This is a genomic window from Shewanella sp. BF02_Schw (assembly GCF_014596695.2).
Classification (GTDB): Bacteria; Pseudomonadota; Gammaproteobacteria; order Enterobacterales; family Shewanellaceae; genus Shewanella.
The window spans coordinates 749,729-807,399 of the sequence record NZ_JABKAW020000002.1 but is presented as its reverse complement, the minus strand read 5'-3'; the positions used below and the strand labels follow the sequence as shown (position 1 = coordinate 807,399).

At 42.5% G+C, this 57,671-nt stretch carries 57 protein-coding genes and 2 pseudogenes (2 of these 59 running past the window's edge); 22 read left to right on the top strand and 37 right to left on the bottom strand.

What is annotated here, in order from left to right; all coding sequences use genetic code 11:
• A protein-coding gene (locus tag HNW13_RS11910) for a class I adenylate cyclase (protein WP_192115372.1) crosses the window boundary here: on the top strand, positions 1–35 show its final stretch. 2,425 nt of this gene lie to the left of the window's left edge; only the last 35 of its 2,460 coding nucleotides appear in the window; its start codon lies off the left edge, out of view; the stop codon is at positions 33–35.
• A gap of 70 nt (positions 36–105) precedes the next feature.
• On the opposite strand, the gene cyaY is transcribed toward HNW13_RS11910, so the two are convergent.
• Positions 106–441: an iron donor protein CyaY gene (gene cyaY, locus HNW13_RS11905; RefSeq protein WP_101086282.1), complete on the bottom strand. Its 336-nt coding sequence runs from the start codon at positions 439–441 to the stop codon at positions 106–108.
• Between the two features lie 67 nt (positions 442–508).
• On the opposite strand from cyaY, the gene HNW13_RS23730 reads away from it, so the two are divergent.
• The 6 genes from HNW13_RS23730 to HNW13_RS11880 all read left to right on the top strand — a co-directional run bounded on the left by HNW13_RS23730 (position 509) and on the right by HNW13_RS11880 (position 5,306).
• Positions 509–703 carry a lipoprotein gene (locus HNW13_RS23730; RefSeq protein ID WP_101086281.1) on the top strand — a complete coding sequence of 65 codons (195 nt, stop codon included), beginning with the start codon at positions 509–511 and terminating at the stop codon, positions 701–703.
• A 20-nt stretch (positions 704–723) separates the two neighbouring features.
• Entirely contained in the window at positions 724–1,968 is a 1,245-nt protein-coding gene (lysA, locus tag HNW13_RS11900; RefSeq protein ID WP_162022196.1) for a diaminopimelate decarboxylase, read from the top strand.
• Between the two features lie 40 nt (positions 1,969–2,008).
• A complete protein-coding gene (dapF, locus tag HNW13_RS11895; protein WP_059747101.1) occupies positions 2,009–2,836 on the top strand; it encodes a diaminopimelate epimerase in 828 nt (275 codons plus the stop codon).
• A 110-nt stretch (positions 2,837–2,946) separates the two neighbouring features.
• A complete protein-coding gene (locus HNW13_RS11890) occupies positions 2,947–3,573 on the top strand; it encodes a DUF484 family protein (RefSeq protein ID WP_192115779.1) in 627 nt (208 codons plus the stop codon).
• A gap of 93 nt (positions 3,574–3,666) precedes the next feature.
• Positions 3,667–4,566, top strand: coding sequence for a tyrosine recombinase XerC (gene xerC, locus HNW13_RS11885; protein WP_192115373.1), 900 nt, complete (start codon positions 3,667–3,669; stop codon positions 4,564–4,566).
• The gene (locus tag HNW13_RS11880; protein ID WP_153009457.1) at positions 4,566–5,306 is read left to right on the top strand and encodes an HAD-IA family hydrolase; all 741 of its coding nucleotides are present in this window, start codon (positions 4,566–4,568) and stop codon (positions 5,304–5,306) included. Before xerC ends, HNW13_RS11880 begins: the two co-directional genes overlap by 1 nt.
• Here HNW13_RS11880 and HNW13_RS11875 read toward each other — a convergent pair.
• From HNW13_RS11875 to HNW13_RS11850, 6 genes and pseudogenes are all read right to left on the bottom strand, one after another.
• Positions 5,286–5,801, bottom strand: a complete 516-nt coding sequence (locus tag HNW13_RS11875) for an ATP-binding protein (RefSeq protein ID WP_011635938.1) — start codon at positions 5,799–5,801, stop codon at positions 5,286–5,288. The two genes, HNW13_RS11880 and HNW13_RS11875, sit on opposite strands and share 21 nt — an antisense overlap.
• Before the next feature lie 120 nt (positions 5,802–5,921).
• A pseudogene (locus tag HNW13_RS11870) lies at positions 5,922–6,383 on the bottom strand (hemerythrin domain-containing protein); the annotation flags it as partial.
• Positions 6,384–6,549: 166 nt separating this feature from the next.
• The gene (locus tag HNW13_RS11865) at positions 6,550–7,833 is read right to left on the bottom strand and encodes a kelch repeat-containing protein (RefSeq protein ID WP_243756250.1); all 1,284 of its coding nucleotides are present in this window, start codon (positions 7,831–7,833) and stop codon (positions 6,550–6,552) included.
• 53 nt (positions 7,834–7,886) lie between these two features.
• The gene (locus HNW13_RS11860; protein ID WP_192115374.1) at positions 7,887–8,210 is read right to left on the bottom strand and encodes a hypothetical protein; all 324 of its coding nucleotides are present in this window, start codon (positions 8,208–8,210) and stop codon (positions 7,887–7,889) included.
• Positions 8,211–8,244: 34 nt separating this feature from the next.
• Positions 8,245–8,991, bottom strand: coding sequence for a hypothetical protein (locus tag HNW13_RS11855; RefSeq protein ID WP_192115375.1), 747 nt, complete (start codon positions 8,989–8,991; stop codon positions 8,245–8,247).
• Positions 8,988–9,476, bottom strand: coding sequence for an RNA polymerase sigma factor (locus HNW13_RS11850; protein ID WP_192115376.1), 489 nt, complete (start codon positions 9,474–9,476; stop codon positions 8,988–8,990). The genes HNW13_RS11855 and HNW13_RS11850 overlap by 4 nt, the downstream gene beginning before the upstream one ends.
• Before the next feature lie 126 nt (positions 9,477–9,602).
• Between HNW13_RS11850 and HNW13_RS11845 the strand changes: the two genes are divergently transcribed.
• Positions 9,603–11,045 carry a S8 family serine peptidase gene (locus HNW13_RS11845; RefSeq protein ID WP_243756249.1) on the top strand — a complete coding sequence of 481 codons (1,443 nt, stop codon included), beginning with the start codon at positions 9,603–9,605 and terminating at the stop codon, positions 11,043–11,045.
• Here HNW13_RS11845 and HNW13_RS11840 read toward each other — a convergent pair.
• Positions 11,042–11,947: a surface lipoprotein assembly modifier gene (locus HNW13_RS11840; RefSeq protein WP_192115378.1), complete on the bottom strand. Its 906-nt coding sequence runs from the start codon at positions 11,945–11,947 to the stop codon at positions 11,042–11,044. The genes HNW13_RS11845 and HNW13_RS11840 overlap by 4 nt on opposite strands.
• 58 nt (positions 11,948–12,005) lie before the next feature.
• Complete coding sequence (locus HNW13_RS11835) at positions 12,006–12,896, bottom strand: hypothetical protein (protein WP_192115379.1); 891 nt, start codon at positions 12,894–12,896, stop codon at positions 12,006–12,008.
• A gap of 499 nt (positions 12,897–13,395) precedes the next feature.
• On the opposite strand from HNW13_RS11835, the gene HNW13_RS11830 reads away from it, so the two are divergent.
• Complete coding sequence (locus HNW13_RS11830; RefSeq protein ID WP_192115380.1) at positions 13,396–16,392, top strand: UvrD-helicase domain-containing protein; 2,997 nt, start codon at positions 13,396–13,398, stop codon at positions 16,390–16,392.
• 142 nt (positions 16,393–16,534) lie between these two features.
• Here the strand turns inward: HNW13_RS11830 and fis are convergent, their stop codons facing one another.
• The 3 genes from fis to prmA all read right to left on the bottom strand — a co-directional run bounded on the left by fis (position 16,535) and on the right by prmA (position 19,005).
• The gene (gene fis / locus HNW13_RS11825) at positions 16,535–16,840 is read right to left on the bottom strand and encodes a DNA-binding transcriptional regulator Fis (protein ID WP_011635942.1); all 306 of its coding nucleotides are present in this window, start codon (positions 16,838–16,840) and stop codon (positions 16,535–16,537) included.
• Between the two features lie 23 nt (positions 16,841–16,863).
• Complete coding sequence (gene dusB / locus HNW13_RS11820; protein WP_011635943.1) at positions 16,864–17,826, bottom strand: tRNA dihydrouridine synthase DusB; 963 nt, start codon at positions 17,824–17,826, stop codon at positions 16,864–16,866.
• A 297-nt stretch (positions 17,827–18,123) separates the two neighbouring features.
• The gene (gene prmA, locus HNW13_RS11815) at positions 18,124–19,005 is read right to left on the bottom strand and encodes a 50S ribosomal protein L11 methyltransferase (protein WP_162022207.1); all 882 of its coding nucleotides are present in this window, start codon (positions 19,003–19,005) and stop codon (positions 18,124–18,126) included.
• A gap of 553 nt (positions 19,006–19,558) precedes the next feature.
• Between prmA and HNW13_RS11810 the strand changes: the two genes are divergently transcribed.
• From HNW13_RS11810 to HNW13_RS11800, 3 genes are read left to right on the top strand one after another with little or no spacing between them, the layout of a single operon-like run.
• Positions 19,559–20,302 (top strand): fumarate reductase cytochrome b subunit, encoded by a 744-nt coding sequence (locus HNW13_RS11810; RefSeq protein ID WP_192115381.1) that lies wholly within the window; start codon positions 19,559–19,561, stop codon positions 20,300–20,302.
• 9 nt (positions 20,303–20,311) lie between these two features.
• Complete coding sequence (locus HNW13_RS11805; protein WP_192115382.1) at positions 20,312–22,312, top strand: fumarate reductase flavoprotein subunit; 2,001 nt, start codon at positions 20,312–20,314, stop codon at positions 22,310–22,312.
• A 1-nt stretch (position 22,313) separates the two neighbouring features.
• On the top strand, positions 22,314–23,039 hold the full coding sequence (locus HNW13_RS11800) for a fumarate reductase iron-sulfur subunit (protein ID WP_101086264.1): 726 nt from the start codon (positions 22,314–22,316) through the stop codon (positions 23,037–23,039).
• 377 nt (positions 23,040–23,416) lie between these two features.
• Here the strand turns inward: HNW13_RS11800 and rho are convergent, their stop codons facing one another.
• Both rho and trxA read right to left on the bottom strand, forming a co-directional pair.
• Positions 23,417–24,679: a transcription termination factor Rho gene (gene rho / locus HNW13_RS11795; protein ID WP_059747484.1), complete on the bottom strand. Its 1,263-nt coding sequence runs from the start codon at positions 24,677–24,679 to the stop codon at positions 23,417–23,419.
• Between the two features lie 222 nt (positions 24,680–24,901).
• Complete coding sequence (gene trxA / locus HNW13_RS11790; protein ID WP_011635949.1) at positions 24,902–25,228, bottom strand: thioredoxin TrxA; 327 nt, start codon at positions 25,226–25,228, stop codon at positions 24,902–24,904.
• 153 nt (positions 25,229–25,381) lie between these two features.
• Here trxA and rhlB point away from each other — a divergent pair, with 153 nt between their 5' ends.
• Together rhlB and HNW13_RS11780 are read left to right on the top strand one after the other, a co-directional pair.
• Entirely contained in the window at positions 25,382–26,686 is a 1,305-nt protein-coding gene (rhlB, locus tag HNW13_RS11785; RefSeq protein ID WP_101086263.1) for an ATP-dependent RNA helicase RhlB, read from the top strand.
• Positions 26,687–26,689: 3 nt separating this feature from the next.
• Entirely contained in the window at positions 26,690–27,631 is a 942-nt protein-coding gene (locus HNW13_RS11780) for an exopolyphosphatase (RefSeq protein ID WP_192115383.1), read from the top strand.
• 113 nt (positions 27,632–27,744) lie between these two features.
• On the opposite strand, the gene HNW13_RS11775 is transcribed toward HNW13_RS11780, so the two are convergent.
• The 13 genes from HNW13_RS11775 to rraA all read right to left on the bottom strand — a co-directional run bounded on the left by HNW13_RS11775 (position 27,745) and on the right by rraA (position 39,304).
• Positions 27,745–28,296: a thioredoxin family protein gene (locus tag HNW13_RS11775; protein ID WP_101086261.1), complete on the bottom strand. Its 552-nt coding sequence runs from the start codon at positions 28,294–28,296 to the stop codon at positions 27,745–27,747.
• Positions 28,297–28,524: 228 nt separating this feature from the next.
• Positions 28,525–29,538, bottom strand: a complete 1,014-nt coding sequence (gene hemB / locus HNW13_RS11770; RefSeq protein WP_101086260.1) for a porphobilinogen synthase — start codon at positions 29,536–29,538, stop codon at positions 28,525–28,527.
• 14 nt (positions 29,539–29,552) lie between these two features.
• The gene (locus HNW13_RS11765; protein ID WP_192115384.1) at positions 29,553–31,478 is read right to left on the bottom strand and encodes a diguanylate cyclase; all 1,926 of its coding nucleotides are present in this window, start codon (positions 31,476–31,478) and stop codon (positions 29,553–29,555) included.
• Complete coding sequence (locus HNW13_RS11760) at positions 31,475–32,293, bottom strand: TatD family hydrolase (protein ID WP_192115385.1); 819 nt, start codon at positions 32,291–32,293, stop codon at positions 31,475–31,477. The genes HNW13_RS11765 and HNW13_RS11760 overlap by 4 nt, the downstream gene beginning before the upstream one ends.
• 18 nt (positions 32,294–32,311) lie before the next feature.
• Positions 32,312–32,848 (bottom strand): hypothetical protein, encoded by a 537-nt coding sequence (locus HNW13_RS11755; protein WP_192115386.1) that lies wholly within the window; start codon positions 32,846–32,848, stop codon positions 32,312–32,314.
• 45 nt (positions 32,849–32,893) lie between these two features.
• Positions 32,894–33,640, bottom strand: a complete 747-nt coding sequence (gene tatC, locus HNW13_RS11750; protein ID WP_101086256.1) for a twin-arginine translocase subunit TatC — start codon at positions 33,638–33,640, stop codon at positions 32,894–32,896.
• A 3-nt stretch (positions 33,641–33,643) separates the two neighbouring features.
• Positions 33,644–34,057 (bottom strand): Sec-independent protein translocase protein TatB, encoded by a 414-nt coding sequence (tatB, locus tag HNW13_RS11745; protein ID WP_192115387.1) that lies wholly within the window; start codon positions 34,055–34,057, stop codon positions 33,644–33,646.
• Positions 34,058–34,063: 6 nt separating this feature from the next.
• On the bottom strand, positions 34,064–34,303 hold the full coding sequence (gene tatA, locus HNW13_RS11740; protein ID WP_101086254.1) for a Sec-independent protein translocase subunit TatA: 240 nt from the start codon (positions 34,301–34,303) through the stop codon (positions 34,064–34,066).
• A gap of 110 nt (positions 34,304–34,413) precedes the next feature.
• A complete protein-coding gene (gene ubiB, locus HNW13_RS11735) occupies positions 34,414–36,063 on the bottom strand; it encodes a ubiquinone biosynthesis regulatory protein kinase UbiB (protein WP_192115388.1) in 1,650 nt (549 codons plus the stop codon).
• On the bottom strand, positions 36,060–36,680 hold the full coding sequence (locus tag HNW13_RS11730) for an SCP2 sterol-binding domain-containing protein (protein WP_162022215.1): 621 nt from the start codon (positions 36,678–36,680) through the stop codon (positions 36,060–36,062). The genes ubiB and HNW13_RS11730 overlap by 4 nt, the downstream gene beginning before the upstream one ends.
• On the bottom strand, positions 36,680–37,435 hold the full coding sequence (gene ubiE / locus HNW13_RS11725) for a bifunctional demethylmenaquinone methyltransferase/2-methoxy-6-polyprenyl-1,4-benzoquinol methylase UbiE (RefSeq protein ID WP_011635964.1): 756 nt from the start codon (positions 37,433–37,435) through the stop codon (positions 36,680–36,682). Before ubiE ends, HNW13_RS11730 begins: the two co-directional genes overlap by 1 nt.
• Positions 37,436–37,690: 255 nt before the next feature.
• A complete protein-coding gene (locus HNW13_RS11720) occupies positions 37,691–38,719 on the bottom strand; it encodes a formimidoylglutamase (RefSeq protein ID WP_192115389.1) in 1,029 nt (342 codons plus the stop codon).
• A gap of 99 nt (positions 38,720–38,818) precedes the next feature.
• On the bottom strand, positions 38,819–39,304 hold the full coding sequence (rraA, locus tag HNW13_RS11715) for a ribonuclease E activity regulator RraA (protein ID WP_101086250.1): 486 nt from the start codon (positions 39,302–39,304) through the stop codon (positions 38,819–38,821).
• 386 nt (positions 39,305–39,690) lie between these two features.
• On the opposite strand from rraA, the gene HNW13_RS11710 reads away from it, so the two are divergent.
• The 3 genes from HNW13_RS11710 (at position 39,691) to HNW13_RS11700 (ending at position 42,196) form a co-directional block, all read left to right on the top strand.
• Positions 39,691–39,939 carry a YgjV family protein gene (locus HNW13_RS11710; RefSeq protein ID WP_101086249.1) on the top strand — a complete coding sequence of 83 codons (249 nt, stop codon included), beginning with the start codon at positions 39,691–39,693 and terminating at the stop codon, positions 39,937–39,939.
• Between the two features lie 536 nt (positions 39,940–40,475).
• Entirely contained in the window at positions 40,476–40,988 is a 513-nt protein-coding gene (locus HNW13_RS11705; protein ID WP_182745125.1) for a phosphatase PAP2 family protein, read from the top strand.
• 158 nt (positions 40,989–41,146) lie between these two features.
• A complete protein-coding gene (locus HNW13_RS11700; RefSeq protein ID WP_192115390.1) occupies positions 41,147–42,196 on the top strand; it encodes an MJ1255/VC2487 family glycosyltransferase in 1,050 nt (349 codons plus the stop codon).
• Positions 42,197–42,268: 72 nt separating this feature from the next.
• Here HNW13_RS11700 and rsd read toward each other — a convergent pair whose 3' ends face one another.
• A complete protein-coding gene (gene rsd, locus HNW13_RS11695) occupies positions 42,269–42,736 on the bottom strand; it encodes a sigma D regulator (protein ID WP_101086246.1) in 468 nt (155 codons plus the stop codon).
• Between the two features lie 456 nt (positions 42,737–43,192).
• On the opposite strand from rsd, the gene hemE reads away from it, so the two are divergent.
• Both hemE and HNW13_RS11685 read left to right on the top strand, forming a co-directional pair.
• Positions 43,193–44,257 carry a uroporphyrinogen decarboxylase gene (gene hemE, locus HNW13_RS11690; protein ID WP_101086245.1) on the top strand — a complete coding sequence of 355 codons (1,065 nt, stop codon included), beginning with the start codon at positions 43,193–43,195 and terminating at the stop codon, positions 44,255–44,257.
• A gap of 648 nt (positions 44,258–44,905) precedes the next feature.
• Positions 44,906–45,595, top strand: a complete 690-nt coding sequence (locus tag HNW13_RS11685; RefSeq protein WP_192115391.1) for a hypothetical protein — start codon at positions 44,906–44,908, stop codon at positions 45,593–45,595.
• 885 nt (positions 45,596–46,480) lie between these two features.
• Here the strand turns inward: HNW13_RS11685 and HNW13_RS11680 are convergent.
• From HNW13_RS11680 to HNW13_RS11665, 4 genes are all read right to left on the bottom strand, one after another.
• Complete coding sequence (locus HNW13_RS11680; protein ID WP_192115392.1) at positions 46,481–47,938, bottom strand: HAMP domain-containing sensor histidine kinase; 1,458 nt, start codon at positions 47,936–47,938, stop codon at positions 46,481–46,483.
• On the bottom strand, positions 47,938–48,672 hold the full coding sequence (locus HNW13_RS11675; RefSeq protein WP_192115393.1) for a response regulator transcription factor: 735 nt from the start codon (positions 48,670–48,672) through the stop codon (positions 47,938–47,940). The genes HNW13_RS11680 and HNW13_RS11675 overlap by 1 nt, the downstream gene beginning before the upstream one ends.
• A gap of 110 nt (positions 48,673–48,782) precedes the next feature.
• Entirely contained in the window at positions 48,783–49,502 is a 720-nt protein-coding gene (locus tag HNW13_RS11670) for a spondin domain-containing protein (RefSeq protein ID WP_192115394.1), read from the bottom strand.
• 11 nt (positions 49,503–49,513) lie between these two features.
• The gene (locus HNW13_RS11665; RefSeq protein ID WP_192115395.1) at positions 49,514–50,215 is read right to left on the bottom strand and encodes a spondin domain-containing protein; all 702 of its coding nucleotides are present in this window, start codon (positions 50,213–50,215) and stop codon (positions 49,514–49,516) included.
• Positions 50,216–50,397: 182 nt separating this feature from the next.
• On the opposite strand from HNW13_RS11665, the gene HNW13_RS11660 reads away from it, so the two are divergent.
• The gene (locus tag HNW13_RS11660) at positions 50,398–50,949 is read left to right on the top strand and encodes a GNAT family N-acetyltransferase (RefSeq protein WP_192115396.1); all 552 of its coding nucleotides are present in this window, start codon (positions 50,398–50,400) and stop codon (positions 50,947–50,949) included.
• 39 nt (positions 50,950–50,988) lie between these two features.
• Positions 50,989–51,789 (top strand): FAD-binding oxidoreductase, encoded by an 801-nt coding sequence (locus HNW13_RS11655; protein ID WP_243756248.1) that lies wholly within the window; start codon positions 50,989–50,991, stop codon positions 51,787–51,789.
• On the opposite strand, the gene HNW13_RS11650 is transcribed toward HNW13_RS11655, so the two are convergent.
• Positions 51,772–52,803, bottom strand: coding sequence for an IS630 family transposase (locus tag HNW13_RS11650; protein WP_124011554.1), 1,032 nt, complete (start codon positions 52,801–52,803; stop codon positions 51,772–51,774). The two genes, HNW13_RS11655 and HNW13_RS11650, sit on opposite strands and share 18 nt — an antisense overlap.
• A 56-nt stretch (positions 52,804–52,859) precedes the next feature.
• Here HNW13_RS11650 and HNW13_RS11645 point away from each other — a divergent pair.
• A pseudogene (locus HNW13_RS11645) lies at positions 52,860–53,432 on the top strand (FAD-binding oxidoreductase); the annotation flags it as partial.
• A gap of 34 nt (positions 53,433–53,466) precedes the next feature.
• Here the strand turns inward: HNW13_RS11645 and nhaC are convergent.
• From nhaC to purH, 4 genes are all read right to left on the bottom strand, one after another.
• Complete coding sequence (nhaC, locus tag HNW13_RS11640) at positions 53,467–54,966, bottom strand: Na+/H+ antiporter NhaC (RefSeq protein WP_101086238.1); 1,500 nt, start codon at positions 54,964–54,966, stop codon at positions 53,467–53,469.
• A 359-nt stretch (positions 54,967–55,325) separates the two neighbouring features.
• Positions 55,326–55,544, bottom strand: coding sequence for a hypothetical protein (locus HNW13_RS11635; protein ID WP_192115397.1), 219 nt, complete (start codon positions 55,542–55,544; stop codon positions 55,326–55,328).
• Between the two features lie 254 nt (positions 55,545–55,798).
• On the bottom strand, positions 55,799–57,100 hold the full coding sequence (purD, locus tag HNW13_RS11630) for a phosphoribosylamine--glycine ligase (RefSeq protein WP_192115398.1): 1,302 nt from the start codon (positions 57,098–57,100) through the stop codon (positions 55,799–55,801).
• 219 nt (positions 57,101–57,319) lie between these two features.
• On the bottom strand, positions 57,320–57,671 hold the end of the coding sequence (gene purH / locus HNW13_RS11625) for a bifunctional phosphoribosylaminoimidazolecarboxamide formyltransferase/IMP cyclohydrolase (protein ID WP_182743523.1). It continues 1,238 nt past the right edge of the window; the window shows 352 of its 1,590 coding nt (coding positions 1,239–1,590); its start codon lies off the right edge, out of view; it ends in the stop codon at positions 57,320–57,322.

Genomic DNA, 57,671 nt, shown 5'->3' with positions numbered 1-57,671 from the left:
GTTTGTCAGTAGATGAGATGGGCTCAGCATTTTAAGCAAAAGCCCAATCTCAATGACAATTAAATGACTCACTTAGTGCTATCACACACTAAGTTCTTACGAGGTTTATGCGTTTATCTCGAGCAAAATGCCACTTTGTTTATTGATGGCATCAATCACAAAAGACATAAATTCCAAGCCATTACGGGTATCTAACCATTTACCATCTTTGTAATTAAAGTGATAACCACCTGATTTTGTCGCCAGCCAAATTTCATGAAGAGGCTCTTGTTTATTGATGACGATTTGCGAACTGTCTTCAAAAGCCAGCTGTAAAACATTGCCACTGGCGTTGATATCAACATCGGCATCTTGCTCGTCAATCGCTTTTTCTACCGCGTTCTCTATTTCGCCAAACATTTCATCGGCTAATCGATGAAACTCAGTATCTGTAATAGCCATGTATTTCTATCCTTTGCTTTCTGCGTTATGAATGCGATTATAAGACCATTATTCACTAGATGCACAGATGTTGAAAAAAATGAGACTGCTTTTATTTATTATGCTTGCTAGCCTATTCGTAACCGCATGTGGTCAAAAAGGCGTTTTATACAAAACTCCCGAGCCGGTGGCCAATAAAGTCGCCCCAAAACCTGCTAGCACTGATGTGCTAAAGCAAACTGAGGAACTCGACTCTCAACCTTCAACTTCACAACAAGAATAGCATTTATAAGGGACCGCATTTTGGATTACTTTTCATATCAAAATAATTCACTATTCGCAGAAGACTGCGATGTAGCAAAACTGGCCAACACTCACGGTACGCCGTTGTACATTTATTCTCGTGCCACATTAGAGCGCCATTGGCATGCTTTTAATAATGCCGTTGCTGACCATCCGCATCTTATTTGTTATGCAGTGAAGGCGAATTCAAACCTTGCGGTATTAAATGTATTGGCTCGCTTAGGCAGTGGTTTTGATATTGTCTCTGGCGGTGAACTCTCGCGTGTGCTGCAAGCTGGCGGCGATCCTAAAAAAGTGGTTTTCTCTGGTGTGGGTAAAACCGTTGCCGAAATGGAGCAAGCTCTGAATATTGGCATTTACTGTTTTAATGTCGAGTCGAGTGCCGAACTTGAACAACTTAATGACGTCGCGAGGCGCTTGGGTAAAGTGGCACCAGTTTCATTGCGCATTAATCCAGATGTTGATGCCGGTACGCATCCATATATTTCAACAGGTCTTAAAGAAAATAAATTTGGCATTGCCATGGAAGAAGCCGAAGTGGTGTTTGCCCGTGCAGCAGAATTAGTCCATTTACATGTTAAAGGTGTGGATTGCCATATTGGTTCACAGCTCACCGAAATAAAGCCATTTTTAGATGCTATGGACCGCATGCTTGCATTGATCGATCGCTTAGGCGAGTTAGGCATTCAAATTGAACATTTTGATGTGGGTGGCGGCTTAGGGGTAACATATAACAATGAAACTCCGCCACATCCAGACGTATATGCTGCAGCATTACTTGATCGCTTAAATGGCCGTAAATTGAAGTTAATTTTTGAACCAGGTCGTGCCATTGCTGCCAATGCAGGGATTTTCGTCACTCAAGTGCTTTATCTGAAAGAAAATAGTGATAAGCGTTTTGCCATTGTTGATGGTGCAATGAATGATCTTATTCGCCCATCGCTGTATAGCGCATGGCAAAATATTATTCCGGTACAACAAAATGACGCGCCAACCTTTGCTTATGATATTGTAGGTCCAGTATGCGAAACGGGTGACTTTCTGGGTAAAGACAGACAGTTAGCGGTTAAATCAGGCGACTTATTAGCGATACGCTCAAGTGGCGCTTACGGTTTTGCGATGGCCTCAAATTATAATTCTCGCCCAAGAGTGGCTGAAATTATGGTTGATGGTGGTAATGATTTTGTTGTTCGTCAGCGTGAAACGCTAGAGCAACTTTGGCAAGGCGAACATTTATTGCCATAGGCAGTAAGCTAGCGGCATAACGTTTTATAAGGAAACTTTTGTGATCCATTTCACTAAGATGCACGGACTGGGTAATGACTTTATGGTCGTTGATGGCGTAACACAAAATGTGTTTTTTTCGCCTGAACAAATTCGCCGTCTTGCCGATCGGAATTTTGGGATTGGTTTTGATCAACTTTTGTTGGTTGAGCCGCCTTATGATCCAGATTTAGATTTCCATTATCGTATTTTTAATGCCGATGGCAGTGAAGTTGAACAGTGTGGCAATGGTGCTCGCTGTTTTGCTCGTTTTGTTCGCAATAAAGGTTTAACGCAAAAGAATAAAATTCGCGTGAGCACTAATTCGGGTAAAATAACTTTACGCATTGAGCGCGATGGTAACGTGACCGTTAATATGGGCGTTCCCGTTATCGAGCCAAGCCAAATTCCATTTAAAGCTAAAAAAAGCGAAAAAACCTATTTATTGCAAACGCCGATGCAAACTTATTTATGCGGTGCCATTTCAATGGGTAATCCACATTGTGTGATTGAAGTGGAAGACGTACAAGCCGTTAACGTAGATGAAATTGGCAGTAGCTTGACTCGTCATGAGCGCTTTCCTAAAGGCGTGAATGTTGGCTTTATGCAAGTGATTAACCCTGGGCACATTAAGTTACGTGTGTATGAGCGCGGCGCCGCAGAAACCTTAGCATGCGGTACAGGAGCATGTGCCGCGGCAGCGGTTGGGCAATTGCAAGATAAGCTCGATAAACAGGTGAGAGTCGATTTACCAGGTGGCAGCTTAATCATAAATTGGGAAGGCGAGGGTAAGCCGTTATGGATGACCGGACCGGCAGAACATGTATATGATGGACAAATACAACTATGAGTGACATTACCTCAAAAGCCAGTGTGACTAATGTGGCCGCTGACAATACGGTTAGCAGCGAACAAGCAAAAGATATTAATTCAATTGGACAAGATCTTGGCATCGACATGATGGCTAGCTTACAACAAGTTCCGTTTGATGAAATGTTGATCCGCGAATACTTATTGGATAATCCTGACTTTTTTAATCGTTATCCTGAGTTATTAGTGGCCATGCGTGTACCGCATGCGGAACGTGGCGCGGTATCATTAGTTGAACGTCGACAAGAATTGTTGCGTCAACGTGTTAGCCAGCTAGAAGAAGAAATTACCTCGTTAATGAATATCGCCACTCATAATGAGAGAATATTCAAATATAATACTGAGTTGTCGTTTAAAATGCTTGCGAGCCAAGATTTGGGTGAGCTGCGTTTAGTGTTGTCAGAAGGATTAAAAAACGAGTTTGGCTTTAGTCATGTCAGGTTAATTACTGTGCACGATATCGACAGCGAATTAGCTAAAATTTGGCGTCATCGGGTTCAAAGTGGTTATTATTTTGGCCGGTTAACTCAATCAGAATCTAAACGTTTGTTTGGTAGTGAAGTTGGTTCTGTGGCATTAACTAAATTATCTGATGAAAATGGCCAAGTGATATTTGCTATAGCCAGTAAAGACCCAACGCATTTCCATCCTGATATGGACTCATTGTTATTCAGTCAGTTGCGTCGTTTATTAGATCATATGTTGCCGAAAATGTAATCGTTAAGCTATGTGTTTTAAATGAGCATTTTTCAACGATGAAATAAGCTCAAATGACGGCGGTCTTGGTCGTTACAATCTGGGAGTATCTTGATGAAGCCAACTGACTGGCAAGCGATATTTAGCCAACATTTGTCTTCAGAAAGACAGCTCTCTGCTTATACCGTACGCAACTACCTGTTTGAATTACGTCGTGTCGAAGACATGTTAGCTGAATCAACTCAACTGATTGACGTTAGCCGTGATCAGCTGCAAGCAGTACTGGCTACATTACACCGTAAAGGGCTGAGTCCCCGTTCATTATCTTTGTGTTTATCTGCCTTAAAACAATTTTTTGATTTTTTGCTGCGCGAAGATGCTGTCACCGTAAACCCGGCACAGACGTTAAGCGCACCTAAACAAAATAAACCCTTACCGAAAAATATGGATGTGGATGCTGTCAGCCATTTATTGTCCATAGAAGGTGATGATCCTTTGAGCTTGCGTGATAAAGCCATTATGGAATTATTTTATTCAAGTGGCTTACGTTTAGCTGAGTTAGCCAGTTTAGATTGCGTTGACATTAAGTTTGATCAAAGCGAAGTTAAAGTGATGGGTAAGGGCAGTAAACAGCGTGTTGTGCCCATTGGCCAAGTGGCATTAACCGCGATCAAAACGTGGTTGAATTGCCGTAACCAGTTACCTTGTGTAGAAGCTGGGGATGCGTTATTTGTTAGCAGCCAAGGCAAGCGATTGTCTCATCGTAGTATTCAAGCGCGTATGGCTAAGTGGGGCCAAGAACAGGCCATGGCGGTAAAAGTTCACCCACATAAGTTGCGTCATTCGTTTGCAACTCATATGCTTGAATCAAGCCAAGATTTACGTGCAGTACAAGAGTTACTCGGTCATGCGAACTTATCAACTACACAAATTTACACCAGTTTAGATTTTCAACACCTTGCTAAAGTGTACGATAACGCGCATCCAAGAGCGAAAAAAGACAGGGGGAAATAATGACTTTGCAATTGCCTAAAGCTTCGATGATCCAATATCAACGCCTACAACCTTTTAGCGCGATTAGTTTTGATTTAGACGATACACTCTACAATAATCTTCCTTATGTAATACATGCCAGTGAGCAGCTGTTCTCGTTAATTAATCAAGCCTATCCTGCCACTACTGCATGGGATACCGCTCAATGGCAGCAACTCAAACATGCACTGTTCAAACTACACCCAGAGTTAGCTCATGATACCAGTGCAGCACGCTATGCCATGTTGCATCAAGGTCTTTTGCACTTTGGTTATAGTGAGACTGAAGCCAGCCAAGGTGCACAAGATGGCATGACATGCTTTCATCATCATCGCAGTGATTTTACTATTGATGATAACGTGCTGGGATTACTAGAACGCCTAAGCCAACGGTACCGACTAATCGGCATCACTAATGGTAATGTCGACACCCAGCGCATTGGGTTAGGTAAGGTGATGCAGTTTGTGCTACATCCTGGCCATGGGGTTAAAATGAAACCTGCCGCCGACATGTTTAGCCTTGCTTGTCGTCAATTAGATATTAAGCCGTCGGCGTTATTGCATGTGGGCGATCATCCGTTGTCTGATATCGCTGGAGCTAAAATGGCGGGTTGTCAAAGTGCGTGGCTAAACCCATGTATGCAGCAACGGCATAAAAAGGCGCAACCAGTATTACCGCATATCGAGATTAACCAATTAGATTTACTGCTTCAGTTGCTTTAGCTTCAAATCGATACCGGCTTTTAAGCTCATTTGTTCAACTTGCTCACGGCTCGCATGCATATCGGCATCGCCCACTCGAAAATAGGTACCGCTGTAAGGATCGGTGCCAACATAGATGGGCCTGAGTTTTACATCCACGCAGGGCACATGGATACGAATCAGCTTTTTAGCCATAATTTCGATAATTTGTACGTCGGTAGGCGCTAAAATATTGTGACTGATTTTTTTCGGGTCATGTAAAATTGCCCAAATTTCACTGAGCATCGGCATCGGATTAATAATTCCCTCAATCGTAAAGTCACCTTGCTGCTCTTTTACCCCTAAAATAATTTCCCCGCCTAAGGTGTTGGCAAAAGCACTGTAGCTTTCCCACATGCCTTCGGGCAACATTCCATTACCATCTCTTCCACCTGCTAACTTAAATTCAACTTGGGCAGATTCATGTAAGTTTGCTATGTCGTCTAGGGCAAAGGTTGGGTAATGATGAGGTGACATTTAGGCTCCATATTGAAGTACGGTAAACTCATTATGTACTGTATGAAGTTTCGCAAAAAAAAGGAAGCAAATCCGTAAGGATGATCTCGAAGTTGCTTCAAAATGGGGAACCTAGGAGGATTATAGTGCTAAAGCTTTTGGGAATAATAAAGTGTTTTCAATCTCTATATGGATTTGCAAATCGGCATCAAATTCAGCCAAGGTGCGATAACACGCTTGCCACGTATGGCAAACACCTGCAGGTGGCGTGTAGTTATTGGTTAAGTTTCGAATGGTTTGCAACATGTGGTCTGCATTATCGTGTTCATGCAACATCATGTTGATAGGATTACTAATATGACCAAAGCATCCATCAACAGTTTTGCCTAAGCTGAGCGATTTAATCGCCGGAAATAAAATGCGTTCTTCTTTCATTAAGTGCGGCATTAATTCGGCAATTAACTCATTAACCGCATGTGCCAGAGGCTTTATCTCGCTGTGATCATCACCGTGTGCGCGAACCATTTTATCTGTGTATTCCACTAATAATGGGGCGGTTTCACGAATGTATTGATGATGAGTCGCTTCAATATGATCTATCAAATCAATTAATGATAAGTGCTGTAATGCGGGTGCTGCTTGTTCGGTTAACATGGCAATTCCAAAGGTGCACATAATTTACATGTATTTTATGTGCATCTTTAACAATGCTCAATTTATTCACCACTAATCTGTTAGCTAACTCACACATTAATCGAAAATTGATACGTTATTGAGTACAAGACTCGCCTTGCGCCAAAGTGCTTAGCAGTACTTTTGAACTGACTTTTTGTTGCTGTAGCATACCGCCGACTCTTAATAAGCTATCTTGCCAACACACTAACCCACGGTGATCCATGCTTGGCTGCGATAGTGTCTGCGGTGCGAGCCACTGCTTGGTAGCCAAGTCGAATCGATAACCATAGGAGTTTGGTTCGCTAGGTTCACCGTTATAACCAATACCTGAATAGTTATACGGATTATCACTTCCGCCTAAAAATACAATTTGGCCACCAGTTGCTGTTTTAATCCCGGTAGCTGCCATGCGGTAATGAGCCGTAGCAGTTGCAGCAGTGTTTGATTCCGCTATGTTTGCTATTGATGGGTTGACGTTTGATTCAGTTATTGTAGATTTACTTACGTTGATATTAGCCGCGACAGAGTAATGCGGCAGTAATTGCCAATCAATTCGCAAATGATTATCTGGATTGACCTCACCATACAAACACACGGGTGATGCTTGGTAACTGCGGCGCGCGTTGATATTAGCTTGTACTTTTACGCCGTCGCACAACACCAGCTGATGACCTACCATTCCTACTGCTTGACCAAATACAGCCGGTGCTGGTATTGGGCTCGCTTGAGCCCAAGTGTTGGTCTGGGTGTCATACACTTGGACTAAATTGACGTTGCCGTCGTTGTGCCAGCCGCCAAATAAATAGATGTAACGCTGTTGATATGCTACTGCAGTGGTGTCATCAACAGCCACTGGCATGTCGGCAATACGAGTATATTGATTGGTCTTAATCGAGTATTGGTAATTATCAATTGTGCTAATTTCGTCATGATTGTCGGCCACGGTATAACCGCCAAACACATACGCCTTATCGTTAATGCCAATCGCAATCGATGCCAGCCTGCCCGCTAAAGGCGCAACATGAGGTACCGGCTTAATAGTTTGCCATTGGGCATTAGGGGTGTTTAAATTTAGTGCCCATGCCTTGTTATGTACAGCTTGATAATCTTTAGCTTTACCTAGCCCCATAAAGCTCAACAAGTAAGTGTGTTTATCGCTTTGCACCAACGCTATTGCGTTGTTGGTTACCGCTTGTGGCAATGGTGTTATATCGGTTGCTGCTGCATAAGCTGGTGTAGCAACAACTATTAATCCTATCAATGATCCTGCTAACCTACCCAATGTTGAGTTAATCATAGCGATATTGTGGTTAGTCGATTTTGGTCGTTTAACGGAGATACGAATGCGCAAAGAGAGTTGCTCGATTAGGCGAGACATTGTGTGTGAAATCCTTTATGTGCTTTATGGATAGCAATAGAGTGTAAACCAATTTATGGTTTTACTCCTGTGCCCATGCGTATTTCGATGACCTTTTCAACGCGCGATGGCGTGGTTATTAGCCCGCTTTGTTCGACAATAATAAACCAATCGTAACCTTGTTGCTCAGTTAACATTGATGCTTGTGTTAATGCGTAAGCATCGATATTGGTTTTATTTTTACTGACAATATTGAGCATAAAATAATTGTCAGTTATTTTATGCTCAATATAGCGATAGCCATCTGCTTGAGTATATTTGACTCTAGGTGTTGTATTTACACAACCGCCCACTAGCGTAACGAGTAATACCGCGACAATGGCGCCAAGTTTATACATGTCCATAACCTTTTAGGTAAAAATTCATAGCGAATTAGTCTGTTAACTTGCTAAGTATTTGCTGTTCTTGTGCTGTTGTTAATGGCGCGCCAACCATAATATTGTCGAGTAAGCTATCAAGTGCAGAACCGCCGCTAGCTGTTTGGTATTCAGCTTGCTGATCTTGGCTAATAGTATATTCAATATTAGCGACTTGTTGCCATTGCCCCTGCTGCTGACAGGCAATATTTTCGCTACGCAGGCTTAGGTCTTGCAAACCATACTGGCGACAAAAATCTCCCTGTTGATTATAAAAACTGAGTTGAATAGACATGATGCTGTCATCATCTAACAATGCAATAACACCGCTTGGTAAATGCGTTAGTTGTTCTGTTATGGTTGGGTCTATGCCTGCCGTTGTGGTATTGGTCAGTAGTGGCGTGTCTAGTTGATATACGCCATAACCCGCTATTAGCGCGATAACCGCAACTGCTGCAGCATAATGTTGCACCTGTTGCTGTGCTTGGCGCCACCAAGGAAAGGCTACAATGTTACTCTCTGTAGCGCTAGGCTCTTCAAACGGTGCACTAGGCGTTTCAAGTAGTGTGCTAATGGCTTTTGGAACGGGCTGTTGGTCAATGGCTTGATAGAATGTTTGTACCATAGGATCAACCATTGCCAGTTCTGCTAAACGTTCGGCAACCGCTTCATTATCGGCAATCGCTTGCCTGACTTGTTCCATGTCTTGCTCTGGTAGTTCTGCATCTAAAAAGGCTGATAAGGTTTCATCGCTGAGGTTCATGCCATGCTCCCGTTAGGTTGTTTAAAAAAGCTGACCATGTTGGATCGAGCTCTTGCTAGGCGGCTCATGATTGTTCCTGTTGGAATGGCGAGTATCTCAGCCGCTTCACTGTAGCTCATGCCTTGTACAGCAATTAACGATAATACTTCACGCTGATCATCAGACAAATTGTTCATCGCGCTATTCATCTCACCTAAGGTGATATCGTTAATGATGTCCGCTTCACCGTCGGTGTAATTTTCTGCCTGCAGTTCTGGTTTACTGGTGGCTAAGGTGCGTACTTTTTGTGAGCGATAATCATCAATCCATTGATTTCGACATATCTTAAAGGCCCATTTAGCTAACAGAACATCTTCCGGTGGCGGCGATTTAAGTATCCGTAATAAGGTATTTTGCACCAAGTCATCGGCATCATGCATTGAGCCCGTTAATGAGTAGGCAAAGCGTCTTAATGCTGGTAGCAGTAGGATTAATTCGGGTTTCATATTTAGGGTATACTCCTCTTTACCCTGATAACGGTTCAATGGGCAAAGTTATTCCAACATGGAGGGAATTTTTTTTGTTGTCAGACGTTTTTATCTTACACACTATCAGCGCAGGTAGATAAATCAATGAGAACAATGACAGCATATTCACTCGCATTACTGAGTTTAACCCTCATACCTTTAGTGTCTTACGGGCAATTATTGTCTGTGCCAGCACTTCCTGCTGCAGTGATAGATAAACTCGATCAAAGCGTAAGCCGAAGCGCCGAGCGCTTACAAGCACTGAAGCAGCAACGTTTGCTGGAGCAGCAATTACAGCAAACATTAGCGCTAAAGGCGACATTGTTAGACCCCTTATTACAGTTGCCTGCTGTAGTGCCTGTGCTAAATAGCGCAGGTCAGCCTGTATGGAACGATATTGAAGTTGAACATGGTTTACGCGCCGTTGAGCGTGAATGGCTATTGTTAATATCCATAGCACAATGGCAACAGCTGTTAACGACGACTCCTGAGCTGGAAATGTATGTGCAAAGCCGCACTGAACTGGCAATGTTAGGCTTACAGTTGGTTAAAATACAAGTACCGATCGAGCTTGATAGCGTTGATGCATTACGCTATACCTTACCTACACTACTGGCACCTTATTTAAGCCGAAATTATATATACCAGTCGCAAGCGGCTAATCAAGCAAACACAGTTACGGATGCGCAGGCGAGTACTGAAACGGCTATCCAAGTAGGCAAAGCGACAACGGATCAGATAACGGCAGTGCAGCAAGTGGTTTCAAGTGAAACGACAGCGATGTGCGATAGACCGATAAGATTAGGCATGATAGATACCGCGATTGTGCCCCGGCATAAAGCGCTGCATATAGCCGAAGATCGCTTAGTATTGATCCAACAAAATTTTCTTACTGATGATATCCCATCTTCATATAGTCACGGAACCGCAGTGGCAGGCGTATTAGCGGGTAACAATGATCAACTTAAGCCGTTGTTACCGTCATTAACCTTATACAGCGCAGGAGCCTTTTATGCCCAAAATGCGTATCAACAAGGGGCTACACTCGACAGTATCTTGCAGGCGTTAAATTGGTTAGTAGGTCAACAGGTGCGGGTGATCAATATGAGTTTGACTGGACCAGATAATCCAATATTACATGAAGTCGTATCTCGTTTAGCTGAAACAAAGACCATTTTAGTGGCTGCAGCAGGTAACGGTGGGCCAGCCGCTAAGCCATTATATCCAGCTGCATATTCAGACGTTATTGCCGTCACTGCGGTAGATAAACAGCTGGGATTATATCGTTGGGCTAATCAGGGGGATTACATTGATTTTGCGGCGCAAGGAGTAAAGGTGTTGACTACCCGAGCAGATGGAAGCGTGGGTATTGAAAGTGGCACTTCAATGGCCACGCCCGTTGTATCGGCCAAAGTGGCCTGTATGCTGGCTGCAACACCAGAGCTGCTATTGGAGCAGGTGTTGCTGCAATTACAGCAGCAGGTGATTGATTTAGGCGCACCAGGTAAAGATCCACAATTTGGTTATGGGGTAGTAACACGCCCTTAAAAACTGGCTTGTAACATCAGTCCTGCTCGTGTTTCATCATAATCTGCACTGGTCAAGATTGACTGATAGTAACCATATTCAACGGATGTCAGCAGCGCAAAAGTGGAATTAATATTTAACTCCCACTTAGCATCAATGTGTTGATGTATATCGTTACGTTTATTATCGTTAATGGCCAAAGCATAATCTCTTTGAGTTAATTTCATTCCTAGTTGAATTTTTTGTACAACGTGCCATAAATCAAATTGATTAGACAAGCGGATATTCATACTTTTAGCGCGATAGCTAAAGGCTTTATCAAGTGTATCTTCATCCTCATAAGTTGCGCCTAATGAGATAAAGCGTTGGCCCTGTTGAAAAAACCAAAATGAATCGATATTAGCACTTTTATTGCTAGCATCACGCGATTCAAACTGAGCAAAATCTTTGTCGGCATACACTACACTGGGACGAATAAACCAGCTGTCGCTAAGATTATGCATGGCATACACGCTAAATTGGTTGAGCGCTAAAAAATCGCTGCCATCTAAATCAGCTTGAGCCAGATAGACACTGCTGCCCAGTGTTAGATTATCAAAGGCATAGCTCGCATCGATAAAAGCCAGCTGTAAGCGACTGTCATAAGCACTGGCATTTCGATAGCGTTTGTCATTAATACTATAGCCACTGTCTAGGCGGACATTGTCGCTAACTTGCCAAGCTGCATCGATTTCTCCCTCTAAAACCGTCGCCGTATCCGACTCACCACTGGCTTGTTCAAGTTCACTGATGTTGACGTTAGACTGGTATTCCATACCTGCTTTTAGCTTACCGTTAACGGATAGGGTTTCTGCCGCTACTCCCATATGAGCGCAAGCCAGCAGAAATAATGTACAGGTAACGCGAGAGTGTAAAGTCATCATAAGGACTCCTAACAATAAAGATAGGCCGGCAGTATTGCCGGCATATGGAGTATTCGACTTAAAGACCGCTTGATAAGCGAATGGTATTTTGAATGGTGTGAGTGACTTCTGCATTCACTGTTTGGCTCACCGCTTGCGTCACTTGTTCGCGAGTGTTCTGCTGCATGAGTTCACTTGCACTTGCCTGTAACTGTTGTTGCACTGCGCTGGTTGCTGCGGCATTGATGGCCGATGATGTTGTCCCAGAAACTGCCGCGCTTACTGAATCAGATACTGCTGTGCTAGTGGCAAACAGTGTATCGGCACTCATACGTGATTGAATCTCTTCTGCGGCGGTGTTTGCACCAAGTTGTGCTGCGTTTACTGTCGCTGCGGCGGTGTTGAGTGATGTCTCTGCTTGATTAACCGATAACTCTGTTGCTGCAGATAATCCGGCAGAACCAGATGCTATTACTTGAGTTGACACCAATTGCGCAGCCGTCGAGGCGTTATTAATCAGGCTATTAGCTATGCCAGCACCAACAGTTGTGGTGTTGGCTAATTGGTTATTAGCAAGTGTTGTTGCTGAGTCAGCGTTGGTGATTGATGTATCAAGTGCTGACGTTACCGTAGTGAGCATTTCTGTTGTGGGTATGGTTATCGCAACTTGGTTGTCAGTTGTGGCTGCCATTTCAGTTGATGAAGTTTGCGTGGAGTCACTCGAGCCGTCTGACTCTGCTTCATTTGAAGCCGTTTGATCTGAGGCGGTGTTGGTCGGCTCGCTTGAGGCCATTGTTGACTCATTATTGCTTTGTGTTTCAGCGTTAGCATTTGGGCTATTCTGTTGGTTTTGGCTTAATTGAACATCAGCTTGGGCTGATACGGTTGTCGATGCTGACATTTCGGCACTTATTGCCATGGTTGAGAAACAAGCAAGAGCAATAATCGTTGGTTTAAGTAATGTTTTCATTTTTAATTCCCTCGTAATGTCGTGATTGACACTGTGATAACGAGGCGGTCGTCGATTCTATTCCATTTATTTTTTCTTAATTGGCATTATTGTCTTGCGAGGTGAATATGAAATTAATAAGTGATTGTTTAATATTGTTATTTTATTTTTATCTTTATTGATGTAAAAAGACTAAATGATGCTTAGATAGACATCTCTACTGAAATATAACCATCGTTTAGCGTTGTTGCTTGAAAATAAATAGTGGTTTTGTCGCCCGCTGGGATTTGTCGGCAGAACTAGCGATTGAGCCGCGGACAAATGTCATGCTCAGTATGTTAAATGCTGTGTATATGTTTACTTTTATGGTTAATGTAAATCAATTATCATTGGTGTCAGCGCGAAAGCCCATTGAGTCATTCGCACACCCAGTATTATCCGTAATGAATGCTTAATTACGATATAGTTATCTTAAATATAAGCCGGTTACCCCTGAAACCATTGAGTCGTAGGTTTTACTTTGTCATTAGAAAATTCAGTTAACTTTATCCCTCATAGTTGGTTTGGGCATTTGTATCAGCGTGACGTAAATGCGATCAAATTGACGCAAGAGGGGATGACTTTTATGCCTAGCCAAGGCCGATTTTTAGCAAGATTTCGGCATACCAATAAACCGCTTATTATGGGGCAATTATCATGGCAGCAATTAGATCATCCGCCACTATTTAGTGCCAGTTTACTCGGTAACTTACTGAGTTTTAAGGCAGCTGGTGCTCATTATCAAATTCCATTTTTAAGTTATTTGGCTAAATCTCATTTTAAGCAACAGGTCGAAATACTCTGGGCTTTATCTCATCAAAAATCGCTGTGCGATTTGATATTACGAGTTGAAAAAGCCATATCAAGCCGGTATTTACGCCAGTCATTACTAGAAAAAATGCGCGCTAGAATCGAGCGTGAGTATTTTCGCTGGTTTCCCTGGAGTGAAGGGGTCGAGTTACCCGCCAATATACGTACCGCATTAATTCAACTACACGGTTTTTACCACTGGAATAAAGCTGATATAGATCGCCTACGTGAAGGCTATATTCAATCGCAGTTACTCGCATTTGCAGACTTTTTTGATCATGTGGAGTCACAGCCATTAACCGATAAGCAGCGCCGAGCATGTATTATCGATGATGATAATAATCTACTGCTCGCGGGCGCTGGCACGGGGAAAACCAGTGTAATGGTAGGCCGTGCAGGCTATTTACTAAATAGTGGCCAAGCTAAAGCTAATGACATTCTATTACTGGCTTATGGCAAAAAAGCCGCCATGGAAATGGATCTGCGAATTAAACACAAACTGGGCAGTGATGATATTAAGGCCAGTACTTTTCACAGTTTAGGCCTGAAAATTATTGCCGATGTTGAAGGTGTGAAACCTAGCTTATCAGCGTGGGTAAATGATGAACCCGCCAAAGACAAATGGGTGCACGATAGATTAGAAGTTTTGATTGAAAATGAATCTTATCGTAAACAACTTTTTGACTATTTCAGTCGTTATTATTACGTTGAAAAAAGCCCATTCGAATTTTCAATACAAGGTGAGTATTTTGAATATTTAAATGATAATGACATTCGCTCATTGAAAGGTGAAAGAGTTAAAAGCTTTGGCGAGCTGTATATCGCTAATTGGCTGTTTACCAATGGCATAGAGTATCAATATGAAGCTAAGTATGAATTTGATGTCAGCACGGTTGATTTTCGCCAGTACCAAGCTGATTTTTATCTACCTGAATATGAGGTTTATATTGAATATTATGGCATTGATGAAGCCAATAATACGGCTCCTTATATCGATCAAGCAGCCTATTTAGCATCAATGGAATGGAAACGACTGTTACATCATCAGCGCCAAACCAACTGCATCGAATTATTTTATTATCAGCACAAGAAAAATCAGTTAATCAACAAGCTTGAGCAAGCTTTAACGGTATTTAAAGTTAACTACTCACCTTTACCCGATGACGCGATATTGGCAACTCTTTATGAGCTTGGGCGAGTGACTGAGCTGGCAAAATTGTTTAGTCAGCTCATTGGCTTATACAAAGCAGCTTGTATTGACGAGGCTGGGCTGGAAAAGGTATTTGCCAATGCTGCTGATGCGGCCCAAACGCGTAAAGCATTTGAATTACTCGAACCCATTTTACAGCAGTACCAACAGTACTTATCAGCTCACGGTGATATCGACTTTGAGGACATGATAGCCAAAGCGCTCGCATACCTGCAAAGTGGTCAATATGTCAGCCCATGGCGATATATCATGGTCGATGAGTTTCAAGATATTTCAGAACCCAGAGCACGTTTAGTGCGAGCCTTGCGAGATTCGCGCACGAAAAAAGGTAACAGCGATACTTCATTATTTTGTGTTGGCGACGATTGGCAGGCTATTTATCGCTTTAGTGGTGCAGATGTCCGTTTAACGACTCAATTTAAACGTTATTTTGGCCATGCCAGCGAAACGCATTTGGATCTTACTTTTAGATTTAATAACCGTATCGGTGAAGTGGCTAGCGCTTTTGTGAGTAAAAACCCGCATCAACTCAACAAAGATATCCATTCATTGGTACAAGTTGCCAAGCCTGCAGTATCAATACTTCGTCGTGGTACCAATGAGGGCGCAACTAAAGATGAGCTGAGTAACAACGCATTAGAGCAAGCCTTAAATGCTCTGTCCGTCCGTGTTACTCAAGCTGTTGATAAGCTTAAAGCTAAACCGACAGTATATTTGCTGGCCCGTTTCTGGTTTCAGTTGCCAGATAAAGACATGTTGCGTCAGTTAACGGCTAAATACCCGATGTTCGTGATTGAGTGTTTATCGTTTCATGCTTCCAAAGGTAAAGAGGCCGACTATGTGGTGATTATGGGAATGACCCAAGGCATACATGGATTTCCGTCGAAAAAAATAACGCCACCTTTACTTGATGCGTTTTTACCTAAAGCCGAAAACTTTGAATTTGCAGAAGAACGGCGTTTATTTTATGTCGCGCTAACCCGCGCAAAGCACCGAGTTTACGTTATCGCCGATATGACCAATGTGAGCCCATTTATTGTGGAACTGATCCAACAAGATTATGCCGTTGAACAACAAGAATTTAGTACGTCTTTGGTGCAATCCTTGTTTGAACAAATTAACTGTGTCCGATGTACCACTGGGATATTAAAACCACGAGTGGGCAAGTTCACATCATTCTTTTCTTGCTCACACTTTCCATTATGCGATCACAAAGAAGCAGGCTGTGACGAATGCGGCAGTCCGATGACACGTAAACGTTTTATCGGTTTCAAGGTATGTCTCAATGACAGTTGTAGCCATATGGCGCCGATATGTAACGTCTGTGGCGGTGATATGAACTTAAGAGAAAGTGCTAGAGGGGCTTTTTGGGGCTGTAAAAATTATCGAGGTAACCGCGTGCCTAGTTGTAGCAATACCATTGATAAAGCCAAAATCTCTCCGCAACAGGTGCAGTAGTTCTTAGAAATGGATGACTGTTTCTACTCGTATATAACACTTGCTGATAAATGATGTGTTACTACGAGTGTAACTGATAAAACAAAACGGGCTTATCATTGCTGATAAGCCCGTTTCATTACAATCACTTAGACGCTAGGTCTTAGTTCATGCCGTATTTCTTTAATTTCTTACGTAAAGTACCACGGTTGATACCTAACATATTAGCAGCGCGCGTTTGGTTGCCACGAGTGTGTTGCATGATGATGTCTAGTAAAGGTGCTTCAACTTCGCACAATACCATTTCATATACTTCAGAAGCTTCCTGACCGTCTAACTGAGAGAAGAAGTTAGTCACGGCACGTTTTACTGCGTCACGTAATAACTGCGGCTTGATAGTGCCGTTTGCTGTTTCGATTTTGCCTACGGTAAGCTGGTGAACTTCTGTGTTAGTTGTCTGATCAAACATTCTATTCTGCTCTTTATTAAATTCTAAACTAATTCATCAAAATAACATTCTACGAGGGAATGTTGCTGGGCAGCGGTTTCAAGCCGATTGAAGTCAGCACGAAATTGGCGCTGTTCCTCATGGTTTAGGTACCACCCGACATGCTTTCTAGCAAATCGGACACCTTTGTATTCGCCATATAAGTCATAAAGTTTCTTAAGGTGTTCAAGCATCACACTGCGTTGCTCTTCTGCCTTAATTGGCGCTAACTTTTTACCTGTTTCCAGATAATGTAGGATTTCTTTAAAAATCCAAGGCCGTCCTTGTGCACCTCTTCCAATCATCAGGGCATCGGCGCCAGTGTAGTCAAGTACAAACTTGGCTTTTTCTGGTGTGTCGATGTCCCCGTTAGCGACAACAGGAATTGAGACATTCTGTTTAATTGCTTTTATGGTGTCGTACTCGGCAAAGCCTTTGTACATGCATTGTCTGGTTCGGCCGTGAACGGCGAGCGAGACAATGCCACAATCTTCAGCAATTTGGGCTATTTCAACACCATTACGATGTTCAGGCTCCCAACCTGTGCGTATCTTTAACGTTACTGGTACGTCTACTGCAGCAACCACGGCTTGTAAAATCTCTTTTACTAAGCTGGGGCTTTGCATTAACGCAGAACCAGCAAATTTTTTATTCACTTTCTTTGCTGGACAGCCCATATTGATATCAATGATGTGCGCACCTTGTTCAACGTTGAACTTAGCGGCATTGGCCATTAAATCAGGATCTGCACCTGCTATTTGTACGGAGCGTATTCCTTCTTCACCAGAATGCATCATGCGCTGGCGGCTTTTGTCGCTGTCCCAAACGTCGGGATTCGATGAAAGCATTTCTGATACGGCTAAAGCTGCGCCATAGCGTAAACAGAGATTTCGGAAGGCCTGATCGGTGACACCTGCCATTGGTGCCACAATCAGCTGATTAGACAGTTGATACGGGCCAATTTGCATTTCGGACTTCACCTTGCTCTCCAAAGGGGCGCTATAGTAGCCCTTTTTTACGGCCGTGAAAAGGTCAATAAATGACCTAAATGCAACTTTTTTGCTTGACTTTTATTAGCCGTCACATCTTTGACTAATAATTGGCGTTTTTCGGCCATTTTTGAGCACTGGTGCGTGTTGCAGAGAGACGTTTTCATATATACCAGTGTCAATTATTGATGTTAACAACCTGTAAACGAGAATTTACGCACGCAATTCGTTCATAATATAGCCCATAATTGAGTGCGTTTTAGGCTTGTGGGCAGGCTACTTACGTATTCCTGTTAAGCGACTCCAGTCTTCTTTGTTACATACTGGATCCATGATGAACCATTGGCTGTAGAAGTCGGATACTTCTTGTGCTTGTTCTTGCAATAAACCCGATAGCGCCAGTTTGCCACCAATTTTGACTTTTTCAGCTATCAGCGGCGCTAGCTCTTTTAACGGACCGGCAAGAATATTGGCGACTAATACGTCTGCTTGTAAGTTGGCTGGTTGATCTTCTGGTAAATATAGGGCCAATTTATCCACTACGTCGTTACGTTCAGCATTGGCTTTTGAAGCGTCAATAGCCTGATAGTCAATATCAACACCTGTTACTTTCTTGGCGCCGAGTTTGATTGCGGCAATAGCCAAAATACCCGATCCACAACCAAAATCGATGACTTCTTGGTTTGATAAATCTAGGCTGTCTAACCATTCTAAACATAAGGCGGTGGTAGGGTGAGTACCTGTACCAAAGGCTAAACCTGGATCGAGAATGACGTTAACCGCAGTCGGATCAGGAATTTCACGCCAGCTAGGGCAAATCCATAAACGTGTACCAAATTGGATTGGGTGAAAGCTGTCCATCCATTCGCGGATCCAGTCTTTATCTTCGACTTGTTCAATTTTATGATTAAAGCCTTTGCCTAAAAATGGCATCGATTCTAAAAATTCGATTGTGGGTGCTAAGTTAGTACCTGCATCAAACAATGCAATCATTACGGTATCTTGCCACAGCGGTGTTTCACCTAACTTAGGTTCGAAAATAGGCTCGTCTTGGCCATCTTCGTAGGTGATGGAAAGTGAACCGTGATCCATTAATAAGTCGCCAAGCAAGTCGGCGTTATCGCGATGAGTGTGAATGCGTAATTGGATCCAAGCCATGGGATTTTCCTAACTGTGGTAAAAGTAATATCAAATTGGCGCTTATTATACCCAAGTTATTTTAAGATGCTCGTTTAGGTGAGAGTTTATTGGTTGTTTACTAGATGAAGATGGACCATTTTCGGTCACGTTTATATTAAAAATCGCCCAGGATATTGCTGATGATTAGAAAACAGGTAAGTTAGTCCCGAAACTTACTGAATGTGTTGGTGAGTCAGTTGCGTTAAATTTGATCTGTCCTGGTCGCGAAAATATCACTCAGGTCATGTTGCTATTACGCGATAAGTTACGTCAATATTGCCCGTAATTATTAGCGTAACGACACCTTTTTAGATACACGTTAGATTGTTTTATCTACCGAATACTCGTTTCGATATTTAGTTAACTATCAGTATTGTTTAAGTTTTTATTTGCTAGTTTGTGTGACATGCTTCTAACTCCCGCTTAATAATAGGTGAACACTATCACGGTTTGATCATTGTTCATTGCCGCTATTCAAAAACTCTTGATATGGTCAATACTTGTTATTGTGCTTAACAGGATATGATGCTTTATGACTGCGAATTCTTTGCAAACGAAAGTCGACAGTGCGGTAAATACCGACAAAGGTTTTGCTCACCCTCTTTGGGCTGCTCGAGCGGATAAACTACAAAGTTTGTCTGGTGTAATACTGGGACTTTTTCTAGTGATGCATTTGCATTTTGAGTCGAGTATTTTGTTTGGCAAAGAAGCCTTCTACCAAGTGGCACAGTTTCTTGAGGGTGGAATATTCAGTGAAACTGGTCATGGTTACCCACTGGTAACTCAAATTTTTTCCTGCTTTATGTTATTGGTAGTACTGATCCATGCGGTATTTGCATTACGGCGTTTTCCGACTCAATTAGGCCAATGGCGCGCCTTACGAAATCAAATGCGTTTTTTACCTCATGAAGATACCAAAATCTGGTTTTGGCAAATGATCACTGGTTTTTTATTGTTCTTCCTCGTGCCAACGCACTTATTCACCATGATAACCAATCCTGAAATAGGCCCACATCTTTCGGCCGAGCGTGTGTACCACCTTAATGCTTGGGTTTTATATATCCTGCTATTACCTGTTGTAGCAGTGCATGGCGTATTTGGTTTATATCGAGTAGTGGTGAAATGGGGCTTGGTTGAGCAACGCTTTGCCATGCTCAAATTTGCTAAGGTGCTGTTAGCGTATTTAATGGTGCTAGGAGTAGCGAGTTTGCTGACTTATATTTTTATTGGCCGTTCTTTGGCGTTACCTGTGGTGCCATATGTGTCGATGTTATAAGGAATTAAAATGAAAATTATTTATACCGACACCTTGGTAGTAGGCGCTGGACTGGCAGGGTTAAGAGTCGCGATAGCCTCAAAAGAACGTGGCCTCGATACCTTGGTGTTATCGCTTGTTCCCGCTAAAAGATCGCACTCTGTCGCTGCCCAAGGTGGCATGCAAGCCAGTTTAGCCAATACCATAAAAGGTGAAGGTGATGATGAAGACATCCATTTTCAAGATACGGTAAAAGGTTCCGATTGGGGCTGCGATCAAGATGTTGCTCGAATGTTTGCTCACTGTGCACCCAAAGCGGTAAGAGAGTTAGCTCAGTGGGGCGTTCCTTGGACTCGAGTAACTAAAGGCGATAGACAAGTTATTGTTAATGCGGAAAAAGTGACTATCACTGAAGCAGAAGCTGCTCATGGACTCATTAACGCGCGTGATTTTGGGGGTACCAAAAAGTGGCGTACTTGCTATACCGCAGACGGTGCTGGTCATTCTTTATTGTATGCCGTCGATAATAAGGCTATTTCGCTAGGTATTCCTGTGCATGAGCGGATGGAAGCATTAACGCTTATTCATGATGGAGTGCGTTGCCATGGTGTCATCGCTCGTTGCTTAATTACGGGTGAATTACGCGCTTACATCGCTAAATCTACCACTATTGCCACAGGTGGCTATGGGCGGATTTATGCGGTGTCGACCAATGCCATTATTTGTGAGGGGATTGGTCAAGCATTGGCGCTAGACACTGGCGTCGCGACGCTGGGCAATATGGAAGCGGTACAGTTTCACCCTACGGCTATTGTTCCAGTGGGTATTTTAACGACGGAAGGTTGCCGTGGTGATGGTGGTGTGCTGCGTGATAAAGACGGTTACCGCTTTATGCCCGACTATGAACCAGAGAAAAAAGAACTGGCTTCGCGAGATGTTGTGTCTCGTAGAATGACTGAGCATATGCGCAAAGGAAAAGGCGTAAATAGCCCTTATGGGCCGCATTTATGGCTGGATATTACCTTATTAGGTCAAAAGCACATTGATACCAATTTGCGTGAAGTTAAAGAGATTTGTGAGAACTTTTTAGGTATTGATCCGGTTAAAGATTGGATCCCTGTTCGGCCTACACAACATTATTCTATGGGCGGTATTCGTACTAAAGCCAATGGCGAAAGTCCACAATTATCAGGGCTGTTTAGTGTTGGAGAAGCGGCTTGTTGGGATATGCATGGCTTTAATCGACTCGGTGGCAACTCCCTAGCAGAAACTGTGGTTGGCGGAATGATTATCGGTAAGTATGTTGCTGACTTTGGTGAGCAAAATAGTTTGGTCGTGGATACCGATTTAATCGCCCAGTTTGGTAAGCAGTTACAAACAGAAGTTGATCAGCTTATTGAGGGCGAAGGAACAGAAGATCCATTTAAACTTAAAGCTGCAATGCAAAAAATTATGATGGATTACGTCGGTATTTTCCGCAATGGGCCTGAACTTGAACTGGCTGTTAACCAATTAACCGAATTACTTGAACGTTCAAAAAACCTCGGGTTAAAGTGCAAAAAACGTCACGCTAACCCTGAGCTTGTTGAAGCGTTACGCGTCAAACGAATGTTGAAAGTGGCAGTGACCGTTGCATGCGGGGCGCTTGCTCGTACCGAAAGTCGAGGCGCGCATTCTCGTGAAGATTTTCCACAGCGTAATGACCAAGACTGGTTGAATCGTACATTAACCCGTTGGCCAGATGCTAATAGTTTACGACCAGAAATGAGTTATGAAGCGCTCGATGTGATGCGAATGGAATTACCGCCTGGTTATCGAGGTTATGGTGTTGATAATGCGATTGCTCATCCTGATACCCAAAAACGTCAGCAACAGGTTGAAGCTATATTGGCTGAACTCGGTGACGATGCAGATAGGTATGCCAAGCAAGCGGCATTAATGCCTTATGAGTTACCTGAAGAATATCAACCACGTAATCAGCGCTTCACTGATACTGTAGCCAAAACCAACGCTGAGTCTGGAGAAATGTAATATGAGCCAAGCACGCACGTTAACTTTTTCAATTTTTCGATATGACCCGCAAGAGCCTGGCGACAAACCTAAAATGGTGAGTTACAGCTTAACAGAGGCACCCGGAATGACGGTGTTTATCGCGTTGAATCAGCTACGTGAAACACAAGACCCATCACTACAATTTGATTTTGTTTGTCGTGCTGGTATTTGCGGCAGTTGTGCCATGGTGATCAATGGTTTTCCGACGTTAGCTTGTCGAACCTTAACCGCTAATTATCCAGATGGACATATTAAATTGATGCCATTACCTGGCTTTGATTTAATTGGCGATCTGTCGGTAAATACCGGTAAATTTATGCGCGAATTATCTGAGCGTTTATCGTTGTGGTTGCATCCGAATAGTGCAGATAATGATATTCATCGTATCGAAACGCCGATGTCACCGGAAGAAGCAACCAAGCTTTATGAGTTAGAGCGATGCGTAGAATGTGGTGTATGTGTTTCTGCTTGTGCGACTAAACAAATGCGTGACACTTTTGTTGGCGCAGTCGGTATGATGAAAATTGCCCGTTTTGAATTAGACAGCCGTGATACTCGAACCGCTGATGATTTTTACCATGTCATAGGTAATCAAGATGGCGTGTTTGGTTGCATGACGTTACTCGGCTGCCAAGATACTTGCCCGAAAGATTTACCGCATATGCAGCAAATTGCGTATTTACGTCGGAAAATGGCATCTGTTTAGGTTGAAAGAGCGGTAGCGAACGGTAAAGCGATAACAGGCGATGGCAAGCGATAGAAGTACAAAGACTAGATGCTAGAGCGCTTCGCTGCTAGATGCTATACAAGCTAAAGCTTTAAAAGCAGGGGGATCGATAACGAACGGTAAAACGATAACAGGCGATGGCAAGTGGAAAGACTAGATGCTAGAGCGCTGCGCTGCTAGAGTGCTACGCAGCTACAGACGATACAAGCTAAAGCTTTTATAGCAGCGAAGCGTACTATCAGGACGAAGTCCGCTCTAGATTCTAGGCATGGCTTTGGTTAGTAACCTTGATATACATATAAAAATGCCGCTAAATTAGCGGCATTTTTGCGATTATTTTGCGTTTAGGTAATTAATTACTTAGCGCGTTTCATTGCTGTGAAGAATTCTTCGTTAGTTTTGGTCATAGCCAATTTATCGATTAAGAATTCCATTGCAGAAACTTCATCCATTGGATGTAAGATTTTACGTAAAATCCACATTTTTTGAAGTTCTTCAGTTGTCGTTAGCTTTTCTTCACGACGAGTACCAGAGCGATTGAAGTCAATCGCAGGGAATACGCGTTTTTCAGCAGCTTTACGAGAAAGGTGTAACTCTTGGTTACCAGTACCTTTAAATTCTTCGTAGATTACTTCGTCCATTTTCGAGCCTGTATCAACCAAGGCTGTGGCGATAATGGTTAAGCTGCCACCGTGTTCAATGTTACGTGCAGCACCAAAGAAACGCTTTGGACGATGCAGTGCGTTAGCATCAACACCACCGGTTAACACTTTACCCGATGAAGGGATGACGGTGTTATAAGCACGGGCTAAACGAGTAATCGAATCTAACAAAATGACGACGTCTTTTTTATGCTCAACTAAACGTTTTGCTTTCTCGATAACCATTTCGGCTACTTGAACGTGACGGCTGGCTGGTTCATCAAAGGTAGAAGCAATCACTTCGCCTTTTACCATACGCTGCATTTCGGTCACTTCTTCAGGACGTTCATCGATAAGTAATACCATTAACACCACATCTGGGTTGTTATAAGTAATACTTTGAGCAATATTCTGTAGTAACAATGTTTTACCGGCTTTTGGCGGCGCAACAATCAAACCTCGCTGGCCTTTACCGATTGGAGAACAAAGATCAAGAATACGCGAGGTGATGTCTTCTGTTGAACCATTACCGCGCTCCATGCGAAGGCGTTCTTCTGCATGTAATGGGGTTAAGTTTTCAAACAGGATTTTGTTGCGAGAGCTTTCTGGTTTATCAAAGTTGACTTCACTGACTTTCAACAGTGCAAAATATCTTTCGCCTTCTTTCGGCGGTCGAATTTTACCAAAAATACTGTCACCAGTACGCATGTTAAATCGACGAATTTGACTTGGAGAAACATAAATATCGTCAGGACCCGCAAGGTATGAGCCATCTGAACTTCTTAAAAATCCAAATCCGTCTTGGAGGATTTCTAATACACCGCCACCGAAGATGTCTTCTCCGCTTTTAGCGTGAGCTTTCAAAATTGAGAAGATGATATCTTGTTTACGGGTACGAGCCATATTTTCCAGATTCATGCTTTCAGCAAGCGAAACTAGATCTGAAATTGGCGTGTCTTTTAATTCTGTTAAATTCATGTATGGGAGTCTTGTTTTGCGCGACGAAGCTTACCGCAATCAATCAGCAAGTTTGAAAAGATATTTTATGATTGATAAACGAGAAGAGGTTAATTGAAAAAATCTGATGAATAAATTAGCACTTTATATGTTGGCCGTCCAGAAATTTAGCGTAAATAAAATCTAAAAACGGCACAAATTGTTCAAAACTTGTGCCGTTTAACATTTCTAGGCTATTTCTAGTTAGATTTTAGCGTCAATGAATTCTTTTAGTTGCGTCTTTGATAGTGCACCAACTTTAGTTGCCACTAGCTCGCCACCTTTGAACATTAACAATGTTGGAATACCGCGTACGCCGTATTTCGCAGGTGAAACGTTGTTTTGGTCAACGTTTAGTTTTGCGACGGTTAGTTTGCCTGCGTACTCTTCGGCAACATCGTTTAGGATTGGGGCAATCATTTTACAAGGACCACACCACTCAGCCCAGAAGTCGACTAATACTGGTGTTTCAGACTTTAATACGTCGTTTTCAAAGCTGTCATCGCTTAGGTATACAATTTTATCGCTCATGTAGTTCTCCAGATTTGGTTCCATTGCTAGTTTATTAATGGCTTACCATGTATATTGGGTCAGTTAAATAGCTTTTCAAGAGACCGTTTTAGTAATGTAGCTATTTCAAACGATCGAATCTTTTTTTGCAACCCCTACAGGTATGCTTGTGCTATGAGCCAAACACATTTATCGACCCAGAAATTCGCCGACTTCCCTTTAAAGCCCGAAATACTCGCGGCATTGAACGAGAACGGCTTTGAGTTTTGCACGCCAATACAGGCGTTATCTTTACCTATTTTACTTAATGCAAAAGATATTGCCGGACAAGCCCAAACCGGCACCGGTAAAACTATGGCATTTTTAGTGGCCACATTTAACCACTTACTCAATGTTGCTGCACCTGAGAGTCGCAAAGCAACCGAACCCCGCGCTATTATTATGGCGCCAACGCGAGAATTAGCAATTCAGATTGCTAAAGATGCCAAGTTATTAGCGGCACATACAGGCTTAAAAGTTGGTATTGTTTACGGTGGCGAAAGCTATGAAACCCAACGCGCTGTATTAGACAAAGGCGTTGATATTCTGATTGGTACCACCGGACGTATTATTGATTATGTACGTCAGGGTGTCATTAGTCTAAGCCACATTCAAGCCGTTGTGCTTGATGAAGCCGACCGTATGTTTGATCTTGGTTTTATTAAAGACATTCGCTTTTTGTTCCGCAGAATGCCTGATGCTAAGTCACGTTTGAATATGTTGTTTTCTGCCACGCTTTCAATGAAAGTGCAGGAATTAGCATACGATCATATGAATGATCCTGAAAAAGTTGAAATCGAACCATTAGAAAAAACTTCTAAAAATATCAAAGAAGAAATTTTCTATCCGTCGATGGAAGACAAGATGCGTTTATTACTGAGTCTAATCGAAGAAGATTGGCCAGATAAAGCGATTGTGTTTTCGAACACAAAACACAGCTGTGAAAAGTTGTGGTCTTATTTAGAAGGTGATGGTCATCGTGTGGGTTTGTTAACCGGCGATGTTCCGCAAAAGAAGCGTATTCGCATTCTTGAGCAATTTACCTCAGGTGATATCGATGTTTTAGTGGCAACAGATGTGGCCGCTCGTGGGTTACATATTTCTGATGTGTCACATGTATATAACTATGATTTACCTGATGATTGTGAAGATTATGTGCATCGTATTGGCCGAACAGGTCGTGCGGGACAGAAAGGTATTTCAGTCAGTTTTGCTTGTGAAGAATATGCACTGAATTTACCTGAAATTGAAACTTATATTAATCATTCAATTCCAGTGTCTAATTACGATAAAGATGCGTTACTAGATGATATTCCGCCTCCGGCGCGTATTCATCGTAAGCCTCCTACATCTCGGACTCGTGATGGTGGAAGTAAAGGTGCGCATCGTAGTGGTGGAAATACTTCGCGTCCGCCACGCCATAGGACTCGTAGACCATAGTCAATGCCATTGTTAACTGTATCTCAGCCGTATGCGGCGATAACATTAGGTTCTAACAGTTTCAATATGTTAGTGGCTAATTCGGTGGGTAATAAGCCGATTGTTATCGCTAAATATAAACGCAAAGTACGCCTTGCCGAAGGTATAGGTGATGACGGTATGTTGTCTGAACCTGTTATGCTGCGTGGTTTAGAATGCTTAGCCATGTTTGCCGACATGTTAGCGCAGCACCATATCGATAGCGCTAATGTGGCTGTATTTGCTACCGCTACTTTGCGTGTTATCCGTAATGCCGATGAATTTCACCAGCGAGCGATGCCAATATTGTTGCATCCAATCGAGGTCATTTCGGGATTGCGCGAAGCTGAACTGATTTATCAAGGTATGGTGGCCACCACTAAAGGTGAGGGACGCCGGTTAGTGATTGATATTGGCGGCGCTAGTACCGAGTTTATTATTGGTGACGGCAGTCAGGTGTTGTTTAAAACCAGTTTGCCAATGGGGTGCGTGCTATTTAATCAACGATTTTTTAGTCATGCGCCGCTTCAAAGCATCGATTTTGAACAGGCCGTAGATTACGTTAATATGATTTTGGCAGAACATCGTCCTCACTTACTCAATTTAGGGTGGCAAAGTGTTGTAGGGGCTTCTGGTGCGGTTCAATCAGTGGTATCGGTGTTACAGCATCGACAACGCTCTGAAGTGATTACCCTTAAGATTTTGTATGCTTTTCGTGATGAAATATTATCGCAAGCGGATGCTAGGCTTAGTGGTATTAACGGCTTAAATGCCGAACAAGCTCCTACATTTGCTGCGGGAGTTGCGATTTTAATCGCGTTGTTTGAAAGTCTATCAATGAGTCGTTTACATCTTGCTGGTGGCGCACTTCGCGAAGGCGTATTACTACTGTTAGCCGATCGCATAGCCGCTAAAGTCTCGTTGTAGTTACTGACATAAGCGTAATAAAAAATAGGTCGCCATTGGCGACCTATTTTTTTGATTATTAAGTTATTACTTTTAGTTGTTTAAACAAACATTTTCAATAACTTCTTACATAACTACTTTAAAATCTCAACTAAATCGGCTTCCAGTGTGGCTTGAGGGCGTTCAACGATACGACCTAGCTCATTGCCTTGCTGTTTAACGATAAACGTTGGAATGCGGCTGAACGCATATTTTGCCGCTAAACCTTCAGGGTCCTGCTTGCTTCGGTCGACACCAATGTATTCAACTTCAATGTTGGGATTGGCTGCCGCTTCAATAATTCGCATAAAGTGCGGTGTTTCGCGATGGCAATCTGGGCACCAAGTGCCAATAATCACGACTATTTGCGTCGGTTCATTAATGGCTTTGAGTACATCGATTGCTTGCGCATCAACTTGGTAATTGGTAAACCCTTCAGTATAGCCTGGTAATTCAGTCGTTAGAGTTTGTGGTTGGATTACGCCAGTTAAAATCACTTCTTGTTTCTCCTCGCTGCATGTTGCCATAAAGCCTTGTTGATCTTTTTCAAATGCGCAACCTGAATTCGCAGATGCGGCCATAGGCAGCATTTGGGCACTGAAAAAGAGTGCCGTGGTGGCCAATAATGTTCTAACGTTATTGTGCATGATAATGTCTCGCTTAAGAAGGAAATACTGTTCTTGAGTGTATTCAAGCATGCTTAAACAGGGCTGTTAAGAGACTATGAGCTATGATGTAGAGCTGATCACGATAATGAGGTGTATGTGACTTGTCCCACGAGGTAATTGAATTAAAACCGACGCAAAGTAGGCTGTGTTAAATTAAAAAAGCCAACCCGAGATGGATTGGCTTTATAACCACTTAATATCGGAGGTTTATGAGTTTTGTTCTTTAAGCCACTGAGCAGCACGTTTAGCAAAGTAGGTTAAAATACCATCAGCACCAGCGCGCTTAAAGCAAAGTAATGACTCCATCACAATGGCTTTTTCTGCTAACCAACCGTTTTGAATAGCAGCCATGTGCATGGCGTACTCACCACTGACTTGGTAAGCAAATGTTGGCACTGCTAATTCAGTTTTGACACGGCGTACTATGTCTAAATAAGGCATCCCTGGTTTAACCATGACCATGTCAGCACCTTCTTGGATATCTAATGCCACTTCGTGTAATGCTTCGTCGCTATTGGCCGGATCCATTTGGTAGCTGTGTTTATTGCCACCTTTTAAATTACTAGCCGATCCGACAGCATCACGAAAAGGACCATAATAACTTGAGGAATACTTAGCGGAATAAGCCATGATCTGAGTATTCACAAAGCCATTTTCTTCAAGGGCTTGGCGAATTGCACCTATACGACCGTCCATCATGTCTGATGGCGCGACAATATCTGCCCCTGCAGCGGCATGAGATAAAGCCTGCTTGACTAGGATCTCGGTGGTGATGTCATTCATGATATAACCAGTGTCATCGATAATACCGTCTTGACCATGAGTCGTGTAGGGATCTAAAGCTACATCAGTCATGATACCAAGCTGTGGAAATGCTTGCTTTAATTCACGCACGGCACGCTGCACTAATCCATCAGGATTGTAAGATTCTTCTGCCAGTAAACTCTTTTTATCCGCTGGCGTCACGGGGAATAATGCAATAAGCGGAATGCCAAGCTCAACCAGCTCAGCGGCTTCTTTTAACAATAGATCAACTGAAAATCGTTCAATTCCTGGCATTGAAGCAATTTTTTCTGAGCGTTGAAAACCTTCTAACACAAACATTGGATAAATGAGATCGTTAACTGTTAAGGTATTTTCAGACATTAAACGACGGCTAAATTCATGTTTACGCATGCGGCGCATTCTGCGCTGTGGAAAGGCACTAGTAATAATATTCAATTTCGACTCCTGGTTTAGATCTCGTCTGTTTCGAGCGGGTAATAGCAGACTTTGTTACGGCCACTGCGTTTGGCTTTATACAGGGCTTTATCTGCTTGTTCTAGTAATAGCATTGGATGCTCATCACTGTCGATAATTGTCTCACTCACACCGATACTGACCGTTAAGGGGATCGTGTAACCATTATGGGCAATGGTAAGATCGCTGATAGCTTGGCGAATTTGCTCCGCAACTAGCACAGCACCTTCTATATCTGTACTCGGTAATATAATAGCAAATTCTTCACCACCAAAACGTGATACGAGATCCGTTGGACGTTTAATGTATTCACATAATGTATTTGCAATCATCTTTATAGTGTAGTCGCCACTAAGGTGACCATATTGGTCATTGATATTTTTAAATTTATCGATATCAATCATTAACAAAGACATCGGTGTCTGTTGGCGTCGGCTAATACGGCCTTCTGCAATGAGGCGACGATCAAAAGCACTACGATTCTTCACTCCAGTAAGGCTGTCTATGGTGTTTTGTTCTGTCAGTTTTTGATTCACCTCATTGAGTTCACGTAAGGTAATTTCTAATTCAAGTGTCCGTTCTTGAACCATTTGCTCAAGTTTTTCACTATTTCCAGCCTCACTACGCAGTGCTTCTTCACGGATTTCTCGCAGCCGTTGTTCTTGCTCTAATGTCTGTTGCTGGATCTCAAATTTAGCCTTTCGTTCATCGTTATAACGTAAGGCGAGCACTGCCGCCATGGTGATGACTTCAAAAGTGAGTCCTATCATTACGGGGATTTGTGGCGATATGCTTAGGGTGATTAGACCGAGATAAATTAGCCCTGTGATGATGCACCCAATCATTAAGCCCATACGGCCAATGGCATATAAAGGGGCATTGCGTTGGCCGCTAAAAGCTTGGATTAATGAGAAAGCCATTAGGATTGTGCTGATAGTTAACACCACAAATGCTAAAACATACAGCGCAAAACTGTAGTTAATAAATGGCATGATGATCGTTAAGCCAAAACAGAGCACTGCCATGATGCGACAAATACGCAGCATTTTTAGATTATGATATTTTAGTTGCAATACTTTTTCAGTAAACATCAATGAAAAACCCAATGTTAATGGGATAATAATAATGAAAATAAACTGTTGTATAATGGGCCATTGAGGCCACAAATAGCGAAATGATACGCCATGAATTGTCGCCGTGAGTAATGTAAGTCCTAATACATAGCCGCTGTAATAACTGTAACTATAAGATGCTGACGCAAGGGCAATAAATAAACTGAACAAGCAAATAGCGAGTAATAAGCCTATTTGCATACCACTAAACAAGTTCTTGGTTTCGGTTAGCCGTGTTAGGTCGTTTGATGACCACAACACTAATGGCAAACTGATGCTACCTTTGCTGTCTATTTTTAAATAAAAAGTATGTGTATCACCAGGTTCAAAATTAACTGGGTATAAAAAGATATTGCTTTGTAGTGGTCGTTGCTTAAACGGTAAGGAGTCACCCATTATTTCAGTACTGACCAGTTCCCCATTGATCAGGTGGTATATTTTAACACTGTCGAGTAATGGGTTATCTAAGGCAATAATGCGTGATAGATGGTCGTTGGGATTAAATATACTAAAACTCACCCAATAGTTTTTAATGCCTATTTGATATGGTTGATTGGTATCAAATTTTTTCCAGCTGTTTTCTGGCCGTTGTAATAATGTGGTTAGAGTTTCAACATCATTACTTTGATTGGCATAAACCCAATCTTGTAACTCAATTTTTGTTATGGAATCTGATGTCAGTCTAAGCGGTACTCCAGAGAGTGTATTAGCCCAACAGTTTTGGCTAATCAACAGCAAAAATAATCCAATTAACACCCTAAAGTGATATTTACATTGCTGTTGTAACTGATGAGTTATGAGGGGCATCATGAGTTATTATTCACGTTTAGATGAACTGGCAGTTGGAAAAAATCACAACTGTTTTTATAACATTCTTGCGCCAATGTTTGCGGTGATTGTTGGCGTAAATTGGCCATGTATTCGACAATATAAGGTAAGTATTGGGGTAGATTTTTACTCGATTTAGGTTTAGGTCGCATACTGCGAGGTAATAAGTAAGGACTATCGGTTTCTGCCATAATGCGATTATTAGGAATTAATGGTACTAATTGAGCAAGGTCTTGCCCTCGACGTTCATCGCAAATCCACCCAGTAATGCCAATATATAAATCAGCGGCTAAGCACTCAATTAACTCATCTTTACTACCAGTAAAGCAGTGTAGTAAGGCATTAGGGAGATGAGCTCGATACTCATTTACAATGGCGATAAAATCGCTATGAGCTTCACGACAATGCATCAGCACTGGCATATTGAGTTCGCAAGCTAGCTCTAATTGCGCTGCAAATGCCTTTCTTTGTACCGGGCGTGGTGAAAAGTCACGATTGTAGTCAAGTCCACACTCACCAATAGCAACCACGGTGTCTTGTGTGGCCAGCTGAGTTAAACGTGCTTTGCTATGTTGATCCCAAGATGATGCATGATGCGGATGTACACCTGTCGTGCAGTAGAGTTGTTGCGGGTATTGTTGGCAGAGAGATATTGAGTCGGAGCTTTCATCGAGATCGCTGCCAATAACAATTAACGGCGAAACATGATGTTTCGCCGCGTCATTGATAATAGTGTCAATATCGTGCTTCAGCCTGTCGCTAAGCAGATTAACAGCAATGTCGATGTATTGAGTCATGTAATAAAAGTACTGTAGTTACTTTAATCGTCTAACTCGGGTAGTAGCATTGCGATCATCGCTACCCAATAAAAATGAATTCAATGCACCTGTTTCAATAAAGATGCGTTGACCTTTTTTGATTTTATAATACTTTGAGCTACTTTGCTTCCAGACTTGACCATTGCTGAGTGTTATCACAAATGCGCCTAACGCATCTTTCTTAACACTAATGACTTCAGAGTAAATCTTATCGACTTCATCTTCTATGACTTTCTTTTGTAAACCAAAATCATCAACGCTGAGTACTTGAGGACTTGTTGCAACCAAAGGTAACACAACGTTTGGTGTAGCGGGTGGCCTTGGAGCCTCAGATGGGGCAATCTTAGTTGTATTTGCCGTCGTCATTATGTGAGCACTGGGTTTAGCATTAGCAGCTAATTCGTCATAACAAGTTAATCGCACAGTTTTGTCCGTTTTAGCGGCACATATAGACAGTTGCTGGCCAAGATTGGTATTGGCATATGCATTAGCCGAGATCAATATGATCCCGACGGCAATTAAACTTAAACGCATTGATTCTTCCTTATTATTTTAGTCTGTAGAGCCTTTCTTTATCGCTTAATTTTCAGCTTCTTCGTTCTCTGGCTCATCTTCTTTTTTGCTGTAGAAACGCGCTGCGATTAGTCCACCTTCAAACAATAACAGCATTGGTACGGCTAGCATAGTCTGCGAGATAATATCGGGAGGCGTGAGTACCATGCCAACAACAAAAGCTCCTACTACAATATAAGGACGTTTTTGGCGTAACTCATCGGGTGTTGTAACACCAGCCCAGCAAAGCAAAACGACTGCTACAGGTATTTCAAAAGCTAAACCAAAGGCAAAAAATAATTTTAGAATAAAACTCAAATAACTGCTGATATCAGTAGCAACTTGCACGCCTTCTGGAACGACACTGGTGAAAAACCCAAATACAACTGGGAAAACAATATAGTAGGCAAAGGCTATTCCAAGATAAAACAACAGGGTGCTGCTGGCTAGCAAGGGAACAACTAAGCGTTTTTCATGTTTGTATAACCCAGGGGCGACAAAAGACCATACTTGATAAAGCACATAGGGAATGGCGATGAAGAATGCTAATACTAGTGTTAATTTAAAGGGTGCAAAAAAAGGCGCGGCTACGTCGGTTGCAATCATACTGCCCGTTTCTGGAAGCGAGCGCATTAAAGGCAAAGCTATGTAGTGATAAATATCGTTAGCCCAATACACAATAGTAATGAATACCAATAACACACTGCCAATGGCTTTAAGCAATTTGTTACGTAATTCAAGCAAATGGCTAATAAGCGGTTGCTGTTGCGACATGGATTATCCGTTTGATTTAGGGGTTGAACTGTTTTCGCTAGTCACTTCAGATGACTTAGCTTCTTTGACTGAAGGAGACTCGTCAGCTGATTTTTTTGGCTCGACAGGTGATGTGTCTTCAACCTTATAAGGACGATTCACTGATTCAGCGGCTTTTTTCAGCTGATCAATCGACTCTTGTAACTCTGGCGACAAATTGGCTAAACCTTTGCTTTCAGCTTTTTTTAAATCAGCATGTAACTGATCAATTTTAAGCTCTTGCTCAAGTTCATCTTTGACAGAGTTAGCCATGCGCTTAAGCGCACGGATCCAACCTGTTAACGAACGTACTGCAACCGGTAGTCTTTCGGGGCCTAGTACCACTAGCCCCAAAATACCGATCAGCAGCAGCTCCATAAAGCCGATACCGTCAAACATAATAAATTACGCCTGTTTATCTTTAGATTCTGTTTCAGGTTGCTTTTCTGCAGCCTGTTGCGAAGTCGCTGCCGTTTGGTCTTTGTCTTCTAGTGATTTACTTTCATCTTCTGGAGTCATGGCGTTTTTAAAGCCTTTTACTGCTCCACCTAAATCACCGCCCAAAGAACGCAATTTTTTAGTCCCAAATAATAGAATGACAATTAACGCTACGATTAGAAGCTGCCAAATACTGATGCCGCCCATGAAGATTTTCCTCTTTAAAGTAAAAATGGTTTTTGTAAAAAAGTTATTTCAAAATCCATAATAACACCCAATTCTTTAAGTATTATGAACCTCTAATAAATTAGTGCTAGCTAAAACTTACGATTCTTTGGCCTAGATCGCCATCCTATTGCCCAAATCAATATGCCTGCACCTATACAGGTATATGCAGGCCATAGTGTAGCTATTTGAGTAAATAAAATTGTGCCACAGATCAATAATACAGCCGAAGTGATAAGTAGATAATTACTCTTGTGCGATTTCTGTTGGTAGCGCAAGTACTTATCTAACATTTGCTGTTGAGTGCCGAGTAATTTACGGCCTAGTTTTAAATTGTCGTAAATCAATTCAGGAAACTCAGGGAGTTTATCAGCCCAAAATGGCGCATTTGATTTTACTTTATTGAACATGGCTTTAGGGCCAACTTGTTCTGACATCCAATTTTCTAGGAAGGGTTTGGCGGTTTGCCATAAATCTAATTGTGGATATAACTGACGGCCTAAACCTTCAATATACAGTAAGGTTTTTTCGAGTAACACCAATTGTGGCTGCACCACAATATCAAAATGACGCGCAGTTCTAAACAGCTCTAACAGAACATGACCGAATGAAATTTCATCCAATGGTTTATTAAACATGGGTTCGCAAACTACTTTTACAGCTTGTTCAAACGCAATAATATCTGTGTGTTCAGATACCCAACCTGACTCAATATACAGCTGGGCAATACGGTGATAATCGCGATTAAAAAAGGCTAAAAAGTTTTCTGCTAGGTAACGTTTATCCACTTCGGTTAATGTGCCCATAATGCCGCAGTCTAGGCCGATATAAAATGGGTCGTCTGGATGTTCACGACTGATAAAAATATTGCCTGGATGCATATCTGCGTGGAAAAAATTGTCGCGAAACACTTGGGTGAAAAACAATTCTACACCGCGTTCAGCAAGCAGTTTAAAGTTGGTACCTTGAGCTCGTAACGCTTCGGTATCAGAGACTGGAATACCGTAAATGCGTTCCATGACCATAAGGCGTTTATAGCTGTGTTCTTCGTAAACAAAAGGCACATACAGCGAATTAGAATCCAGAAAATTATTGCGCAGCTTGATGGCGTTAAGCGCTTCTAGCTTTAAGTTTAGCTCGCCTAAAATGGTGGTGCGGTAATCTTCAATCACTTCTGCTGGGCGTAAACGATTACCGTCACCTAATAAGGTTTCGAGTAAGTTAGCCGTTTGAGTCATTAACTGTAAGTCAGCTAATATCTGCTGCTCAACATTAGGTCGCAGCACTTTAAGCACCACGGCTTTACCGTTAGATTTTAAGGTAGCGGTGTGTACTTGCGATATTGAGGCGGAGGCTAATGGCGTGTCATTAAAGTCATCAAAATAGGTTGCGATAGGAGCACCAAGCTCAGCTTCAATGGCTTCTCGTGCTAAAGCAGAATCAAACGGTGGCACTCTGTCTTGCAACATGGCCAACTGATACGCCCATTCGTCGTCAAGTAAATCACGGCGAGTCGACAGCATTTGCCCTAATTTGATGTATACCGGCCCTAAATCTTGCATCGCTAATTTTAAGCGCTCTGCAGGCGATTTAGTTTTATGCTTATTACGGATCCAAAATAAGCTGTTGCGCACAATGGCGAAATACCAGGGCTTTTTGTGTTTAGGTATTAAGTCATCTAAGCCAAAATGCAGAATGGTTTTAATGACATGGTAACCACGCCTGATACTTGCAGTTGTCATTGCGTTATTTGATCTCTTATTTGGGCTATTTTGGCTTCGATACGTTCGGTTTGACTCACCAGTTCGTCCAGATTATCACGAAAATGTAGCCATTCGATTTTATGCGGCGCTAGGCGATATTCTTCAGTGGTTAACTGGCTGATGTGTGAGCGAGTTTTTTGTAAGACTAGCTTGATATCATGGTTAAATTGTTTTGCTGTAGCAACGAGTTTATGCGTCGGAGCATCACCAATATAACGTGATAATGGTTCGGCAAAATCAACATGAATATTCTGTAAATAATGGCTTAACGATTGCAGTAATTGAATATCGCCTTCCAAACTGAGTTTATCTTGTTTGATAAGCTCAGTTAAATTAGCGCCTTCAGTCAGCTGATATAATGTTGATACATCAGCACGTACGGTTACTGCTACATCACCTTCGTAATGGCTGAGTACTTGAATTTGTTTGGCAAACACCAAATAAATGGGCCAGTTTAACTGACTCAGCTGGATACAAAATACTTTGCCGTGCAATGACTTTTGGCGAGCATAGTCACTTTTAGCCTGTGCTGGCAGTTGGTTAAAAGCGGTTTCAATGGCAGCACAAGTTAACAAAGCAAAGTGATTAGGGGTCATTAGAACTTATAACCTCTATGCAATGCGACAACGCCGTCTGTCATGTTGGTGTAGTCGACTTGTTCAAAACCTGCATCTACCATCATTTGTTTAAGCGTTTCTTGATCAGGATGCATCCGAATTGATTCGGCAAGGTATTCGTAGCTGTCAGCATCTTTAGTGATTAATGCGCCCATTTTAGGTAACACCTTAAAGCTATACATGTCGTAAACTTTACGCATTAATTCATGTTTAGGTGTTGAAAACTCAAGCACGAGTAGTTTTCCACCAGGCTTTAATACTCGTTGCATTGAACGTAACGCCGCATCTTTATCGGTAACATTACGTAAACCAAACGCGATAGTGATGATATCAAAATGGTTATCAGGAAACGGCAGTGCTTCAGCGTTAGCTTGAACATAGCTGACGTTATTGACGATACCTTTGTCACGTAATTTAGTGCGACCGACCTTGAGCATTGAATCATTAATGTCAGCAAGAACGACTTGACCTCTATCGCCGACTAAATGTGAAAACTTAGCCGTGAGATCGCCAGTACCACCGGCTAAATCAAGCACTTTCATTCCCGGTCTTGCAGCAGCGACTTCAATGGTGTGGCGCTTCCAAAAGCGGTGAACTCCAAAAGACATCACGTCATTCATAATGTCGTATTTTGCCGCGACGGAATGAAACACGTCAGCGACTAAGTCTGCTTTTTTATCGGCTTCGACAGTTTTATATCCAAAATGAGTGTTTTTCGGTTCGCCTTCAGACATCGGTATATTCCTATAATGTGCGATAATTAATAGCGAGTGTATGCCATTGCGAATGATTGCTGAAATGCTGTGGTGCGAGAGTGTGACAACAATCAATTAGTTGTCTTACCTTGCACCTAATATACATTTCACTTCAACTTGAACGCAGCAATGAGCTTCGCGTCGATTAGCCCCAATAAAAAGCAGCAGTTAAGGCTAAAAAATTGCCTGCATTAGAGCATAAAATTAGCCTTTAATGAATAGCCGTAGCTGATTCTAATTCAGACCGGTTAATCGACCCTGAAGATAAGCATAAATTAACTCACTGAGACCTTGACCTGCATCGCGGTAACCCGCTTCTAAACCCGCGTGATGACATGCTGGGGCAGTTTCTGCAAAATGAGCGTAATGGCATGGACAATGCCTAGCAATATAATGCACATAATGGCAGGCATCGAGTATCGATATACCGGCAAAAGTCGCTGCACTGCTGGGCATATTGGCAATCGCATCGACATCGAGCTCTAATGCGACGGGCAGTTGGGTTTGATTTAATGCTTTAGCGATTTGTTTTAATGCAGTTTCTAGCGACAGTTCACGCCGGATCCAAATTTGTTGAAAACTGTTCCATGTAGCGCCAAACAGGCTCAGTTGTTCTAGGGTTTCTTCGCTATTTTTTAATTCATGCAAGCCGAGAATATGATAATGGTCGAGTGCGCCATTGGCGGCGGCATAACTAAATCCATTACCACTGTGGCGACCTTCTCGTGGTCTAAAATCACTGTGTGGATCGAGGTTGACGGCTGCGACAGGTAGGCCTGTAGTGGCTTTTGTTGCCATTAATAAACCATAAGCATTATTGTGGCCGCCGCCGATAACGATGGGTTCTAATCCTGCTTGCATGATTTCACTTACTGCAGCAATGACGATGTCATCCAATTTTGCGGTTGCTTGGCGTAATTGCTCAACGGTAGCGGTTGTGGATACTGATGTATCAAGACTGATCTGGCCTAAAATGGCACATTCGTTACCATTAAGAAATCGATTGGACTGTAAATTAATCAACTGTTTGATGCTAGCGATAAAGGCATCATCAGCGCCGCCTCGGCCGAGGTTAGCTCGTGGTCCCACATCTTCTGCAATGGCAATAATGGCAAACTGGGCGCCACTGGATTTAGCCTGTTGTGCATTTTGCGCTAATGACAGTTCAGCCGATGCCAGATAAACCTGTTGGCCTATTTTGGTTTCATTAGGGCGTAAACTTAATAATGCATCGCAATGCTGCTGAGTAAATGCGCTAAACATGGTGATTCTCCGAATTACAGCCACAAAAAAACCAGCATAGCTGGTTTTTAAAGGAATTGTCTGCCAGCTTTTTACAAAGCTAAATTGGCTATGACGGGGTTATTCAATATCTAATGGTTCTGGAGACAGAATAACGCCCGTGTTATCAGCATAGATATGATCACCCGGTAAGAAGGTCACGCCACCAAAATTAACTGGAATTTCGATTTCGCCCACACCGTTACTTTCAGCACCGACAGGAATCGAAGCAAGCGCTTGGATACCAATATCAAGTTCTTCAAGAGCGTCAACGTCACGTACTGAACCGTAAATGAGAATACCTTCCCAATTATTGGCTACAGCAATTTCAGCAATTCTAGCATCGAGTAGCGCACGTCTTAACGATCCGCCACCATCAACTAATAATACTTTACCTTCACCGTCTTCTTCTAAAGCTTCAGCAATCAGGCCATTATCTTCAAAACACTTAATTGTACTGATTGAGCCACCGAAGGAGCTGCAACCACCGTAGTTACTGAACATTGGTTCGACGACATCGACTACATCTATATACATGTCGCAGAGTTCTGAGGTGTTGTATTCCATATTTCACTCCTGTTGGACAGCAAAGGTAAATTGCTGGGTAAAGCAAAGTTAAATGAATTATATGAGCTTTTTATGAAAATAAAAGCCTTATCAATCACTGGATTGTTATAAATCAACTTATGGTGTGACTTATGTGCAGATGACGCATTGGCCTAAATAGAGAACAGGGATCAAATTTGTAAGTAATTTTCTTTCAAATTGAACCAATTAGTCGATATATGTTGATTTAGGTCATCCTAATACGTTTTTTAATTACATTTTTGCTCTACAGTTTGTTAGCATATTGCTAGATTTATTAATGTTAGTTTACAAAATAATACTAGCTTTAGGGGCACGGAACCCCCGTTACGCATACGGAAGGCAGAGAGCCTGAAACAGAGGTTCTTATGGAAAATATCAATATTATTGAAGTATTAGGCTATGCCGCATCCGTTATGGTTGCCATTTCACTAATGATGAAAGACATCGTTTTACTAAGATGGTTAAACTTTATTGGCTGTTCTTTTTTTGTCGCCTACGGATATGCAATCGAAGCATGGCCAGTAGCGGGCATGAATGCCTTTGTTGCATGCATTAACATTTTTCACTTAATTAAGATTTATCGTAATAAAGGTGCACAGCCACAAACTGCATAATTGCACGAGTCATATTAAGTTATCGTGTTAGTGAATGACGATAACACGGTCGCGATTAATAACCCCTCAAGCCAAACTTGAGGGGTTATTGCTTTAAATCGCTTTGATTTAAAGCAATAAATGGCTATCAAACCGCTCTGTATTCCCCTGTCTGCGTTTTAATGGCCCACAATAAGCTCTCTATTGACGAGTCAATACATCTTGTGAGTAACATCAATGGCAAGCACATAGTGCCGATTTTAAATAAAACCGTTGTTATCGATTTATCCCATCTCTTATTCTCAGTTGAAGTGACCTCGCGGGTAAACATCAGCCGTTAAGCTTCTTTATGGTTATTCGCTAATTTATGCTTATTCTCGAATTTATGGTTATTTCTAACGTGAAACTCAACTCTGGGCTGTGTCATAAAACTTTAGGCTAACTGTCACCTCGTGTTCATTACCTCTGTCTATTATCTAAACTGTTAACAAATACATAACTTTAGTCGGATGAATATTAGCTAAATGATATTACCGACGTTTGACATGGAGTCAGGCATGAAGAGTATCAGCCAGTTAGATAAATATTGGTTTTATTGGATAGTGCAATTTAGTCGAGATAACGGCCTAAGTCAGGCTGCTAAACGTGTATCTGCAACCGGTGATGGCCACTATTATGCTTATTTATCTGTTGCGCTATTGTTTTTTCATCCCAACGGTCAACACTTTTTTAATTTAGTGTTGGGGAGTTTCTTGGTTGAGTTTCCGTTGTATTTACTGCTGAAAAATAGCATTCGACGTCATCGTCCTTGCCATGCGTTAGCTGGGTTTGAGTCTGGTTTTGAACCGTCGGATAAATTTAGCTTACCTTCAGGGCACACTGCTGGCGCCTTTGTGTTTGCTAGCGTGGTGAATCTGGTGTTTCCTGCCTTAGCACCGATTGCGTTTGCTTGGGCTTGTTTTGTTGGCTCATCGCGTATCGCTCTGGGAGTTCATTATCCTGTGGATATTATGGCTGGCGCTGGGTTGGGGATCGGCTCGGTATTTCTGGTCGATCAACTGATGCTGTAAAAACTTATGTTAAGAACGCTCATGAAGTAATCGCTCATGCCGTCACAGTACATGTGGTAAAGGTTCGCGTAGCCACTCTTCATGTAGTAACTGTTCATGTAGAAAGAAGCACAGCGTTTTAATCTTGATCATTAAGCTGTTGAGGGGTGTAAGGCAATATGAAAATCTTGTACGGAGTTCAAGGCACAGGGAATGGCCATATCAGCCGCGCACGCGTAATGTCTACTGCGCTTAAGCAACATAATATCGATGTCGATTTTCTTTTTTCAGGCCGAAGACCACAGCACTACTTTGATATGCAATGCTTTGGCGATTATCAGACCCGTAATGGTATGACTTTCGTAACCGAAAATGGTCGTGTGAATTGTGTTAAAACCGCCAAATACAATTTAACCACTCCCATTTTATCTGAAATTAAGCAGCTCGATTTAACGGGTTATGATTTAGTTTTAAACGATTTTGAACCTGTGAGTGCTTGGGCGGCCAAACAACAAAATGTGCCGTCAATCGCCATTAGTCATCAAGCAGCATTACAGTATCCAGTCCCTAAACAAGGTAACAGCTGGTTTAATGAATTTCTGCTCAACCATTTTGCACCCGTTGACATCGCTTTAGGTTGTCATTGGCATCATTTTGGCTTTCCTATTTTACCTCCATTTGTGGAGGTGTGGCCCAATGGTGGTGATCATAGCCACCAAATTTTAGTCTATTTACCCTTTGAAGAGCCTGATCGTATAGCTGCCTTTTTAGCCCCATTTGATCAATATCACTTTTCTGTTTACCACAGCACTAAACCATTAAAACCATTAGCAGATCATATTCATTGGCATGGTTTTAATCGTGAAGGCTTTAAACAACACATGGCTCAATGTGGTGGGGTGATTGGCAATGCTGGCTTTGAGTTGGCCAGTGAGGCGATGACGTTAGGTAAAAAGTTATTGGTGAAACCGTTACAGGGTCAGTTTGAGCAATCTGCTAACGTTGCGGCGTTAGAATTACTTGCTGCGGCAGAAAGTATGCAAACTTTAGATCCTGCCGTGCTCAAGCGTTGGTTAAAAAGCCCGTCACCTAAGCCTATTGCGTATCCACAGGTAGGCGATGCATTAGTGGAGTGGTTAAAAATGGGCGATTGGCATCAGCCGCAAGATTTATGTCAACATTTGTGGTCACAAGTTGAGTTGCCTGAAAACTGGCATAAACGGCAATAATGTTTGCTGCAATCAAGTTAACCGTATTAAAAAGTGCGTCAATTCATCGCACTTTTTAATGGGCTGGCTCAATTAAGGAAGGCGTTGATATAGCAATTCTAGCAGCTCATCTTCTAATTCGAAACGCGACTCCATCGCTTGTGCTAAATGTGATAAATCGTTGTCGAGTTGATACAGCACTTGTTCGTCAGATGCGTCGGTATATTTATCATTAAAATCCAATGCCGTGTCAGTACTTTCGCTAATCAGCGGTAATAAGGCGTTGGCTGTTTCGATACTCGTTTCACCAAACTTCTCGCAAGCTTTAATAACGTTGTTGTAAACCTCAAAGTGACCTTCTGAGACATAATCAACTAATTGGGCACAAAATTGTTTCACTTGATCCATGCTCGGAAGTGATTTTTCGCTACGAGAATAGGGTGCTAATCCGGCAACGATAAAATATTGGATTAATAATTTGCGGCGATGATTAAGCCATTGATCGATTAAATTATGAGAACCGCCCCAGCGTTTTTCTGCTTTTTCTAGTTTTGTTAGCATGTCTTCTCTCTAATTGGCAGCCATTCTGTTACAACTAATGTATTGGACAAAGTGTATTGCGATCAACTGTTTTATTTTTATTTGCTTATCGACGAGCTTGCTTTGGGGATGAAAAGGACAGGGGTCTTGGAGTGGGATAATAAAAAACCCCGTGATGGCATGCCATCACGGGGTAACGAAGTTTTCAAAGGCTCGATTTGTCGGGCTTCTTGATTGTTCTTGCTAGCGCACACTTTTTATACCAAACCACTTAACGCGACGCAACTTTTAATCCAATAAATTGCGATTTACACATCAGTATTGTGTGTTTTGTGAGCATAGTGGCGGTTGTGTTAATAAAATCGACCATAGATTTAGGAATAGCTCACATAAATTCTGCATGAGTGGTTACATTAATCGCGTAAGTGCTAAACTAACGCCCAGCAAAAATCATAACAGTCTAGGAACAAAGTCCACATGGCAGAATTAAAGAATGATCGTTATTTACGTGCGTTGCTAAAGCAGCCTGTTGATGTCACTCCAGTATGGATGATGCGTCAAGCAGGACGTTATTTACCTGAGTATAAAGAAGTTCGTGCTCAAGCGGGTGACTTTATGTCTTTATGCCGTAATGCCGAATTGGCTTGCGAAGTCACTTTACAGCCGTTACGTCGTTATGACTTAGATGCTGCGATTTTATTCTCAGATATCCTGACCGTGCCAGACGCAATGGGCTTAGGTTTGTATTTTGAAGCAGGTGAAGGTCCGCGTTTTGAACGTCCAACGGATACTATCGATGCAATCAAAAAATTATGTATTCCAGATCCAGAAGATGAATTGGGTTATGTAATGCGTGCAGTGAGTACGATTCGTCGTGAACTGAATGGCTCTGTGCCGTTAATTGGTTTTTCAGGTTCTCCTTGGACTTTGGCCACTTACATGGTTGAAGGCGGCTCAAGCAAAACCTTCGAAAAAATCAAGCGTATGGCGTATGCAGAACCTGCTGCATTACACATGTTATTAGATAAGTTAGCAGACTCAGTAGTGTTATATCTTAACGCTCAGGTGGCTAACGGTGCACAATCGTTAATGATATTCGACTCGTGGGGCGGTGCGTTATCACATCACGCTTACCGTGAGTTCTCATTACGTTACATGCAAAAAATTGTTGATGGCTTAACTCGTTTTGCTGATGGTCGTAAAGTGCCTGTTACCTTGTTCACTAAGGGCGGCGGATTATGGTTAGAGTCTATGGCTGAAACAGGCTGTGATGCATTAGGTTTAGATTGGACTGTTGATATTGGTGATGCTCGTCGTCGCGTAGGTCATAAAGTGGCGTTACAAGGCAACATGGACCCATCAATGTTGTATGCTACGCCAGAGCGTATTCATCAAGAAGTTGATCAAATTCTAGCGAGTTATGGTGAAGGTACTGGCCATGTATTTAACTTAGGCCATGGTATTCATCAACATGTTGATCCTGAACATGCTGGTGCATTTATCAATTCTGTGCATGAGTTGTCAGGTAAATACCACAAGTAATTAGTGATATTGACTAAAAAAAGCGAATCTTCGGATTCGCTTTTTTGTTGCTCGTTTTTTGTTTTTTCGTCTTTTTGGTAGTGCTTGTGATCCGTAATTTAGCTGTTTTTATTATTTAGATTTTATGGCCTGCGGCCACAAGGTCGTGGCGCTTCGCCCACACCAGACCAAGAGGAAACCAACGGCTGTTCCCTCTTGGAACTCCCAGCCGCCCCGCAACATTTTCGCTATTTACAAAACAATAGCTGCGAAAAGTCGCCATGGGGATTGATCCAGCTTTTGACTTCATCTTTAACCGTCTTCGGCCTTATTCGAAAATGCTAACGCTTCCGATGGTACATCCTGTACCGCGAGAGCTAAGCTCACATCCATGTGAGCTTCACGCTATTTTCTTCAACGGCCTCAAGTTCAGAGTTGAGTTTAGGCATTTTTAATCAAGGCATCTAACTCATTTATGGACAGAAATGCGTTAGTGACTATGCTCTAGCAAAGATGTTTTGATGAGGAAAAGTATCTCGACTTATTAAATAAAAATAGTGAATTAAATATCAATCATGTATGGCACATTAAAGTAAACTAGTCTTGCACCAAATAAAAAAGTAATATTTAAAAAGTGTTACCACCTCATCAAATCAAAAGGAATTGTTCTTGAATACTATAAAAATTTTATTTTCGTTAGCCTTCGTTTATATAACTACAGGCTGTACTAGCATCCCCCAAAACGCACAAACAAGCATTAAGCAGTTTTCTAAGCCTCCTATCGATGAAATAACAGAGGCTTTTGTTGGCGACAATATGCTTTATCAGGGAAAGGTATCTACAGCAAAATACCTTCATGTTAAAAAGATGATAGATGGTGTTGGTTATGATATTTACGAAGGGTTCTATAAAGCTGTAGGTGAAAAAAATGGTAAAAACTTCTACTCGATCACTGGTAATCCAGGGGCCGTTATAAAAAATCCATTTGTAGATCCGCAAGTGGCATTATCAATGAATAATGACAGAGAAGTTTGTGTTTCAACTCCATTTGTAACTGAAGCAGCTTGTTATGAGGGAGGAGAACCAGAGGAGATTTCCCGCAGTATTGAATCTGCCCAAGACTTTCAACAAACATTAATTTACAGCGGCAGCAATGGGCAAATAATTAATGCTTCATATAGGGAATTTACAGGTGGCATGGCTCGTGATGCTTTTAGTAATAGCGTTGAATACGATATGGATAAATCAAACATCATTCGTTATAAAGGTGCTGAAATTGAAGTCATTGAATATGACAATCGTAGTATTAAGTATAAAGTTCTAATACCGTTTAAGCCTGCTGTTGAATATCAATACTAACTAGTTCGCATAGGTATCCTATGTATCGCTGAATCACGGTGTTGTTGAGTCGTTTGCTTTGTAGCATTATCAAATTTAGTCAGTAGATTGACGAGTGTTGTAACACTCAAAGGTCTACTCGACAAGCTTTGGGGGGGGAATGAGTATTAACTGTGCCATCCATTATTAATTAATACCAGTTTTAAAAAGTTTAGCTTTCTATATTATTGATGTTAATTCTAAATGTAAGTCTAAAACTTCAATCTAACCAATTGCCTGCTGCAGGCTATCGTGCAGATAATCCAGCGAGACGCCGCAAGCACTTCCATGTGGGCTTAACCAAAACATCCCTGTTTCGGATACTCGCTGGCTCATCTGCACCTGAATTTTTATTTATTCGATTTAGCATTATTTATGGCTGCCAGTTATTTAAAGCTTATAACTGATTTAACACTTTCAGGTTTCATATTATTGAGGACGTTGAAGAAAATGACGTGAGCTGGCCATGGACGGCCAGCTAGCTTTCGAGGGGAAGGGACGCCCCATCGGAAGCGTTAGCATTTTAGAATAAGTCCGAAGCAGCATACAAATGAAGTTAAAAGCTGGATCAATCCCCATGGCGACTTTTCGCTGTTTGAAAATGTTGCGGGGTGGCTGGGAGTTCCAAGAGGGAACAGCCGTTGGTTTCCTCTTGGTCTGGTGTGGGCGAAGCGCCACGACGTTAGTGGCCGCAGGCCATGTTGTTAACTCACAGTAACTCAATTTTTTGTTAGGACTTAGTTCTAATTCTTCTGTTCAGATATAATTGATTTTGTTTATCATGAAGCTTAATGATAAACAAACCTGAGTCAGTACCAATTGAAGATACGATGAAATCGCTGATTATTTGCGATTCAAAAAATGAGATTAACTCTGCGTTACAAGCTCTATCTTAAATTCGCTGCCTACGCCTGGTTGGCTATCTATTTCAATTCTGCATTTCAATAAGCCTAATAATTGCCTGACAATGGCGAGTCCGACGCCGAGTTGTGGCAGACTTTGATTAGCTTCAAACGACAATGTCGTCATCGACAATTGTTTAAGGGCATCAACTTCATGCTTGTGCATGCCTGCACCTGTGTCACGCACGGTTAACCATTGTTGGCCATTGTGTTGTGCATTGATGATTTGTATCTTGCCACCTGCGGGAGTGTAGCGCAGGGCGTTATCGACCAAGTTGTTGAGTATGCGGCGCATTAGTGCAGGGTCAGTATAGATTTGGCTAGCATGGTTGATGTCAAAATCTAATTGAACCCCGAGCTTTTTTGCTCGAGGAGTAAAGGTTTGTTCAATATCACTAAGCAGTTCGCTTAGGTTGACTTGTTGTAGTTGCGCATCGATTTGGCCATTTTCGAGGGCGGCCAATTCTAATAATTGTGCCAGTAGCTGCTGTAATGTTTGGCCTGAGTTTGCAGCATATTGGATCAGCGCCTCGTCGCGCTCGTGCTCGGGTAATATTAACCAAGTATCGATATAACCTAACAATGCGGTAAGCGGGGTTTTTAAGTCATGTGACAAATGCAGTAAAAAGTCGTGTTTGGCCTGTTGTTGGCGTTTAACTTGCTGTTGTTGCAATTGGATTTCTTGCAATAAATGATTGATATGATGGCTGAGCTGGCTTATTTCTAAGCTGCCACGATAGCGCTGGGGGAGCATCAGTTCGTCAGACATCGGCGTGTTTTTAAGCTCGGTTAAGTCTTGAGCGAGTTTTTGGATTGGGCGGGTAAAATAGCGCAATAAAATCACGAATAGCACTAAAGCAAAAATAATCCAAAAACCGATTGTAGCGCCCCAGATTTTAGGTTGGTTTTCGGCGTTAATCAGTGCTTGCCAGCTGTCGTAATCTTCACCGCCAATGATCACATACAAATAACCACTGTGCAGACCATCTTCGGTGATGAGTTTACTAGCGGAAAAAATCTTGTGGGTATCTTCGCTGCGCGGATCTGTGCCAAGCACTGGGAGGTTGTCACCATTTAAAAACTGCTGAATGATTGTGGTATCGACTCGATGAGTTTTAATTTTTTCTTCTTTGGCGTCATAAGCAATCACTTTGCCATCTGGATCTAAGGTGTAAATTTCAAAGCTTGGCCCTAACAGCATAAAGTCGTGAAAGGCTTCTTTAAGCGCGGCGTCTGACGTGATCCCTTGCGATAACAAAGGGTTGATATGTGCCATGTGTTCAGCAAGTTGTAGGTGCAGTGATTGCTGAATTTGATTACGGCTGAATTCATGGTTAAGTTGCAACCATTGCCATAACGCCACAAACAGTAATAACACGATGATTGTGGATGCTAAAAACAACCGATTAAATAAGCGATTCATTAGTGGGCTTGCACCTCTGGTGGTGAAAATTTGTAGCCTACGCCCCACACTGTTTTGACAAGGTCATGTTCAGGCGAGCATACCGAAAGCTTGTTGCGTAAACGGTTTATATGACTGTTTACAGTGTGCTCATAGCCATCGTAGTTATAACCCCATACTGCTTCTAACAGTTGCATGCGGCTAAAGACTTGTTGCGGGTGTTTGGCTAAAAATAGCAGTAAATCAAATTCGCGGGCGGTGAGGGTTAACGCTTTATTAAACGCGGTAACTTCACGAGTGCTGGAGTTAATGGTTACGCTGTTAAATTCAATTTGTTGGGTTTGTTCATGTTGTGCTTTGCCGCGTCTTAATAGTGCTTTTACCCGTGCGCGCAGCTCTAATACGCTAAAGGGTTTGACGAGGTAATCATCTGCCCCTGCTTCAAGGCCCAGTACCACATCTGCTTCTGAATCTTTGGCGGTTAATAGCATCAACGGGACTTCCTTACCGTCTTGGCGTAGTTGCTCACACAACATAATGCCATCACCATCGGGGAGCATGCGGTCCATTAATATGAGGTCGAGCTTTTTATGCTCGATTATGTGCATGGCTTGCTTCAAGGTGGTGGCGTGGTCGACGCTGTAGTTGAGTGCTTTGAGGTTAAGTATGATTAACTTAGCTAAGTCTTGTTCGTCTTCTACTAACAAAATATGTTGCGGACAAACATGGCCATTATGTTTCGCGTTTCCATTCATGGTGACTTCCTCAAAGCAAATCCAGTAATTGCATTAATACTTAGACCCGCTTTGAGGAGAATAAATTTCAATCGGGTTGAAATTCATTCAGTCGATACGACCGATTAAGATTATTCAGTACGCATAATAGTGACAGCTAACACCGGGTTATCAAAACGATGCGATGCACCCAGTACTGAATCAGCTAAGCCATCGTACATTGAAATAACACCCGGATGAATATGCACAAAGTCGACATCATCACGGCTAGCGTTAAAACCTTCGCCGCCATCAGCAGGTCCTGGCATAGTACCTTTGGCTTCGCTGTTGGCTTCAGTGCCAGCATCATAAGCCATAAACTTCATCGCGGTTGTTGCATCCACTTCCATTCCGGCAATGGTGTAACTGTTAATACCGGTAAAAGCATCGTTAGTGTTAACCAACATGGTGGCCAAACTAATGCTAGCTACGTCGGCTTCATCTAAGGTCAAGGTCAATGTTTCTGACATACCAGGCATTAATAAGCCTGTGCCGTTAACGCTGCTATTGATCACGCTGAGTGCAGCTATGTCGGCAGTATCACCACCTTCAGCCATTTTCTCAAGTGCTTCGCTGGCCATTTCACCGGCGTTCCATAACATGGTATCACTAGCATGAGAGGCTAAGATAACGGGCGACATTGGTTGGTTAGCCGTCAAGTTAGTCACGGTTACCGTGAAGGTTTGCATCACTGGAGCTGGTGGGGTAACAACAACGGTATCGTCATCGTCATCACCACAGGCAGTAAGCAGTGTTGCAGCAGCCAGCATGGCGATTAAGCTGGGCTTAAGGGTAAAGTCAGTGCGTTTCATGGGCTACCTCCTTATTTTACTGTCACCACAACTTTGGCTACAGGGTTCAACCAGCGATGTACGCGACTGTCTAAGTCACTCATACCACCAGCAGGGTCCATGTCACCTAAAACACCAGGGTGAGTATGTACATTGCTGTTGTCAGAATTGTCCATCACGCCTGTGCCATTGGCTCCACCGTCACCACTAGGGGCTGCCGGAATACCCGGTACGCCAGACATGCCGCCGCCATTAATGATTTCATCATTGGCTTCTGTGCCTGCATCATATGCATTGACGTACATAGTATACGTGCCTGCTTCGGTAGGGATTTCCCAAGCGTCTAAGCCCATAAAGGCATCATTAGTGGGTAACACCATCGCTACGATAGATAAATGGGTGTTGTCGCCAGTATCAAGCATTACTCCACTTACATTGGCACCCGCAGCAAGCAAACCCATTGCCGGATTTGCTGATGTTACGCCTGCATTAACGGTTACAGCTGTATCTAAGTCGGCAATGTCACCGCCTTCAGCCATTTTTTGTAACGCTGCAGAAGCTTCGGTACCGACTTGAAACAGGTGGCTGTCAGCGTCGTGGGCTGCGATCAAAATAGGGGTGAAGTGATTTCCGTGAGTTAAGTTTGTCACGCTAACTTCAATATCAGCAGCGAAAGTTGGAAGGCTGAATAATCCAGCAGCCATAAGACTTGCAGTCACTAGTGTACGTTTCATAACCGAGCTCCTTTGTTTAATTGCAACCAGTATGAACAATGGATCTCACCTACTTATCGCCAAATTATCACAAAAGGTTAACATCGTTAACTTACCGATAATGACGTGTGATATGGTGTGCTAAAACCAACAATAAGAGCACACCTCAAGTTGAATTAAGGTGTGAAGAAAATAGGTTAATAATGATTAGACAACTGACTCCCGCTGACTTTGATGCAGTGATAACCCTAGGTAAAATAGTCCACGGCAGTGGTTATATGGATATCGCTGAACTGACAGCGATTTATCACAAAGGCATTAAAAATGGCATTAATGCCAATTTTGTCGCGCTTGAAAATGAACAACTTATTGGCTTTCGGTTAACGTATGCCGCGGGACAATGGCCGCAAGATCAATGGTGCACGGTTAATCAGTGGGGCGTTGATTTTAACGATGTGTGTTATTTCAAATCAAACACCATTGCAGAATCTGCCCGGGGACAAGGGCTTGGTGGCAAGCTATTAGCGGCCTCCAAGGCTGCAGTAATGGCACAAGGGGCTAAGGCGGGGGTAAGTCATTTATGGCAGCAAAGCCCTAATAATGCTGCAGTGCGTTATTTTACTAAGGCAGGTGGTAAGTTAATTAAACAGCATCCGCAGCGCTGGCATCAACGTTATATGGGTGATGATTATATCTGTGTATTATGCGGTGAGGATTGTCATTGCGTAGCCTGTGAAATGCTACTGCTATTTTAATGTCTACTGTCTAAATCAATAATAAAAAAGAAGACTAATATGTACGATCCGCTGATTAACTCGCACCCTAATAATCAAACGTTTGCTCCTAGCTATTGGGCAAGCACTCAAGTCTTACCCGCACCAACCGCAGCATTGTCTGGCTGCCAACAAACCGATGTGGCTATTGTGGGGGGGGGCTACACAGGCTTATTAACAGCGTATTATTTGGCAACCGAATTCAATATTGAGTGCCATGTGCTTGAGGCCAACCAAGTCGGTTTTGGTGCCAGTGCCCGTAATGCCGGTTTTGTATTAAAAGGCTCGGGTCGATTAGGTTATGCCGCCATGACCAAGCGTTGGGACTTAGCAACGACCAAGGGCATATTCGATGAATTCACCCAAGCGGTGGCTAGAGTCGATGGGTTAATCAAACAACATAATATCGCCTGTGAACCGCAAGAGGCGGGCTACTTAAAGGTGGCCCATAATCCCAAAGCATTGGTCTCGCTGCAAAATGCCGCTAATTATATTCAACAACATTTAGCCGACAGCCAAGACTCAGGTGCCGAGTTTATTTCAAGCCAAGATTTTAGAGCCCAGTATTTAGATCATCATCAAGCCTATGGTGCGCTGCGTTTAAAAGACGGTTTCGGCCTTAATCCGCTTAAATTATTATTGGGTTATAAGTCGATGGTACAAAACCAAGGCGTGACTATTTCTGAGCAATCTTGCGTATTAGAGTGGATTGAAGAGGGCGGTAAACATCGTTTAATTACCGATAAAGGTGAGCTGATTGCCAATAAAGTCATTATGGCGGGCAATGCTTATACTCAAGTGAATTCAAACTGCAGGTTTTAATTTCTGAAAGTTATCATTAATTGTATCACCGAGTGTATCGGCAATATCGGGGAGGGTGATGCTAAAAAAGTCAGTGATTTTTCGTCGGAATTCTTTTGTCGTTGCGAAGTATTGCCCATTCCTCGCATGCTTATTCATTACCTTCCACAATCGTTCTATTGGGTTTAAATTTGGACTATAAGGCGGCAGGTAATGCAATGTTATATTCAGATGTTCAGCCTCTTTAACCACTAAGGCATTTCGATGGTATCCAGCGCCATCAAGCACCAAATGGATAACACCACTTGTTGAGTAACGCGCTCTAATTTGGTTTAAAAAATCGATGATGGATGCACCGTTAACCGTTTTGCTATATTGCTCAATGACCGCTTCTGTTAAGTGACCAAGTCGGATTGCACCAACCACGTTAATACGGGTTCGGCTTCCCGTCGTTTCTATCGGTTTATCAACGCCTTTTTTTATCCAGCCTGCGGTGATTTTTGTGGCTTGGGTCGGATGAACCGCATCCATAAATAATAACGGTTCATCAGGGGTTAACGAGGATTTTAGTTGCTCATAATATTCAATGAAAGCCGTTTGTTTGTCTTCATCAAATTTGTGAGGAACCCCTTTAGGGTTTTTATAGCTGAACTGATGTTTATGCAGCCATTTATTGAGGCCTGACACTGTGTACTTAATCTGAAATTGTTCTGAGATATAAGCGACTATTTGATGGCTATGCAAGTAGGTCACCTCACACAGGTGTGCAATCAATAGTTCAGTTTGCTCTTGACTCAGATAACTTAAGGAGCCGCCACTATTACACGTGAGTTTTTGGTCGTGAGCATAGGCATCAATGTATCGAACTACGGTCGTTTCGTGAATACGTAACGCTTGGGCAATCATTGGCGTTGGCCAATTTTCATCGCGTAGTAAAATGGCTTTAATGCGATCACACTCACGCCTATCACTCGAGCTTTTATGTCGAGTTTCCAATGCTACTTTTTGTTCTGGCGAGAGTGTAATTTGTTTCATGGGGCTATGATGATCCCATTTGGGACAAAATCAAGCATTTTCAATGATCACGGGTATATACGCCTAAACGGTTTAACCCGCGCATAGACGATAAGTTTTTGCCGATATTAAGCAATGTGATTGTCACCGAGCCGCTTACCGCTCAAGAGCTTGCACAGGCAGGTTTGCATACTCATCAAGTGACCATGGACACCCGTATTTTAAAATACTATTACCGTTTATTACCCGACAACCGTTTATTGTTTGGTGGCCGCGGCGCGGTGTGGGGCAAAGATGCTGCAAACCCTGTTTACGGTGAGCGTTTAAAAATGGCGCTCAATAAGTGCTTTCCAAGCTTAACCAGTAAAGCGATTGCTTATAATTGGACCGGGTGGATTGCTGCTGCCATGGATGACATGCCCCATGTGTACAGTAAAGGTGGCGTGGGTTACAGCTTAGGATATTGCGGTGCTGGAGTGTCTTTTAGTAGCCAAGCTGCGTATCGCTTAGCACAAAGTATTGCCGGTGAAACCTTACCCAATTTGCCTTTGTATCAGCAACCCTTGCCTAAATTCCCCTTCACCCAAGCAAGACGGCTTGGGCAATGGGGTTATTATCATTATGGTTGGTTAAAAGACCGTTTTGGTTAATCGCCCATTTCTAGGTTAATAGACGACTTTTGAGTTAACCAACGACTTCGCCAGTGCTGATCCTAGTTTCGTCTAATGGCTCAATTTTGAAATTGAAATAAGCATAAGATGCACTAATAAACGGACAGACTAAGTTAAAGAAGGCGTAGGGCAAGTAAGCGATAGTGGCTACGCCAAGTGTACTTGCCATAAAGGCACCACAGGTATTCCAGGGTACTAACGGACTGGTTACGGTTGCTGAGTCTTCTAGCGCGCGGCTTAAATTAACAGCTGCTAATTTACGGCGGGTGTATTCCACCTTTAACATTCTGCCTGGCAGTACTATGGCAATGTATTGATCGGCAGTAATAATGTTCGCGCCAATACACACGCCCAGGGTGGTAATAATCAAGCTGGCCGTGCCGGTGACGACGGTAAGAATACTTTCTAAAATACGGTTTAATAATCCGGTGACTTCCATCACGCCGCCAAATGCCATCGCACAAAGAATAAGCCAAACGGTTGTTACCATGCTGCTCATGCCACCACGGCTTAATAAATTATCTAATACTTCATCGCCTGTGTTGGCGACATAGCCGTCAAACATGGCTATCCATAAACCTTTCACTAGCGCGACCATTGGCAATAATGTGTCGTCGTGTACAAAGGCAATCACGTTATCAAACTGAAATAATGCTGCGCACACCGCGCCAGCTAACGTACCTAATATGACCGTTGGAAACGCTGGCATTTTGCGGTTAGCTAAATACAACACCACTAATAACGGGATCAATAAATGTATTCCTGGGCTGTAGGTCTTATCCAATAAAGCCAAAGTATCTACGAGTTGATTTTCAATCGGCACCGCATCTGCTGTAAGGCCTAAAAAAGTAAACCCAATGAGGGCGATGATAATGCTGGGTACAGTGGTCCATGTCATGTGGCGGATATGGCTGAAAATATCAGTACCCGCAACCGCAGGGGCAAGGTTTGTGGTATCAGACATTGGTGACATTTTGTCGCCAAAATACGCGCCACTAATAATAGCGCCGGCAGTAATGTTAACGTCTAGCCCCATTGCTGACGAAATACCCACTAAGGCAATACCTAAGGTGCCGGCAACGGTCCACGAGCTACCAATACTCAGTGCAACCACCGCACACAACAAACAGCAGGCAGTATAAAAGTAGTCTGGGTTAAGGATTTGCATACCATAATAAATCATCGTCGGCACTGTACCGGCTAAAATCCACGTACCAATCAGTGAACCCACACTAAATAAAATTAATAATGCGCCCGTCGCAACCCCAATACTTTTGACGATACCGCGTTCCATTTGATTCCAGCTATAGCCATTTTTATAACCGATGATCATTGCAATACATGCCGCTAACACTAATGCGATTTGATTGGCGCCTGATGAGCTGTCCGATGAAAACAGATAAACCGCTGCCGCGAGCATAAGAATAAGGGCAAAAACGGGGATTAGTGCATCAAGTAAGCTGGGTTGCTTGTGCTCCGATGAAGACGGTTTGAACGACGCCGATTGAGACATACTACTTCCTTTGTTGTTATTATTTTTGACCAATATCTCATTCGTGTGAGTTGGCTAAGTGTTATTATAATAAGTTAGTAACTTATTTGTAACAGAAGCACATCCTGACATAAAAATGCCTGTTAAGTCGAACATTGTTAGGCTTGAGTAATAATTTATAGATGGGCAGATTGCTGCAGCTTTTGAGTAGTATGCTTGGTTAATTACTTTGCGTGGTTATATATGTCAAATAGGTCGGTTAATGTGAATAAATAGCCGCTGAGGATATCTGGTGGGACCAGAAGTATCCTCATGAAAACGTGCAGATTTGATAGATTTAGATACGCAGTTTATGGCTATTAATGGCAATATTAAGCAAGTTATTTATTTAAATGTTTTAAGATGGCATTTTCGGCATCAGTTTTAGTGGCTTCACCTTCAGTAATATCAATTTTTTCTAGAGCTTTATGGCCTGTCATATCTTCTGCAATATGTAACCAATCTGGATGCCAATAGAAAGAGTTGCCCGAGAAGGTATTCCAATTATGCACGCCTGATTTTTCACCTTGATAAATTAGGTCGCTGGTATTAACTCTCATTTAATCCTCCAATAATCATTACGAGTACGTTAGCTAAAGTGCAGGAGTTTGAATAACAGCAAAGGTAAACACTCCCTTTCAGTTACTAGCTTGCGCCTTGAACAGAGTCGTTTTTGTGATCTAAATCATAAAAATTGCGGGTTATGGATAATGTAAACAGTAATTAATCTTCAGCATTACAAGCGGATATAAAAAATCCCTGTGATGTTGTTGCCATCACAGGGATTTTTCAACGAACTAAACCCAATGTACTATTAGCTTTTAGCTTGTTCACGAGCAATAGCGCGATAAGCAATATCAGTACGGAAGTACACGTCATCCCAATGAATGGCATCTACTAATGCATAAGCTGATTGCTGTGCTTCAGTCACAGTGTTGCCTAATGCGGTGGCGCACAATACGCGGCCGCCGTTAGTGACAACATGGCCGTCTTTCATGCTAGTACCCGCATGGAACACTTTACCGTTAGTGTCGCCAAGGGTTAAGCCGTCAATCACATCGCCTTTGTTGTACGCGTCAGGATAACCACCTGCGGCCATTACCACGCCAACAGCTGCACGAGGATCAAATTCTGCAGTGACTTTATCTAACTCACCACGAGTCGCAGCTAAGCAAAGCTCAACAATATCTGACTGCAAGCGCATCATAATTGGTTGGGTTTCAGGGTCACCAAAACGGCAGTTGTATTCAAGCACTTTGGCGCTACCGTCTGGTGAAATCATCAGGCCTGCGTATAAAAATCCAGTATAAACATTACCTTCAGCCGCCATACCATCAACCGTTGGGCGAATAACATTGGCGATAGTCCAGTCGTGTACTGCTTGTGTTACCACAGGAGCTGGTGAGTATGCACCCATTCCGCCGGTGTTAGGGCCTTGGTCAGCATTGTCACGAGCTTTATGGTCTTGGCTGGTGGCCATAGCAAGAATGTTTTTGCCGTCTACCATCACGATAAAGCTGGCTTCTTCGCCTTTTAAAAACTCTTCAATCACTACGCGTGAACCGGCATCACCAAACTTATTGCCTGCGAGCATGTCGTCGATAGCCGCATCCGCTTCTACTTGATCCGCTGCGATGATGACACCTTTACCCGCTGCTAAGCCATCGGCTTTAATCACGACAGGGAAACCCGTTTTAGCGGTTAATATTGCCGCATAAGTTTTAGCCGGTGCAATCTCAGTGAAGTTTGAGTAGTCAGCAGTAGGAATGTTGTGGCGCGCTAAAAAGTCTTTAGTAAAAGCTTTTGAAGATTCAAGCTGTGCCGCGCCTTTGGTTGGGCCAAAAATGGCTAATCCAGCTGCATTAAAGGCATCAACTACGCCTAGCGATAATGGCACTTCTGGGCCGACGATGGTTATCGCTATGGCGTTATCTTTGGCAAAGGCCACAAGTGCGTCAATTTGTTCGACATCAATAGCAACGTTTTCTAACTTAGGTTCTAAAGACGTACCAGCATTACCGGGTGCAACAAACACTTTTGTTACTTGAGCAGACTGAGCCGCTTTCCAAGCTAGAGCATGTTCACGACCGCCACCACCAATTATAAGTACCTGCATCTTTAATCCTTTTATAGCTGCGCTATGTTCTCTATTTCTGCTTCAAGCATGCTCACTTATACTTATAAGCTGCGCGTGCTTTCATTGAACTAGAAAAAATAGCTATGCTCTAATTCGTTTAAACAAAATTTAAAAAGTATCGCTTGTTATCTATTTTTGCAAAAGCATTTAGCAAAAACATGATTGATAAGCGATACCCATATTTGATATTAGCGTTTATTAGTGGCGGAAGTGACGCATGCCAGTAAACACCATTGCCATACCGTGCTCGTCTGCTGCGGCGATGATTTCTTCATCGCGAATTGAACCGCCCGGTTGAATGATGCAGCTAATACCTGCCGCTGCAGCTGCGTCGATACCATCGCGGAATGGGAAGAAAGCGTCAGATGCCATGACTGAATTTTCAACCACTAGGCCTTCATCGGCAGCTTTTATTCCCGCTATTTTAGCTGAATATACGCGGCTCATTTGGCCAGCACCGACACCGATAGTCATGCCGTCTTTGGCGTAAACAATGGCGTTAGATTTAACAAATTTAGCCACTTTCCAGCAGAACATTAAGTCTTTTAAC

What these genes read in the sequence shown, in the direction of transcription:
- cyaY (WP_101086282.1), bottom strand. Translation starts at nt 441, where the DNA reads ATGGCTATTACAGATACTGAGTTTCATCGATTAGCCGATGAAATGTTT.
- HNW13_RS23730 (WP_101086281.1), top strand. Translation starts at nt 509, where the DNA reads ATGTTGAAAAAAATGAGACTGCTTTTATTTATTATGCTTGCTAGCCTA.
- HNW13_RS11890 (WP_192115779.1), top strand. Translation starts at nt 2,947, where the DNA reads ATGGCTAGCTTACAACAAGTTCCGTTTGATGAAATGTTGATCCGCGAA.
- xerC (WP_192115373.1), top strand. Translation starts at nt 3,667, where the DNA reads ATGAAGCCAACTGACTGGCAAGCGATATTTAGCCAACATTTGTCTTCA.
- HNW13_RS11880 (WP_153009457.1), top strand. Translation starts at nt 4,566, where the DNA reads ATGACTTTGCAATTGCCTAAAGCTTCGATGATCCAATATCAACGCCTA.
- HNW13_RS11875 (WP_011635938.1), bottom strand. Translation starts at nt 5,801, where the DNA reads ATGTCACCTCATCATTACCCAACCTTTGCCCTAGACGACATAGCAAAC.
- HNW13_RS11865 (WP_243756250.1), bottom strand. Translation starts at nt 7,833, where the DNA reads ATGTCTCGCCTAATCGAGCAACTCTCTTTGCGCATTCGTATCTCCGTT.
- HNW13_RS11860 (WP_192115374.1), bottom strand. Translation starts at nt 8,210, where the DNA reads ATGTATAAACTTGGCGCCATTGTCGCGGTATTACTCGTTACGCTAGTG.
- HNW13_RS11855 (WP_192115375.1), bottom strand. Translation starts at nt 8,991, where the DNA reads ATGAACCTCAGCGATGAAACCTTATCAGCCTTTTTAGATGCAGAACTA.
- HNW13_RS11850 (WP_192115376.1), bottom strand. Translation starts at nt 9,476, where the DNA reads ATGAAACCCGAATTAATCCTACTGCTACCAGCATTAAGACGCTTTGCC.
- HNW13_RS11845 (WP_243756249.1), top strand. Translation starts at nt 9,603, where the DNA reads ATGAGAACAATGACAGCATATTCACTCGCATTACTGAGTTTAACCCTC.
- HNW13_RS11840 (WP_192115378.1), bottom strand. Translation starts at nt 11,947, where the DNA reads ATGATGACTTTACACTCTCGCGTTACCTGTACATTATTTCTGCTGGCT.
- HNW13_RS11835 (WP_192115379.1), bottom strand. Translation starts at nt 12,896, where the DNA reads ATGAAAACATTACTTAAACCAACGATTATTGCTCTTGCTTGTTTCTCA.
- fis (WP_011635942.1), bottom strand. Translation starts at nt 16,840, where the DNA reads ATGTTTGATCAGACAACTAACACAGAAGTTCACCAGCTTACCGTAGGC.
- dusB (WP_011635943.1), bottom strand. Translation starts at nt 17,826, where the DNA reads ATGCAAATTGGCCCGTATCAACTGTCTAATCAGCTGATTGTGGCACCA.
- prmA (WP_162022207.1), bottom strand. Translation starts at nt 19,005, where the DNA reads ATGGCTTGGATCCAATTACGCATTCACACTCATCGCGATAACGCCGAC.
- HNW13_RS11810 (WP_192115381.1), top strand. Translation starts at nt 19,559, where the DNA reads ATGACTGCGAATTCTTTGCAAACGAAAGTCGACAGTGCGGTAAATACC.
- HNW13_RS11805 (WP_192115382.1), top strand. Translation starts at nt 20,312, where the DNA reads ATGAAAATTATTTATACCGACACCTTGGTAGTAGGCGCTGGACTGGCA.
- HNW13_RS11800 (WP_101086264.1), top strand. Translation starts at nt 22,314, where the DNA reads ATGAGCCAAGCACGCACGTTAACTTTTTCAATTTTTCGATATGACCCG.
- rho (WP_059747484.1), bottom strand. Translation starts at nt 24,679, where the DNA reads ATGAATTTAACAGAATTAAAAGACACGCCAATTTCAGATCTAGTTTCG.
- trxA (WP_011635949.1), bottom strand. Translation starts at nt 25,228, where the DNA reads ATGAGCGATAAAATTGTATACCTAAGCGATGACAGCTTTGAAAACGAC.
- rhlB (WP_101086263.1), top strand. Translation starts at nt 25,382, where the DNA reads ATGAGCCAAACACATTTATCGACCCAGAAATTCGCCGACTTCCCTTTA.
- HNW13_RS11780 (WP_192115383.1), top strand. Translation starts at nt 26,690, where the DNA reads ATGCCATTGTTAACTGTATCTCAGCCGTATGCGGCGATAACATTAGGT.
- HNW13_RS11775 (WP_101086261.1), bottom strand. Translation starts at nt 28,296, where the DNA reads ATGCACAATAACGTTAGAACATTATTGGCCACCACGGCACTCTTTTTC.
- HNW13_RS11765 (WP_192115384.1), bottom strand. Translation starts at nt 31,478, where the DNA reads ATGATGCCCCTCATAACTCATCAGTTACAACAGCAATGTAAATATCAC.
- HNW13_RS11760 (WP_192115385.1), bottom strand. Translation starts at nt 32,293, where the DNA reads ATGACTCAATACATCGACATTGCTGTTAATCTGCTTAGCGACAGGCTG.
- HNW13_RS11755 (WP_192115386.1), bottom strand. Translation starts at nt 32,848, where the DNA reads ATGCGTTTAAGTTTAATTGCCGTCGGGATCATATTGATCTCGGCTAAT.
- tatC (WP_101086256.1), bottom strand. Translation starts at nt 33,640, where the DNA reads ATGTCGCAACAGCAACCGCTTATTAGCCATTTGCTTGAATTACGTAAC.
- tatB (WP_192115387.1), bottom strand. Translation starts at nt 34,057, where the DNA reads ATGTTTGACGGTATCGGCTTTATGGAGCTGCTGCTGATCGGTATTTTG.
- tatA (WP_101086254.1), bottom strand. Translation starts at nt 34,303, where the DNA reads ATGGGCGGCATCAGTATTTGGCAGCTTCTAATCGTAGCGTTAATTGTC.
- ubiB (WP_192115388.1), bottom strand. Translation starts at nt 36,063, where the DNA reads ATGACAACTGCAAGTATCAGGCGTGGTTACCATGTCATTAAAACCATT.
- HNW13_RS11730 (WP_162022215.1), bottom strand. Translation starts at nt 36,680, where the DNA reads ATGACCCCTAATCACTTTGCTTTGTTAACTTGTGCTGCCATTGAAACC.
- ubiE (WP_011635964.1), bottom strand. Translation starts at nt 37,435, where the DNA reads ATGTCTGAAGGCGAACCGAAAAACACTCATTTTGGATATAAAACTGTC.
- HNW13_RS11720 (WP_192115389.1), bottom strand. Translation starts at nt 38,719, where the DNA reads ATGTTTAGCGCATTTACTCAGCAGCATTGCGATGCATTATTAAGTTTA.
- rraA (WP_101086250.1), bottom strand. Translation starts at nt 39,304, where the DNA reads ATGGAATACAACACCTCAGAACTCTGCGACATGTATATAGATGTAGTC.
- HNW13_RS11710 (WP_101086249.1), top strand. Translation starts at nt 39,691, where the DNA reads ATGGAAAATATCAATATTATTGAAGTATTAGGCTATGCCGCATCCGTT.
- HNW13_RS11705 (WP_182745125.1), top strand. Translation starts at nt 40,476, where the DNA reads ATGAAGAGTATCAGCCAGTTAGATAAATATTGGTTTTATTGGATAGTG.
- HNW13_RS11700 (WP_192115390.1), top strand. Translation starts at nt 41,147, where the DNA reads ATGAAAATCTTGTACGGAGTTCAAGGCACAGGGAATGGCCATATCAGC.
- rsd (WP_101086246.1), bottom strand. Translation starts at nt 42,736, where the DNA reads ATGCTAACAAAACTAGAAAAAGCAGAAAAACGCTGGGGCGGTTCTCAT.
- hemE (WP_101086245.1), top strand. Translation starts at nt 43,193, where the DNA reads ATGGCAGAATTAAAGAATGATCGTTATTTACGTGCGTTGCTAAAGCAG.
- HNW13_RS11680 (WP_192115392.1), bottom strand. Translation starts at nt 47,938, where the DNA reads ATGAATCGCTTATTTAATCGGTTGTTTTTAGCATCCACAATCATCGTG.
- HNW13_RS11675 (WP_192115393.1), bottom strand. Translation starts at nt 48,672, where the DNA reads ATGAATGGAAACGCGAAACATAATGGCCATGTTTGTCCGCAACATATT.
- HNW13_RS11670 (WP_192115394.1), bottom strand. Translation starts at nt 49,502, where the DNA reads ATGAAACGCACTGACTTTACCCTTAAGCCCAGCTTAATCGCCATGCTG.
- HNW13_RS11665 (WP_192115395.1), bottom strand. Translation starts at nt 50,215, where the DNA reads ATGAAACGTACACTAGTGACTGCAAGTCTTATGGCTGCTGGATTATTC.
- HNW13_RS11660 (WP_192115396.1), top strand. Translation starts at nt 50,398, where the DNA reads ATGATTAGACAACTGACTCCCGCTGACTTTGATGCAGTGATAACCCTA.
- HNW13_RS11655 (WP_243756248.1), top strand. Translation starts at nt 50,989, where the DNA reads ATGTACGATCCGCTGATTAACTCGCACCCTAATAATCAAACGTTTGCT.
- HNW13_RS11650 (WP_124011554.1), bottom strand. Translation starts at nt 52,803, where the DNA reads ATGAAACAAATTACACTCTCGCCAGAACAAAAAGTAGCATTGGAAACT.
- nhaC (WP_101086238.1), bottom strand. Translation starts at nt 54,966, where the DNA reads ATGTCTCAATCGGCGTCGTTCAAACCGTCTTCATCGGAGCACAAGCAA.
- HNW13_RS11635 (WP_192115397.1), bottom strand. Translation starts at nt 55,544, where the DNA reads ATGAGAGTTAATACCAGCGACCTAATTTATCAAGGTGAAAAATCAGGC.
- purD (WP_192115398.1), bottom strand. Translation starts at nt 57,100, where the DNA reads ATGCAGGTACTTATAATTGGTGGTGGCGGTCGTGAACATGCTCTAGCT.